This window comes from Streptomyces sp. NPDC053755 (assembly GCF_040677675.1).
Classification (GTDB): domain Bacteria; phylum Actinomycetota; class Actinomycetes; order Streptomycetales; family Streptomycetaceae; genus Streptomyces.
Genome location: NZ_JBFASK010000006.1, coordinates 1 through 56890, shown reverse-complemented (window position 1 = coordinate 56890; position 56890 = coordinate 1). Strand labels below are relative to the sequence as shown.

General features: G+C 72.4%; 55 protein-coding genes (1 of these 55 cut by a window edge). 18 read left to right on the top strand and 37 right to left on the bottom strand.

The window, feature by feature from the left end:
* The 5 genes in view from AB0K65_RS09100 to AB0K65_RS09080 are tightly spaced (each overlapping or abutting the next) and all read left to right on the top strand, a layout consistent with a single transcriptional unit that may run on beyond the window.
* Positions 1-496 carry the 3' portion of an ADP-ribosylglycohydrolase family protein gene (locus tag AB0K65_RS09100; protein ID WP_365715121.1) on the top strand. Its footprint begins 656 nt before the window's first position, so the window shows 496 of its 1152 coding nt (coding positions 657-1152); its start codon lies off the left edge, out of view; its stop codon occupies positions 494-496.
* On the top strand, positions 493-1920 hold the full coding sequence (locus AB0K65_RS09095) for an ADP-ribosylglycohydrolase family protein (protein ID WP_365715120.1): 1428 nt from the start codon (positions 493-495) through the stop codon (positions 1918-1920). Before AB0K65_RS09100 ends, AB0K65_RS09095 begins: the two co-directional genes overlap by 4 nt.
* On the top strand, positions 1917-2837 hold the full coding sequence (gene rbsK / locus AB0K65_RS09090; protein ID WP_365715119.1) for a ribokinase: 921 nt from the start codon (positions 1917-1919) through the stop codon (positions 2835-2837). The genes AB0K65_RS09095 and rbsK overlap by 4 nt, the downstream gene beginning before the upstream one ends.
* Positions 2834-4048, top strand: a complete 1215-nt coding sequence (locus AB0K65_RS09085; RefSeq protein ID WP_365715118.1) for a CoA transferase — start codon at positions 2834-2836, stop codon at positions 4046-4048. Before rbsK ends, AB0K65_RS09085 begins: the two co-directional genes overlap by 4 nt.
* Complete coding sequence (locus AB0K65_RS09080; protein WP_365715117.1) at positions 4045-4839, top strand: aldolase/citrate lyase family protein; 795 nt, start codon at positions 4045-4047, stop codon at positions 4837-4839. The genes AB0K65_RS09085 and AB0K65_RS09080 overlap by 4 nt, the downstream gene beginning before the upstream one ends.
* An 82-nt stretch (positions 4840-4921) precedes the next feature.
* Here AB0K65_RS09080 and lgt read toward each other — a convergent pair whose 3' ends face one another.
* From lgt to hisI, 11 genes are all read right to left on the bottom strand, one after another.
* Entirely contained in the window at positions 4922-5977 is a 1056-nt protein-coding gene (gene lgt, locus AB0K65_RS09075) for a prolipoprotein diacylglyceryl transferase (protein WP_365715116.1), read from the bottom strand.
* 73 nt (positions 5978-6050) lie between these two features.
* On the bottom strand, positions 6051-6875 hold the full coding sequence (locus AB0K65_RS09070) for a thioredoxin domain-containing protein (protein ID WP_365715115.1): 825 nt from the start codon (positions 6873-6875) through the stop codon (positions 6051-6053).
* A 63-nt stretch (positions 6876-6938) separates the two neighbouring features.
* Positions 6939-7754: a tryptophan synthase subunit alpha gene (gene trpA / locus AB0K65_RS09065; RefSeq protein WP_365715114.1), complete on the bottom strand. Its 816-nt coding sequence runs from the start codon at positions 7752-7754 to the stop codon at positions 6939-6941.
* The gene (gene trpB, locus AB0K65_RS09060; protein ID WP_365715113.1) at positions 7751-9046 is read right to left on the bottom strand and encodes a tryptophan synthase subunit beta; all 1296 of its coding nucleotides are present in this window, start codon (positions 9044-9046) and stop codon (positions 7751-7753) included. The genes trpA and trpB overlap by 4 nt, the downstream gene beginning before the upstream one ends.
* 112 nt (positions 9047-9158) lie before the next feature.
* Positions 9159-9374 carry a tryptophan synthase subunit(beta) gene (locus tag AB0K65_RS09055; RefSeq protein WP_365715245.1) on the bottom strand — a complete coding sequence of 72 codons (216 nt, stop codon included), beginning with the start codon at positions 9372-9374 and terminating at the stop codon, positions 9159-9161.
* A 67-nt stretch (positions 9375-9441) separates the two neighbouring features.
* Positions 9442-10251: an indole-3-glycerol phosphate synthase TrpC gene (gene trpC / locus AB0K65_RS09050; RefSeq protein ID WP_365715112.1), complete on the bottom strand. Its 810-nt coding sequence runs from the start codon at positions 10249-10251 to the stop codon at positions 9442-9444.
* A 130-nt stretch (positions 10252-10381) separates the two neighbouring features.
* The gene (locus AB0K65_RS09045; RefSeq protein ID WP_365715244.1) at positions 10382-10810 is read right to left on the bottom strand and encodes a DUF2752 domain-containing protein; all 429 of its coding nucleotides are present in this window, start codon (positions 10808-10810) and stop codon (positions 10382-10384) included.
* A 206-nt stretch (positions 10811-11016) separates the two neighbouring features.
* On the bottom strand, positions 11017-11265 hold the full coding sequence (locus tag AB0K65_RS09040) for an HGxxPAAW family protein (protein ID WP_365715111.1): 249 nt from the start codon (positions 11263-11265) through the stop codon (positions 11017-11019).
* A 133-nt stretch (positions 11266-11398) separates the two neighbouring features.
* Positions 11399-12076, bottom strand: a complete 678-nt coding sequence (locus tag AB0K65_RS09035; RefSeq protein WP_365715110.1) for a TIGR02234 family membrane protein — start codon at positions 12074-12076, stop codon at positions 11399-11401.
* Positions 12077-12082: 6 nt separating this feature from the next.
* Positions 12083-13582, bottom strand: a complete 1500-nt coding sequence (locus tag AB0K65_RS09030; RefSeq protein ID WP_365715109.1) for an anthranilate synthase component I — start codon at positions 13580-13582, stop codon at positions 12083-12085.
* An 11-nt stretch (positions 13583-13593) separates the two neighbouring features.
* Positions 13594-13944 carry a phosphoribosyl-AMP cyclohydrolase gene (hisI, locus tag AB0K65_RS09025; RefSeq protein ID WP_365715108.1) on the bottom strand — a complete coding sequence of 117 codons (351 nt, stop codon included), beginning with the start codon at positions 13942-13944 and terminating at the stop codon, positions 13594-13596.
* 84 nt (positions 13945-14028) lie between these two features.
* Between hisI and AB0K65_RS09020 the strand changes: the two genes are divergently transcribed.
* Complete coding sequence (locus tag AB0K65_RS09020) at positions 14029-14664, top strand: TIGR03085 family metal-binding protein (protein ID WP_365715107.1); 636 nt, start codon at positions 14029-14031, stop codon at positions 14662-14664.
* Positions 14665-14791: 127 nt separating this feature from the next.
* Here AB0K65_RS09020 and hisF read toward each other — a convergent pair whose 3' ends face one another.
* The 8 genes from hisF to hisD are packed head-to-tail and all read right to left on the bottom strand — an operon-like array spanning position 14792 to position 20559.
* Entirely contained in the window at positions 14792-15547 is a 756-nt protein-coding gene (gene hisF / locus AB0K65_RS09015; protein WP_365715106.1) for an imidazole glycerol phosphate synthase subunit HisF, read from the bottom strand.
* Positions 15544-15960, bottom strand: a complete 417-nt coding sequence (locus AB0K65_RS09010) for a RidA family protein (RefSeq protein ID WP_365715105.1) — start codon at positions 15958-15960, stop codon at positions 15544-15546. The genes hisF and AB0K65_RS09010 overlap by 4 nt, the downstream gene beginning before the upstream one ends.
* Positions 15957-16688, bottom strand: coding sequence for a bifunctional 1-(5-phosphoribosyl)-5-((5-phosphoribosylamino)methylideneamino)imidazole-4-carboxamide isomerase/phosphoribosylanthranilate isomerase PriA (gene priA / locus AB0K65_RS09005; RefSeq protein ID WP_365715104.1), 732 nt, complete (start codon positions 16686-16688; stop codon positions 15957-15959). The genes AB0K65_RS09010 and priA overlap by 4 nt, the downstream gene beginning before the upstream one ends.
* A gap of 2 nt (positions 16689-16690) precedes the next feature.
* Positions 16691-17341, bottom strand: coding sequence for an imidazole glycerol phosphate synthase subunit HisH (gene hisH, locus AB0K65_RS09000; protein ID WP_365715103.1), 651 nt, complete (start codon positions 17339-17341; stop codon positions 16691-16693).
* Entirely contained in the window at positions 17338-17505 is a 168-nt protein-coding gene (locus AB0K65_RS08995) for a hypothetical protein (protein ID WP_365715102.1), read from the bottom strand. The genes hisH and AB0K65_RS08995 overlap by 4 nt, the downstream gene beginning before the upstream one ends.
* Entirely contained in the window at positions 17502-18095 is a 594-nt protein-coding gene (gene hisB, locus AB0K65_RS08990) for an imidazoleglycerol-phosphate dehydratase HisB (protein WP_158986436.1), read from the bottom strand. The genes AB0K65_RS08995 and hisB overlap by 4 nt, the downstream gene beginning before the upstream one ends.
* Positions 18092-19222 (bottom strand): histidinol-phosphate transaminase, encoded by a 1131-nt coding sequence (locus AB0K65_RS08985; RefSeq protein ID WP_365715101.1) that lies wholly within the window; start codon positions 19220-19222, stop codon positions 18092-18094. The genes hisB and AB0K65_RS08985 overlap by 4 nt, the downstream gene beginning before the upstream one ends.
* Positions 19219-20559 carry a histidinol dehydrogenase gene (gene hisD, locus AB0K65_RS08980; RefSeq protein WP_365715100.1) on the bottom strand — a complete coding sequence of 447 codons (1341 nt, stop codon included), beginning with the start codon at positions 20557-20559 and terminating at the stop codon, positions 19219-19221. The genes AB0K65_RS08985 and hisD overlap by 4 nt, the downstream gene beginning before the upstream one ends.
* 174 nt (positions 20560-20733) lie before the next feature.
* Between hisD and AB0K65_RS08975 the strand changes: the two genes are divergently transcribed.
* The 4 genes from AB0K65_RS08975 (at position 20734) to ybaK (ending at position 24870) form a co-directional block, all read left to right on the top strand.
* Positions 20734-22335 (top strand): oxidoreductase, encoded by a 1602-nt coding sequence (locus AB0K65_RS08975; protein WP_365715099.1) that lies wholly within the window; start codon positions 20734-20736, stop codon positions 22333-22335.
* A 250-nt stretch (positions 22336-22585) separates the two neighbouring features.
* Positions 22586-23611 carry a hypothetical protein gene (locus tag AB0K65_RS08970; RefSeq protein WP_365715098.1) on the top strand — a complete coding sequence of 342 codons (1026 nt, stop codon included), beginning with the start codon at positions 22586-22588 and terminating at the stop codon, positions 23609-23611.
* Between the two features lie 5 nt (positions 23612-23616).
* Positions 23617-24354 (top strand): LON peptidase substrate-binding domain-containing protein, encoded by a 738-nt coding sequence (locus AB0K65_RS08965; RefSeq protein ID WP_365715097.1) that lies wholly within the window; start codon positions 23617-23619, stop codon positions 24352-24354.
* A 12-nt stretch (positions 24355-24366) separates the two neighbouring features.
* Entirely contained in the window at positions 24367-24870 is a 504-nt protein-coding gene (gene ybaK / locus AB0K65_RS08960; RefSeq protein ID WP_365715096.1) for a Cys-tRNA(Pro) deacylase, read from the top strand.
* A gap of 58 nt (positions 24871-24928) precedes the next feature.
* Here ybaK and AB0K65_RS08955 read toward each other — a convergent pair whose 3' ends face one another.
* From AB0K65_RS08955 to AB0K65_RS08940, 4 genes are all read right to left on the bottom strand, one after another.
* On the bottom strand, positions 24929-25582 hold the full coding sequence (locus AB0K65_RS08955; protein WP_365715095.1) for a DUF2567 domain-containing protein: 654 nt from the start codon (positions 25580-25582) through the stop codon (positions 24929-24931).
* 34 nt (positions 25583-25616) lie between these two features.
* Complete coding sequence (locus tag AB0K65_RS08950) at positions 25617-26345, bottom strand: ABC transporter permease (RefSeq protein ID WP_365715243.1); 729 nt, start codon at positions 26343-26345, stop codon at positions 25617-25619.
* A gap of 166 nt (positions 26346-26511) precedes the next feature.
* Positions 26512-27483 carry an ABC transporter ATP-binding protein gene (locus AB0K65_RS08945; protein ID WP_365715242.1) on the bottom strand — a complete coding sequence of 324 codons (972 nt, stop codon included), beginning with the start codon at positions 27481-27483 and terminating at the stop codon, positions 26512-26514.
* Between the two features lie 37 nt (positions 27484-27520).
* Complete coding sequence (locus AB0K65_RS08940; RefSeq protein ID WP_365715094.1) at positions 27521-28807, bottom strand: NYN domain-containing protein; 1287 nt, start codon at positions 28805-28807, stop codon at positions 27521-27523.
* Between the two features lie 225 nt (positions 28808-29032).
* Between AB0K65_RS08940 and AB0K65_RS08935 the strand changes: the two genes are divergently transcribed.
* Positions 29033-29203 (top strand): hypothetical protein, encoded by a 171-nt coding sequence (locus AB0K65_RS08935; protein ID WP_365715093.1) that lies wholly within the window; start codon positions 29033-29035, stop codon positions 29201-29203.
* A gap of 346 nt (positions 29204-29549) precedes the next feature.
* Here AB0K65_RS08935 and dnaE read toward each other — a convergent pair whose 3' ends face one another.
* Entirely contained in the window at positions 29550-33089 is a 3540-nt protein-coding gene (gene dnaE, locus AB0K65_RS08930; RefSeq protein WP_365715092.1) for a DNA polymerase III subunit alpha, read from the bottom strand.
* A gap of 224 nt (positions 33090-33313) precedes the next feature.
* Between dnaE and AB0K65_RS08925 the strand changes: the two genes are divergently transcribed.
* From AB0K65_RS08925 to AB0K65_RS08905, 5 genes are all read left to right on the top strand, one after another.
* Complete coding sequence (locus tag AB0K65_RS08925) at positions 33314-34639, top strand: DUF2252 domain-containing protein (protein ID WP_365715091.1); 1326 nt, start codon at positions 33314-33316, stop codon at positions 34637-34639.
* A 61-nt stretch (positions 34640-34700) separates the two neighbouring features.
* Positions 34701-35387, top strand: a complete 687-nt coding sequence (locus tag AB0K65_RS08920) for a hypothetical protein (protein ID WP_365715090.1) — start codon at positions 34701-34703, stop codon at positions 35385-35387.
* Positions 35388-35433: 46 nt separating this feature from the next.
* Complete coding sequence (locus AB0K65_RS08915; protein ID WP_365715089.1) at positions 35434-36249, top strand: DsbA family protein; 816 nt, start codon at positions 35434-35436, stop codon at positions 36247-36249.
* A gap of 134 nt (positions 36250-36383) precedes the next feature.
* Complete coding sequence (locus AB0K65_RS08910) at positions 36384-38030, top strand: alkaline phosphatase D family protein (RefSeq protein WP_365715088.1); 1647 nt, start codon at positions 36384-36386, stop codon at positions 38028-38030.
* A 329-nt stretch (positions 38031-38359) separates the two neighbouring features.
* Positions 38360-39325, top strand: a complete 966-nt coding sequence (locus tag AB0K65_RS08905) for a zinc metalloprotease (RefSeq protein ID WP_365715087.1) — start codon at positions 38360-38362, stop codon at positions 39323-39325.
* Positions 39326-39373: 48 nt separating this feature from the next.
* On the opposite strand, the gene AB0K65_RS08900 is transcribed toward AB0K65_RS08905, so the two are convergent.
* Entirely contained in the window at positions 39374-39952 is a 579-nt protein-coding gene (locus tag AB0K65_RS08900; protein ID WP_365715086.1) for a dienelactone hydrolase family protein, read from the bottom strand.
* 72 nt (positions 39953-40024) lie between these two features.
* Between AB0K65_RS08900 and AB0K65_RS08895 the strand changes: the two genes are divergently transcribed.
* Complete coding sequence (locus AB0K65_RS08895) at positions 40025-41179, top strand: mechanosensitive ion channel domain-containing protein (RefSeq protein WP_365715085.1); 1155 nt, start codon at positions 40025-40027, stop codon at positions 41177-41179.
* A 118-nt stretch (positions 41180-41297) separates the two neighbouring features.
* Here AB0K65_RS08895 and AB0K65_RS08890 read toward each other — a convergent pair whose 3' ends face one another.
* The 5 genes from AB0K65_RS08890 to AB0K65_RS08870 form a co-directional block, all read right to left on the bottom strand.
* A complete protein-coding gene (locus AB0K65_RS08890; RefSeq protein ID WP_365715084.1) occupies positions 41298-42884 on the bottom strand; it encodes a Na+/H+ antiporter in 1587 nt (528 codons plus the stop codon).
* A gap of 240 nt (positions 42885-43124) precedes the next feature.
* The gene (locus tag AB0K65_RS08885) at positions 43125-43592 is read right to left on the bottom strand and encodes a GNAT family N-acetyltransferase (RefSeq protein WP_365715083.1); all 468 of its coding nucleotides are present in this window, start codon (positions 43590-43592) and stop codon (positions 43125-43127) included.
* On the bottom strand, positions 43589-44530 hold the full coding sequence (locus AB0K65_RS08880) for an RluA family pseudouridine synthase (protein WP_365715082.1): 942 nt from the start codon (positions 44528-44530) through the stop codon (positions 43589-43591). The genes AB0K65_RS08885 and AB0K65_RS08880 overlap by 4 nt, the downstream gene beginning before the upstream one ends.
* A gap of 41 nt (positions 44531-44571) precedes the next feature.
* Positions 44572-45138: a signal peptidase II gene (lspA, locus tag AB0K65_RS08875; RefSeq protein WP_365715081.1), complete on the bottom strand. Its 567-nt coding sequence runs from the start codon at positions 45136-45138 to the stop codon at positions 44572-44574.
* A gap of 62 nt (positions 45139-45200) precedes the next feature.
* Positions 45201-46418, bottom strand: coding sequence for a TraR/DksA C4-type zinc finger protein (locus AB0K65_RS08870; protein WP_365715080.1), 1218 nt, complete (start codon positions 46416-46418; stop codon positions 45201-45203).
* Between the two features lie 554 nt (positions 46419-46972).
* Between AB0K65_RS08870 and ileS the strand changes: the two genes are divergently transcribed.
* Entirely contained in the window at positions 46973-50110 is a 3138-nt protein-coding gene (gene ileS, locus AB0K65_RS08865) for an isoleucine--tRNA ligase (RefSeq protein ID WP_365715079.1), read from the top strand.
* Positions 50111-50649: 539 nt separating this feature from the next.
* On the opposite strand, the gene AB0K65_RS08860 is transcribed toward ileS, so the two are convergent.
* The 7 genes from AB0K65_RS08860 to AB0K65_RS08830 form a co-directional block, all read right to left on the bottom strand.
* A complete protein-coding gene (locus AB0K65_RS08860; RefSeq protein ID WP_365715078.1) occupies positions 50650-51795 on the bottom strand; it encodes a DivIVA domain-containing protein in 1146 nt (381 codons plus the stop codon).
* 55 nt (positions 51796-51850) lie between these two features.
* Positions 51851-52141 carry a YggT family protein gene (locus AB0K65_RS08855; protein WP_365715077.1) on the bottom strand — a complete coding sequence of 97 codons (291 nt, stop codon included), beginning with the start codon at positions 52139-52141 and terminating at the stop codon, positions 51851-51853.
* Positions 52142-52217: 76 nt separating this feature from the next.
* Positions 52218-52841, bottom strand: coding sequence for a cell division protein SepF (gene sepF, locus AB0K65_RS08850; RefSeq protein WP_365715076.1), 624 nt, complete (start codon positions 52839-52841; stop codon positions 52218-52220).
* Positions 52842-52964: 123 nt separating this feature from the next.
* On the bottom strand, positions 52965-53684 hold the full coding sequence (locus tag AB0K65_RS08845) for a YggS family pyridoxal phosphate-dependent enzyme (protein ID WP_365715241.1): 720 nt from the start codon (positions 53682-53684) through the stop codon (positions 52965-52967).
* 16 nt (positions 53685-53700) lie between these two features.
* Positions 53701-54429 carry a peptidoglycan editing factor PgeF gene (gene pgeF, locus AB0K65_RS08840; protein ID WP_365715075.1) on the bottom strand — a complete coding sequence of 243 codons (729 nt, stop codon included), beginning with the start codon at positions 54427-54429 and terminating at the stop codon, positions 53701-53703.
* The gene (gene ftsZ / locus AB0K65_RS08835; RefSeq protein WP_365715074.1) at positions 54426-55634 is read right to left on the bottom strand and encodes a cell division protein FtsZ; all 1209 of its coding nucleotides are present in this window, start codon (positions 55632-55634) and stop codon (positions 54426-54428) included. Before ftsZ ends, pgeF begins: the two co-directional genes overlap by 4 nt.
* 279 nt (positions 55635-55913) lie before the next feature.
* On the bottom strand, positions 55914-56726 hold the full coding sequence (locus AB0K65_RS08830; protein ID WP_365715073.1) for an FtsQ-type POTRA domain-containing protein: 813 nt from the start codon (positions 56724-56726) through the stop codon (positions 55914-55916).
* Positions 56727-56890: the final 164 nt, after the last annotated feature.

Genomic DNA, 56890 nt, shown 5'->3' with positions numbered 1-56890 from the left:
CCTCGCGAAGGACGGCACCCGGGCGGCGATCGAGGCGGTCGCCGAAGTCGCCGTCCGGTACACGGACTTCGAGTCGGCCCTGGTACCGCTGCGCGCCGCGGTGGCGCCCTTCGACTCGGTGGGCCCGGACTACCGCGCGCCGTCCCTCGGCGCGCGCCGCCCGTCGCGTCTGCACGCCATCGAGGAGCTGCCCGTGGCCCTGGGGATGCTCCTGGTGGGCGAGGGCGACTACCGCCGTACGGTGCTGGGCGCGGTCAACTACGGGCGGGACTGCGACTCGATCGCGACGATGGCGGGGGCGGTCGTGGGCGCCCTGCACGGCGAGTCCGCCGTGCCCGCCGACTGGGCGAAGCGGGTCGCCGAGGCGAGCCGTCTGGATCTGCACGCCCCGGCGGCGGCGTTGAGCGCGGTCGCACGGGAGGTCTTCGAGCGGGACACCGCCCGGCGCCGGGCGCACGAGTCGGCGTACGCGGCCCTGACGAGCGCGGACCGATGAACCTGCGCGTCACCTGGGTGCAGCCGGAGGACCTGGTCGGGCACGAACTCCGCCAGGCGGCGGAGGACGGCCGCGACGCCTCCTCGATCGCGGCCCGCTGGCAGGCGGCGGGCGGCAGACCGGCGCCTCCCCTCGCGGGCGCCTCGCCGACCCCGCGCCCCGACCTCCGCCCCCTGGCGGAACGCCTCCTCGACGAACTGGCCGCCCTGCCCTCCCCCCTGGCCCTCCGGGAACCCACCGGCCTCGCCGCCATCCGGGCCGTCGCGAGCACCCCCGGCAGCGCACCTCCCCCGCCCACCGGCGCCGCTCCTCCCCCGCTCCCCCGCGCTGCCACCGGGCCCGCCGCCCCCGGGCCGACGGAGCCCTCCCCGCTCCGCGACCGTCTCCACGCCGCCTGGCTCGGCCGCGCCGCGGGATGCCTGCTCGGCAAGCCCGTCGAGAAGCTGCCCCTCCCCGCCATCCGCGCCCTCGCCCGCGCCGCCGGCAACTGGCCGCTCCGCTCCTGGTTCACCGCCAAGGGCGTGCCTCCCGAGCTGCTCGCCGCCCACCCCTGGAACCGCCGTTCCGCACCCACCTCGCTGGCCGAGAACATCGACGGCATGCCCGAGGACGACGACCTCAACTACCCCCTCCTCAACCTGCTGCTCCTCCAGCGGTACGGCCGCGACTTCACCACCGCGGACGTCGCCCGCCTCTGGCTCGACGAGCTGCCCGCCGGCCGCACCTTCACGGCCGAGCGCGTCGCCTACCGCAACCTCCTCGACGGTGTCGAACCCCCGCTGACCGCCGTCCGACGCAATCCCTTCCGCGAATGGATCGGCGCCCAGATCCGGGCCGACGTCCACGGCTGGACCCACCCGGGCGACCCGGCCGCCGCCGCCGCGCAGGCCCACCGGGACGCGACGCTCACCCACACCGCGAACGGCGTCTACGGCGCCATGTTCGTCGCCGCGGTCCTCGCCACCGCCGCGACCGGCACCGCCGACGTCCACCAGGCGCTGGCCTCCGGTCTCACCGTCATCCCTCCCCGCTCACGCCTCGCCGAGGCCGTGCGCCTCGGCATCGACACCGCCTGCGCGACCGCCGACTTCGACGCCGTCGTGGACCGGCTGCACGCCGCGCTCGGCGGGTATCACTGGGTCCATGCCGTTCCCAACGCCGCCCTGCTCGCCGCCGCGCTCACCCATGCCGACGGCGACTTCTCCCGCTCCCTGTGCGCGGCGGTCTCCGGCGGCTGGGACACCGACTCCAACGGCGCCACCGCCGGATCGGTCGCCGGTCTGCTCGCCGGCCACCCCGACCGGCTGCCCACGCGCTGGACCTCCCCCCTCAAGAACCGACTGTCGACCTCGGTCCCGTCCTTCGACGGCATCGGCTTCGACACCCTGGCCGAACTGACGCATCTGGAGGCAGTACACCCATGACCGGCATCGTGGTGCTCGGCAGCACCAACATGGACCTCGTCGCCTTCGTGCCCAGGGCCCCCGCACGCGGAGAGACCGTCACGGGCCGGGAGTTCCGGACCATTCCCGGCGGCAAGGGCGCCAACCAGGCCGTCGCGGCCGCCCGGGCGGGCGCCGAGGTCGCGATGATCGGCGCGGTCGGCGACGACGACTTCGGCCTGCGGCTGCGGGCCGCGCTGGAGGGGGCGGGGGTCGAGACCGACCTGCTGCGCACCTCCGAGGGCCCCTCGGGCACGGCCCACATCGTCGTCGACGACGAGGGCGGCAACGCGATCGTCGTCGTCCCCGGCGCCAACGGCACCGTCACCTCCCTCACCCACGGCGACGAGGCCCTGATCGGCACCGCCGACGCCCTCCTCCTCCAGCTCGAACTCCCCCTCTCCGTCGTCGCCGAAGGCGCCGCCACCGCCCGCCGCCTCGGCGTCCGTACCGTCCTCACCCCCGCCCCCGCCCAGCCGCTTCCCGCCGGACTCCTCGCCGCGACCGACCTCCTGGTGCCCAACGAGCACGAGGCGGCCGCGCTCACGGGCATCGCCGACCCGCACGCCGCCGCGGCGGCGCTGCTGCGGGACGTGCCCGAGGTGGTCATCACCCTCGGCGCCGCGGGCAGCCTCTACCTCGCCCGGGGCGGCGAACCGGTCACCGTCCCGGCTCCCCCCGTCCGGGCCGTGGACACCACCGCCGCCGGGGACACCTTCGTCGGCGCGCTCGCGGTCGCCCTCGGCGAGGGCCGCCCCGTCCCCGAGGCGCTGGCCTGGGCGTCGACCGCCGCCGCGCTCTCCGTCCAGCGGACGGGCGCCTCCTCCTCGATGCCGTACCGCTCCGAGATCGACACGGCCCACGCCTCCCTCACCGGGCGGGAGGTCGACGCCGTATGAGGCCCCCGCTGACGCCCCCCGGGAAGGCGGCCCCTCTCCAGGGCCTGCGCGTCCTCGACCTCGCCACCCTCTTCGCCGGGCCCCTGGCCGCCATGATGCTGGGCGACTTCGGAGCCGACGTCGTCAAGATCGAGCATCCCCGCAAGCCGGACCCGTCCCGTGGGCACGGCCCCGCCAAGGACGGAGTCGGCCTGTGGTGGAAGGTCCTCGGCCGCAACAAGCGGACGATGACCCTCGATCTGTCCGCCCCCGGCGGCCGGGACACCCTGCTGCGGCTCGCCGCCGACGCCGACGTGATCGTGGAGAACTTCCGCCCCGGCACCCTGGAACGCTGGGGTCTGGGCTGGGAGGAGCTCTCCGCCGTGAACCCCGAGCTGGTCCTCACCCGGGTCACCGGCTTCGGGCAGTTCGGGCCGTACTCCCACCGCCCCGGCTTCGGCACCCTCGCCGAGGCCATGAGCGGTTTCGCCTCCATCACCGGCGAGCCGGACGGTCCGCCCACCCTTCCCCCCTTCGGTCTCGCCGACTCGATCGCCGCCCTGGCGACGGCGTACGCGGTGATGACCGCGATCGCCGCCAGGACGGCCACCGGCCGCGGCCAAGTCGTGGACATGGCGATCATCGAACCGATGCTCTCCGTCATCGGACCGCACCCCCTCTGGTACGACCAGCTCGGCTACGTCCAGCCGCGCACCGGCAACCGCTCCCGCAACAACGCCCCTCGCAACACCTACCGCACCGCCGACGGCTCCTGGGTCGCCGTCTCGACCTCCGCCCAGTCCATCGCCGAGCGCGTCCTGCGGCTGGTCGGCCGCCCCGAACTGATCGACGAGCCCTGGTTCGCCGACGGAGCAGGCCGCGCCGACCACGCGGACGTCCTCGACGAGGCGGTCGGCACCTGGATCGCCCGCCACACCCGCGAGGAGGCCATGACCGCCTTCGAGAAGGCCGAGGCCGCGATCGCGCCCGTCTACGACATCCGGGACGTGATGGAGGATCCGCAGTACCGCGCCCTGGACACCGTCACCGAGGTCCCCGATCCCGAGCTGGGTCCGATCCGCATGCAGAACGTCCTCTTCCGGCTCTCCGACACCCCCGGCGCGATCCGCTGGGCAGGCCGCCCTCACGGCGCCGACACCGCCGACGTGCTCGCCGAGCTGGGCCTCTCCGCCGCCGAGATCAGCGCGCTGCGCGCCGAGGGAGCCGTATGAGCCACCCTCTCACCTGGCTGTACGCCCCAGGCGACCGCCCCGCCGTCGTCGGCAAGGCCCTGACCTCCGGCGCCGACGTGGTCATCGTCGACCTGGAGGACGCGGTGGCGCCGGAACGCAAGGCATACGCCCTCTCCGCCACCGTCGATCTGCTCTCCGACCCCCACCCCGTGCCGGTCCACGTCCGCATCCACACCCCCCGGGACATCGCTCCCCTGGCCTCCCTCCCCGGCCTCGGCGGTTTCCGCGTTCCCAAGGTGACACACGCCACTGACATCCACCGGATCGCCGAAGCGTTCCCCGGCGTTCCGCTCTTCCCGCTCCTGGAGAGCGCGCTGGCGGTCGAGCACGCCTACGCCATCGCCTCGGCCCATCCGGCCGTCCACGGCATCGCCCTCGGCGAGGCGGACCTCCGCGCCGACCTGGGGCTACGCTACGACAGCGGTCTCGACTGGCCGCGCAGCCGCGTCGTGGTCGCCGCCCGCGCGGCGCGCCTCCCGCCCCCCGCCCAGTCCGTCCACCCCGACGTACGCGACCTGGACACGCTGGCGGCCGACTGCGCCCGGGGACGGTCCCTCGGCTTCCTGGGCCGGGCGGCGATCCACCCGCGCCAGCTCCCCGTCATCGAGCAGGCGTACCTCCCGACGCCCGACGAGGTCGCCGCGGCCGAGGAGGTCGTCAAGGCGGCGGAGGCGGAGGCGGGTGCCCTGGCCCTTCCGGACGGGCGTTTCGTCGACGCGGCCGTGGTGGACGGCGCCCGCCGCGTGCTGGCCCTGGCCGCGAGGGCGTAGGACGACGACCGGGCGGTGTACGACGACAGGGCCGCCCGGCACCTCTCGGTACCGGGCGGCCCTGTGCGCGAAGGGAGGAGGGTCAGCTCTTGCCGGAAGCTCCCGCTCCGTGGTCGGCGCCGTCCTTGGCGGACGCGCCGTCCCGCGGCGCGTCCGCCGGCTCCCCGCCCTGGGCGGAGCCGGAGGCCCCGCCGGAGTCCCCGGAGCCGGACGCCGAGCCGGTCGCGGAGTCCTGGGCGTCGGCGGCCCCGTCCTCGGAGCCCTCCGCGTCCTCCGCGCCCTTGTCGTCCGCGTCCTCGGACCGGCCGGACGCCTTGTCGCCCTTCGTCTCGGGCTCCACGATCTCCTCCCGCCCCGGGCGCACCCGCGACGAGATCACGATGTAGACGACGGCCAGGACGAAGACGACGATCGCCGTCCACACGTTCAGGCGCAGGCCGAGGACGTGGTGCGCCTCGTCGACGCGCATGTACTCGATCCAGCCGCGGCCGGCGCAGTACGCGGCGACGTAGAGGGCGAAGGCCCGCCCGTGGCCCAGCCGGAAGCGGCGGTCCGCCCAGACCACGAGCAGAGCGACGCCGATGCACCACAGCGACTCGTACAGGAAGGTCGGGTGGTAGAGCCCGGGCTCGCGGTTCGCACCGGCGCTGATCTTCAGGGCCCACGGCAGGTCGGTGGGCTTGCCGTACAGCTCCTGGTTGAACCAGTTGCCCCAGCGGCCGATCGCCTGGGCGAGGGCGATGCCGGGCGCGATGGCGTCCGCGTACGCCGGCAGCGGGATGCCACGGCGGCGGCAGCCGATCCAGGCACCGACCGCGCCGAGCGCGATGGCGCCCCAGATGCCGAGGCCGCCCTCCCAGATCTTGAAGGCGTCGACCCAGTTCTCACCCTCGCTGAAGTACAGCTGGTAGTCGGTGATCACGTGGTAGAGCCGGCCGCCGACGAGGCCGAAGGGCACCGCCCAGACGGCGATGTCGGCCACGGTGCCGGCTTTGCCGCCCCGGGCGATCCAGCGCTTGTTGCCGTACCAGACGGCGACGAAGACACCGATGATGATGCAGAAGGCATAGCCGCGCAGCGGAACCGGTCCGAGATTGATCACACCGGTCGACGGGCTGGGAATGTAGGCAAGGTCCATGGCAGGACCGACGCTACCCTGCCGGGCGGGCGGGACGGCAGCCCGCCCGGCAACGTATGCGTAACTACCGGTCTCAGCCGGTGGCCTCCGGGGAGGCCGTGCCGGGCTTCTTGCCCTTGCCGGCCTCGGCGACCCACTTCTTGAGGTTCTCCGGGGAGATCTGCTCGCTCCCCTTCGTCGGGAAGATCGATTCTCCGTCGAGGAGCACCGACGGGGTGCCGCGGAAGTCGCTGTTCTTGAAGGCCGTGTTGGACTTGCCGACCCAGCTGTCGTGGGTGCCGTCCTCGACGCAGCTGCGGAAAGCGGGGGTGTCGAGGCCCGGCACCTTCGCGGCCAGCTCCAGCAGCTTGGCGTTGTCCGCGAAGGCGTCGTCGGTCTCCGGCGGCTGGTTGATGTAGAGCACGTCGTGGTACGCCGTGAACTTGCCGGCGTCCTGGGCGCACGCGGCGGCGTTCGCCGCGCGCAGGGAGCCGCTGCCGCCCATGTTGCCGTCGATGATGGTGGCCAGGTGGTACTCCGTCTTGAGGGCGCCGGACGCCTCCAGCTCGTGGATGGTGTCCCGGAACGCGTTCTCGAAGGACGCGCACGCCGGGCAGCGGAAGTCCTCCCAGATGGTGAGCGTCGCCGGAGCGTCCGTCCGCCCCGTCGGGATCGCCGGCGCGTCGTCGCCGATCGCGCCGGTGGGCGCCACCACCGGTCCCGCCTTGTCGGAGCCGCTGTCCTTGCCGCCGCTGTTGGCCGCGATCACCCCGACGACCGCGGCCAGGCCGAGGACGCCGACGACCGCCGCCGACACGATGAGGACGCGCCTCTGCTTCTCGCGCGCCTTGTCGCGGTCGCGCTGCTCCTTGAGGCGCTCCCGCGCGCTCTGCTTACCGTCTCGGTTCTTCTCGCTCACGCCCTCAGCAACGAACCGGGGAGGCACGTACGCGCCTCCCCGGTCACAGTCCACCCATACGGGCTACAAGGCGCGCCGCACGCCCTCGGCGAGTTCGCCCGCCAGTTCCCTTACGGCGGCGAGCCCGGCGGCCTCGTCCTCCGCGTCGAGCATGCGCTTGACGAACGCGGAGCCGACGATGACGCCGTCGGCGAAGGCCGCCACCTCCTTGGCCTGCTCGGCGTTGGAGACGCCGAGGCCGACGCACACCGGCAGCCCGGCCGTGGCGCGGGTGCGGCGGACGAGGTCGGCGGCCTGCTCGCCGACCGATTCGCGGGTGCCGGTGACGCCCATCAGGGAGGCGGCGTAGACGAAGCCCGAACCGGCGGCCGTGATGGTGGCCAGACGCTCGTCCCTGCTGCTCGGCGCGACGACGAAGACGGTGGCGAGACCGTGCTTGTCGGCGTGCTCGCGCCAGGTCGCGGACTCCTGGACCGGCAGGTCGGGCAGGATGCAGCCGGCGCCGCCGGCCGCGGCCAGCTCCTCGGTGAAGCGCTCGATGCCGTAGCGGTCGATCGGGTTCCAGTACGTCATCACGAGCACCGGCTTGCCGGTGGCGGCGTGCGCCTCGCGGACCGTGCGCATGACGTCGGCGATCCTGACGCCGCCCCGCAGGGCGATGTCGTCGGCGGTCTGGATGACGGGGCCGTCCAGCACCGGGTCGCTGTGGGGCAGCCCCACCTCGACGATGTCGGCCCCGCCTTCGAACACGGCCTTGACGGCCGCGATGCCGCCGTCCACGGTCGGGAACCCGGCCGGAAGGTAGGCGATGAGGGCCGCGCGGTTCTCCGCCTTCGCCTTGGCCAGGGTGTCGCCGAGAAGCTGGATGTTGCCGCTCACTTGGTGTCCCTCCGGATCTCGCCCGCGCCGTCCTCGGCGGCGGCGTCGGCCTCGACGGCGGCCGCGTCTGTGTCGTACAGGCCGAAGTACCGGGCGGCCGTGTCCATGTCCTTGTCGCCGCGTCCGGAGAGGTTGACGACGATCAGTCCGTCCTCGCCCAGCTCCCTGCCGACCTGGAGCGCGCCGGCCAGCGCGTGCGCCGACTCGATGGCCGGGATGATGCCCTCGGTGCGGGAGAGCAGCCGCAGGGCCTGCATGGCCTCGTCGTCGGTGACGGCGCGGTACTCGCCGCGGCCGGTGTCCTTGAGGTAGGCGTGCTCCGGGCCGATCCCGGGGTAGTCCAGGCCGGCCGAGATGGAGTACGGCTCGGTGATCTGGCCCTCGTCGTCCTGGAGGACGTACGACCGGGAGCCGTGCAGGATGCCGGGCTCGCCGGCGGTGAGGGTGGCGGCGTGCTCGCCGGTCTCGACGCCGTGGCCGGCCGGCTCGCAGCCGATCAGCCGGACGCCGCTGTCGGGGATGAAGGCGTGGAAGAGGCCGATGGCGTTGGAACCGCCGCCGACGCAGGCGACGGCCGCGTCGGGCAGGCGTCCGGCGCGCTCCAGGATCTGGCGGCGGGCCTCGACGCCGATGACCCGGTGGAAGTCGCGGACCATGGCCGGGAAGGGGTGGGGTCCGGCGACCGTGCCGAAGAGGTAGTGGGTGCGGTCGACGTTGGCGACCCAGTCGCGGAACGCCTCGTTGATGGCGTCCTTCAGGGTGCGGCTGCCGGACTTCACCGCGATGACCTCGGCGCCGAGCATCCGCATGCGGGCGACGTTCAGCGCCTGGCGCTGGGTGTCGATCTCGCCCATGTAGATGGTGCACTCGAGCCCGAAGAGGGCGCAGGCGGTGGCGGTGGCGACGCCGTGCTGGCCGGCGCCGGTCTCGGCGATGACCCGGGTCTTGCCCATGCGCTTGGTGAGCAGGGCCTGCCCGAGCACGTTGTTGATCTTGTGCGAGCCGGTGTGGTTGAGGTCCTCGCGCTTGAGGAAGATCCGGGCGCCGCCGGCGTGCCCGGCGAACCGGGGCACTTCGGTGAGGGAGCTGGGGCGGCCGGTGTAGTGGACCATCAGGTCGTTGAGCTCGCGGGCGAACTCGGGGTCGGCCTTGGCCTTGTCGTACTCGACGGCGACCTCGTCCACGGCGGCGACGAGGGCCTCCGGGATGAACTTGCCGCCGTAGGCGCCGAAGTAGCCCTCGGCGCTGGGGACCTGACCCTCGGGGTCCGGGATGAAGAACTCGCTGGACATGCGGCTGCTCCTCGCGGGGCGTGTGCCCCGGGTGGCGTGCGGTTGGCGGTCACGACAGGCGCGCACCGGCCGCCGCCGCACATCCGCGGCCCCCCACGGAGGGGGCGAGATGTCAGGCGGTGGTCGTGGTGGCGCGCGCGGTGCGCGGGCGCCATCGCATGCCGTTGACCTGGCCGGGCTCGTCGCCGATCACGTACCGCACCCGGCGGCCGTGGACACGGCGGGCGGGCGCGCGGCAGCCGCGCGGACGGCAGCCTCGGGCGAGCGGGGGGTGGACGGGCGCGGCGGCGGTGCGGAGCCTGCCGCGGCGACCGGGCGCCGACGGCACGCCCGCCACGCTCCGGGCGGCGGTGCCCGGAGCGTGCGGCGTGTCGTGGCGTCGGGTCACGGGCGGGTCAGCTCCGGCCGTGGCGCAGGGCCGGGTGGGCGCCGGCGGCGACCAGGTCGGCGACGGCGGCCTTCGGGTCGCGGCCGGTCACGAGCGACTCGCCGACCAGGACCGCGTCGGCGCCGGCGTTGGCGTAGGCGATGAGGTCGTGCGGGCCGCGGACGCCGGACTCGGCGACCTTGACGATGCCGGCGGGGATCTCCGGGGCGACGCGCTCGAAGGTGGAGCGGTCGACCTTGAGGGTCTTGAGGTTCCGGGCGTTGACGCCGATGACCCGCGCGCCGGCCTCGACCGCGCGCTCGGCCTCCTCCTCGTCGTGCACCTCGACCAGCGGCGTGAGGCCGATGGACTCGGCACGCTCGATGAGCGAGACCAGGGCCTCCTGCTCGAGGGCGGCGACGATCAGGAGCGCGAGGTCCGCGCCGTACGCCCGGGCCTCCCACAGCTGGTAGGCGGTGACGATGAAGTCCTTGCGCAGGACGGGAATGTCGACCCGGGCCTTGACGGCCTCCAGGTCGGCGAGCGAGCCGCCGAAGCGGCGCTCCTCGGTGAGCACGGAGATGACGGCCGCGCCGCCCGCCTCGTAGTCCGCGGCCAGACCGGCCGGGTCGGCGATCGCGGCGAGCGCGCCCTTGCTCGGGCTGGAGCGCTTCACCTCACAGATCACCTTGACGCCGTCCCCGCGCAGTGCGGCGACGCCGTCCTTGGCCTGCGGCGCCTTGGCGGCGCGCTCCTTGAGCTCGTCGAGGGAGACCCGCGCCTGCCGCTCTGCGAGGTCGGCGCGCACGCCTTCGATGATCTCGTCGAGCACACTCACGCGAGAGGCCCCCTTCCGGGACGGTGATGGTGACGTTGGTGAAGATGAACCAGGTTCAGCCATGTCGATGGTATCCGCAGCGCGGCCCGAGGCCCGCATCCGGTGGAGGTGCGTCCCACGTGGTGGGACTTCACGGTGCGAGCGCGGCGCCGAACGGCAGGTTCCGCACAAGGGTGAAGACGCCCACGACGGCGCCGATCACCCACCACCAGGGCGGGGAGATCACGAAGCGCGTCGGCACCCCGCGGACGGCGCGAATCAGCCAGACGGCCATGACGACGGCGAAGAGGCCGTAGCCGACGACGGCGAGGGCGTTCGCGCCGAGGGCGGTCCCGATCTCCCCGTGGACGAAGGCGTGGGCGCTGCGCAGACCGCCGCAGCCGGGGCAGTACAGGCCGGTGAAGCGCAGCAGGGGGCAGACGGGGTAGTGCCCGGGTTCGTTGGGGTCGACGGTGCCGACGTAGGCGAAGGCGGCGGCGACGGCGCCGAGCGCGCCGAGGGGGGTGAGCAGCCGTCGGCCGCGCGACCGCGGCGCGGCTCCTCCCGGCTGCCCGGGCAGGGGCCCGTGTCCGGGCCGGAACACCGGCGCGGTGGGCTGACGCGGGTGCTCGGGCACCGCCTCCCGCGGGGTCGCCGAAGGCGGCGGGGCTGCTTCGTCGGTCACGGCGGGGGCCGTCGGCTTCGCGTCCACCCGGTGATTCTCGCCCCTGACGCGGGAAGGCGCAGCCCGGCTCGGCCGGACCGCGCCTTCTCGCGGGTCGTGCGTCAGACTCGCGCCTTCTCGGACGCCGCCGCGCGGGCGGCCGCCACGTGCTCGGGCTCCTTGGGCATGCCGAGGCCCGCGGCCTTCATGGCGAGGCCGACGACACCGCCGAGGACGATGACGGCGATCCCGGCCCAGAAGCCGGGCACGTTGGCCGCCACCATGAAGACTCCGGCGATGCAGAAGCCGATGAAGGAGATGATGACACCGGTCCAGGCGGCCGGGGTGTGTCCGTGGGCGCTGCCCGCCATGAGTTGCTCCTCGTTGCTGTTGCTCGGTGGTGGCTCAGTGGTGAGGTCACGCCTGCGCGGACACTCAGGGTCATTGTCCCGCACACAGGGGCGCGGGGATGAATCGGGGTGGCGCAAGGAGCACGCGTCGCGCTCAGCCGTCGTGCGTGGGGTCCTCGCCGCGGTCCAGGGCCTTCCACAGGTCCTCGGGGCGGTCGGGGTCGGTGCCGGGCCGGGCGGCGGGCCCGCGGGCCGGACGGGCGCTCCGGGGACCGCCCTCGCGCTCGTAGCGGCCGCCCATGGCGGGCCAGGCGGCGCCGTAGCGCAGGGCGAGGAGCCCGGCGAGCAGGATCAGGACGGCGCCGGCGGCCGTGACGTAGGGCCACGCGGTGTGGGTCAGGCCGGTCACCGAGGCGGCGGTGTCGCCGGTGACGCGGGCGGCCTCGGCGTCCAGGGCGCCGCTGTCGGAGGCGCCGAGGAAGGAGGCGAGCACCGCGCCGGCGCCGCTGAGGGCGAGGAGCCCGGAGACGAGGGTGCGGCCGGTGCGGCGGACGGCGAAGACGGCGACGAGGGCGGCGAGCCCGACGATGGCGAGCGCCGTGGGCACGCCGGTGACGGTGCCGCCGTCGGCCTCGACGGGCACGGTGCCACCGCCGACGGTCGCGGTCCCCTCGGCCCAGATCTGCCCCGCGGAGAGCAGGACGACGGTGGCTCCGAGGGCGCCGAGCAGGAGGGCCGCGGCGAGGCTGCGGCGGCCACCGGGTGCGGTGGCCGCGCCGCTCGCGCGTGCGGCTCGGGGCTGGGGTACGGGTACGGCACTCACGTACCCCACTATCCCCTACGCGCCCGGCGCGGCGTTCATCCGGTTGGCGGTGTGGACCGCGCGCAGCACGGCGGCCGCCTTGTTGCGGCACTCGTCGTCCTCGCCCACCGGGTCGGAATCGGCGACGACACCCGCTCCGGCCTGCACGTACGCGGTGCCGTCGCGCAGGAGGGCGGTACGGATGGCGATGGCGGTGTCGGCGTCGCCCGCGAAGTCGAGATAGCCGACACATCCGCCGTACAGGCCTCTCCGTGACGGCTCCAGCTCCTCGATGATCTGCATCGCGCGGGGCTTGGGCGCGCCGGAGAGCGTGCCGGCCGGGAAGCAGGCGGTGAGGACGTCGAAGGCGGTCCTGCCCTCGGCGACGCGCCCGGTCACGGTCGAGACGATGTGCATGACGTGCGAGTACCGCTCGATCGACATGAAGTCGACGACCTCGACGGAGCCCGGCTCGCAGACCCGGCCCAGGTCGTTGCGGCCGAGGTCGACGAGCATGAGGTGCTCGGCGCGCTCCTTGGGGTCGGCGAGCAGTTCGTCGGCGAGGTCGTGGTCCTCCTGCGGTGTGGCGCCGCGGTGCCGGGTGCCGGCGATCGGGTGGAGCATCGCCTGTCCGTCCTCGACCTTGACGAGGGCCTCGGGCGACGATCCGACGACGTCGAAGCCGTTCTCGAAGCGGAAGAGGTACATGTACGGGGACGGGTTGGTGGCCCGCAGGACCCGGTAGACGTCGAGCGCGGAGGCCTCACAGGGGGTCTCGAAGCGCTGCGAGGGCACGACCTGGAAGGCCTCGCCGGCCCTGATCCGCTCCTTGATGTCCTCGACGGCGTCCTGGTAGGCCGTGCCGCCCCAGAGGGCCGAGAACTCCGGCAGTTCGGAGACGGGGAGGGCGGCGGGGGTGGATCCGACGGGGCGGGCCAGATCGGCCTCCATCGCGTCGAGGCGGGCGACGGCGTCCGCGTACGCCTCGTCGACGCCGGTCTCCAGGTCGTTGTGGTTGATCGCGTTGGCGATCAGCAGGACCGTGCCGTCCCAGTGGTCGAGGACGGCGAGGTCGCTGGTGAGGAGCATGGTCAGCTCGGGAAGCCGCAGGTCGTCGCGGCCGTGCTCGCCGATCTTCTCCAGGCGCCTGACGATGTCGTAGCCGAGGTAGCCGACCATGCCGCCGGTGAAGGGCGGCATGCCGGAGGCCAGGTCGCGCGGCGTGTGCAGGGCCTCGACGGTGGCGCGCAGGGCCTGGAGGGGGTCGCCGCCGGTCGGCACGCCGACGGGCGGCGTGCCGAGCCAGTGGGCCTGGCCGTCACGGACCGTGAGGGTGGCGTCGCTGCGGACGCCGACGAAGGAGTAGCGCGACCAGGACCGGCCGTTCTCGGCGGACTCGAGGAGGTAGGTGCCGGGGCGTTCGGCGGCGAGCTTGCGGTAGAGCCCGACCGGGGTGTCGCCGTCCGCGAGGAGCCGGCGGCTGACAGGGATCACGCGGCGGTCGGCCGCCAGCTTGCGGAAGGTCTCGAGGTCCATGGCGGCTGACCTTACTGGGAGAGCGGGAGCACGTCGGCGTCGAAACAGGTGCGGGCACCCGTGTGGCAGGCGGCGCCGACCTGGTCGACCTTGACGAGCACGGTGTCGGCGTCGCAGTCGAGGGCGACCGACTTGACGTGCTGGACGTGGCCGGAGGTGTCGCCCTTGACCCAGTACTCGCGGCGGCTGCGCGACCAGTAGGTGCAGCGGCCGGTGGTGAGGGTGCGGTGCAGGGCCTCGTCGTCCATCCAGCCGAGCATCAGCACCTCGCCGGTGTCGTACTGCTGGGCGATGGCCGGGAGGAGCCCGTCCGGGCTGCGCTTGAGGCGCGCGGCGAGGGCCGGGTCGAGATTGCTGCTCATGCGGCCATTGTGCCGTGGCCGGCGCGTTCGCCCCGCAGGGCGTCCACTGGGCGGAACGGCGGCCCGCGCCGTACGCTGGCGGGCATGTCGACCCATGCCAAGCGTGAACGACTTCTTCTCGCCGACCTGTTGGAGGCGGCGGGGCCCGAGGCCCCGACCCTCTGCGAGGGGTGGACGACCCGGGACCTCGCGGCCCATGTGGTGGTGCGCGAGCGCCGGCCCGACGCGGCGGCCGGGACGGTCGTGCCGTTGCTGAAGGCGCGGCTCGACCGGGTCCAGGCCGAGTTCGCCGACAAGCCGTACGAGGAGCTGATCCAGCTCATCCGTACGGGTCCGCCCCGGATGTCGCCGTTCACGATCAAGCAGGTGGACGAGGGGGCGAACACGGTCGAGTTCTACGTCCACGCCGAGGACGTGCGCCGCGCCCAGCCCGACTGGTCGCCGCGCGAGCTGGACCCGGTCTTCTCGGACGTGCTGTGGGCCCGCCTGGAGAAGGGGGCGCGGCTGCTCGGCCGCAAGGCGCCGGTGGGCCTGGTGCTGCGCCGCCCGAACGGCCAGACGGCGGTGGCGCACCGGGGCACGCCGGTGGTGACGGTGTCCGGCGAGCCCGGTGAGCTGACGATGTTCCTCTTCGGCCGGCAGGACGCGGCGAAGGTGGAGGTGGACGGCGAGCGGGAGGCCGTGGACCGGCTGCACCAGGCGAAGCAGCTGGGGATCTAGGGCGAATGTCGAAAGTCCCGCCGAGTGGCGCTCGGCCGCCCGCGGCGCCGTGTGTCCGGCCGTGTCGGGCGAGCCCCCGCCGGTGGGACCGGCGGGGGCTCGTGCCCGGGGGGCGTGGGTACGGAGGTCAGCGGACCGGGTGGCCCGCCCCCCTCAGCGCGTCCTTGACCTGCGAGATCCGCAGGTCGCCGAAGTGGAAGACGGAGGCCGCGAGCACGGCGTCCGCGCCCGCCTCGATGGCCGGGGGGAAGTCGGCGAGACGTCCCGCGCCACCGCTCGCGATCACCGGAACGGTGACGTGCCGGCGGACGGCGGCGATCATCTCGGTGTCGTAGCCGTCCTTCGTGCCGTCCGCGTCCATCGAGTTGAGCAGGATCTCGCCCGCGCCCAGCTCGGCGGCCCGGTGCGCCCACTCGACGGCGTCGATGCCGGTGCCCTTGCGGCCGCCGTGCGTGGTGACCTCGAAGGTCCCGGCTGGCGTGCGGCGGGCGTCGACCGACAGGACCAGCACCTGGCGGCCGAAGCGCTCGGCGATCTCCCGGATCAGCTCGGGGCGGGCGATGGCCGCCGTGTTGACGCCGACCTTGTCGGCGCCGGCCCGCAGCAGCTTGTCGACGTCGTCCGCCGAACGGACGCCACCGCCCACGGTCAGCGGGATGAAGACCTGCTCGGCGGTGCGGCGCACCACGTCGTAGGTCGTCTCCCGGTTGCCGGAGGAGGCGGTGATGTCGAGGAAGGTCAGCTCGTCGGCGCCTTCGGCGTCGTACAGCTTCGCCATCTCGACGGGGTCGCCCGCGTCCCGCAGGTTCTGGAAGTTGACGCCCTTGACGACCCGGCCGTTGTCCACGTCCAGGCAGGGGATCACGCGTACGGCGAGGCTCACGCGCCCTCACCGCCGCCCTGTCCCTCGGGACGGTACGCCTCGACCTCGACCTCGACGACCAGGCTCGGGTCCACGAACCCGGAGACGATGATCATCGAAGCGGCCGGGCGGACCGCGTCGAACAGCTCCTTGTGGGCGCGGCCGACGTCGTCCACGTCCCGGGCGTGGGTGATGTACATCCGGGTGCGGACGACGTGCTCCGCGCCGAGGCCGAGCTGCCCCAGCGCGGCGATGGCGACGTTGAAGGCGTTGACCGTCTGCTCGTACGGTCCTCCGCCGGCGATCTGTCCGTCGACGATGGAGGTGCAGCCGGAGACCAGGACCAGGCCGCTGGGCAGCTCCACCGCGCGGGAGTAGCCGAACTGCTCTTCCCAGGGGGCGCCGGTCACGACCTTGCGGACGGAGCCGGTCATACGGACGCCACCGCCTCCAGCGCCTCCTCCAGGGTGAACGCCTTGGCGTACAGCGCCTTGCCGACGATCGCGCCCTCCACGCCCTCGGGGACGAGCCCGGACAGGGCGCGCAGGTCGTCCAGGGACGAGACGCCGCCGGAGGCGACGACGGGCTTGTCGGTGGCGGCGCAGACGTTCTTCAGCAGTTCCAGGTTGGGGCCCTGGAGCGTGCCGTCCTTCGCGATGTCCGTGACGACGTAGCGGGCGCAGCCCTCGGAGTCGAGGCGGGCCAGCGTCTCGTAGAGGTCGCCGCCGTCGCGGGTCCAGCCGCGGCCGCGCAGGGTGGTGCCGCGGACGTCGAGGCCGACGGCGATCTTGTCGCCGTGCTCGGCGATGACCTTGGCGACCCACTCCGGGGTCTCCAGGGCGGCCGTGCCGAGGTTGACGCGGGTGCAGCCGGTGGCGAGGGCCGCGGCGAGCGAGGCGTCGTCGCGGATGCCGCCGGAGAGCTCGACCTTGATGTCCATGGCGCGGGCGACCTCGGCGATCAGCTCACGGTTGTCGCCGGTGCCGAAGGCGGCGTCGAGGTCGACCAGGTGCAGCCATTCGGCGCCGGAGCGCTGCCAGGCGAGGGCCGCCTCCAGCGGGGAGCCGTAGGAGGTCTCCGTACCGGACTCGCCGTGCACGAGGCGGACGGCCTGGCCGTCGCGGACGTCGACGGCGGGGAGGAGTTCAAGCTTCTGAGCCATGATCAGAGGGTCTCGATCCAGTTGGTGAGGAGCTGGGCACCGGCGTCGCCGGACTTCTCGGGGTGGAACTGCGTCGCCCACAGGGCGCCGTTCTCGACGGCGGCGACGAAGGGCTCCCCGTGGGTGGCCCAGGTGACCTTGGGGGCGCGGATGTTGGGGTTGCCGATCTCCAGGCTCCACTCGCGCACCGCGTAGGAGTGCACGAAGTAGAACCGGGCGTCGGCGTCGAGGCCGGCGAACAGCTGGCTGTCCTCGGGCGCGTCGACGGTGTTCCAGCCCATGTGGGGGACGATCGGGGCCTTGAGGGGCTCGACCGTACCGGGCCATTCGTCGAGGCCCGCGGTCTCCACGCCGTGCTCGATGCCGCGCTCGAAGAGGATCTGCATGCCGACGCAGATGCCCATGACGGGGCGGCCGCCGGCGAGCCGGCGGTCGACGATCCACTGGCCGCGGGCCTCCGTGAGGCCCTTCATGCAGGCGGAGAAGGCTCCGACACCGGGGACGAGGAGTCCGTCGGCGTTCATGGCGCGGTCGTAGTCGCGGGTGATCTCGACGTCGGCGCCGACGTGGGCCAGGGCCCGCTCGGCGGAGCGGACGTTGCCGAAGCCGTAGTCGAAGACGACGACCTTCTTCGGGGTGCTCGCAGTGCTCATTCCCAGATCCCCTGAATCCGCAGGACGCCGGCGACCAGACACATCACGGAGGCGATGCTCACCAGCACGATGAGGCCCTTGGGCATGTCCTGCTTGACGAAGGAGTACACACCGCCGGCGAGGAAGAGCCCCACCACGATGAGGATGGTGGAGAGGCCGGTCACAGGGCGCCCTTCGTGGAGGGCAGGATCCCGGCCGCGCGCGGGTCGCGCTCGGAGGCGTAGCGCAGGGCCCGGGCCAGCGCCTTGAACTGGCACTCCACGATGTGGTGGGCGTTGCGGCCGTACGGCACGTGGATGTGCAGCGCGATCTGGGCCTGCGCGACGAAGGACTCGAAGATGTGGCGGGTCATCGTCGTGTCGTAGGAGCCGATCATCGGCGCCATGTTCTCGGGCTCGGTGTGCACCAGGTAGGGGCGGCCGGAGAGGTCGACGGTCACCTGGGCGAGCGACTCGTCCAGCGGGACGGTGCAGTTGCCGAAGCGGTAGATGCCGACCTTGTCACCGAGGGCCTGCTTGAAGGCGGCGCCGAGCGCGAGGGCGGTGTCCTCGATGGTGTGGTGGGAGTCGATGTGCAGGTCGCCGTCGGTCTTGACCGTGAGGTCGAAGAGGCCGTGGCGGCCGAGCTGGTCGAGCATGTGGTCGTAGAAACCGACGCCCGTGGCGACGTCGACCTTGCCGGTGCCGTCGAGGTCGATCTCGACGACGACGGAGGTCTCCTTGGTGGTGCGTTCGACCCGTCCTACGCGGCTCATGAACTCTGCTCCTTCTTCAAAGCGCGAACCGCATCGAGGAACGCGTCGTTCTCTTCGGGGGTGCCCGCGGTGACCCGCAGCCGGCCCGGTACGCCGTTGTCCCGGACCAGGACGCCCTGGTCGAGGATCTTCTGCCAGGCCGCGTGGGAGCCCTCGGCTCCGTCGAAGCGGCCGAACTGCACGAAGTTGGCGTCGGAGTCGGTGACGTCGAAGCCGATGGCCCTCAGCTCGGTGACCAGGCGGTCGCGCTCGGCCTTGAGCTGTTCGACGTACCCGAGAAGCGTATCGGTGTGCTCCAGGGCGGCGAGCGCGGTGGCCTGGGTGACGGCGGAGAGGTGGTACGGCAGGCGCACCAGCTGGACGGCGTCGACCACGGCGCGGTGGGCGGCGAGATAGCCCAGGCGCAGTCCGGCGGCGCCGAAGGCCTTGGACATGGTGCGGGAGACGACCAGGTTCGGCCGGCCCTCGAGCAGCGGCAGGAGGGAGTCCCGGTGGCTGAACTCGACGTACGCCTCGTCGACGACGACGAGGGACGGCTTGGCGGCCTGGGCCGCCTCGTACAGCGTCTCCACTGTCTCCGCCGCGACGGCGGTGCCGGTGGGGTTGTTGGGTGAGGTGATGAAGACGACGTCGGGGCGGTTCCGCTCGACGGCGTGGGCCGCGGCGGCGACGTCGATCGTGAAGTCCTCGTCGCGCGGGCCGGAGATCCAGCCGGTGCCGGTGCCCCGCGCGATGAGCGCGTGCATCGAGTACGAGGGTTCGAAGCCGATGGCCGTGCGGCCGGGGCCGCCGAAGGTCTGGAGCAGCTGCTGGAGGACTTCGTTGGAGCCGTTGGCGGCCCAGACGTTCTCGACGGTGACCGGGTGCTTTCCGGTACGCGTGAGATAGCGGGCGAGTTCGGTGCGCAGCTCGACCGCGTCCCGGTCGGGGTAGCGGTTGAGGCCGCGGGCGGCCTCGGCGACCCGCTCCGCGATCCGGGCCACGAGGGGCTCGGGCAGCGGGTAGGGGTTCTCGTTGGTGTTGAGCTGGACGGGGACGTCGAGCTGCGGCGCGCCGTACGGCGACTTGCCGCGCAGCTCGTCCCTGATGGGCAGGTCGTCGATGCCGACCTTGTCGTACGAGGTCACTGGCCGGGCACCTTCCATCCGAAGCGCGCCTTGAGGGCGGCGCCGTGGGCGGGCAGGTCCTCGGCCTCGGCGAGGGTCACCACGTGGTGGGTGACCTCGGCGAGGGCCTCGCGGGTGTAGTCCACGATGTGGATGCCGCGCAGGAAGGACTGCACGGACAGGCCCGAGGAGTGGCAGGCGCAGCCGCCGGTGGGCAGGACGTGGTTGGAGCCGGCGCAGTAGTCGCCGAGGGAGACGGGTGCCCAGGGGCCGACGAAGATCGCGCCGGCGTTGCGCACCCGGTCGGCGAGGGCGGCGGCGTCGGCGGTCTGGATCTCCAGGTGCTCGGCGCCGTAGGCGTCGACGACCGTGAGGCCGTCCTCCAGGTCGCGGACGAGGACGATCGCGGACTGCCGGCCGGCGAGGGCCGGGACGATCCGGTCGTCGATGTGCTTGGAGGCGGCGACCTGGGTCTTCAGCTCGGCCTCGGTGGCGGTGGCCAGCTCCTCGGAGTCGGTGACGAGGACGGCGGCCGCCATCGGGTCGTGCTCGGCCTGGCTGATCAGGTCGGCGGCGACGTGGACGGGGTCGGCGGTGGAGTCGGCCAGGATCGCGATCTCGGTCGGGCCCGCCTCGGCGTCGATGCCGATGCGGCCCTTGAGGAGGCGCTTGGCCGCGGCGACGTAGATGTTGCCGGGTCCTGTGACCAGGTTGACGGGGGCGCAGCCGGGCTCGTCCTCGGTGCCCTCGGTGCCGTACGCGAACATGGCGATGGCCTGGGCTCCGCCCGCGGCGTACACCTCGTCGACGCCGAGCAGCGCGCACGCGGCGAGGATCGTCGGGTGCGGCAGGCCGCCGAACTCCTTCTGGGGCGGCGACGCGATGGCCACGCCCTCGACGCCGGCCTCCTGGGCCGGGACGACGTTCATGACGACGGAGGAGGGATAGACGGAGCGGCCGCCGGGGACGTAGAGCCCCACGCGCTCGACGGGGACCCACTTCTCGGTGACCGTGCCGCCGGGCACGACCTGGGTGGTGTGGGTGGTCCGGCGCTGCTCGCGGTGGACGATCCTGGCCCGGCGGATGGACTCCTCCAGGGCCGCCCGGACCGCCGGGTCCAGCTCCTCGAGGGCGCCGGCGATCGTCTCGGCCGGGACGCGCAGCCCGGCGACGCGGACGCCGTCGAACCTCTCGCCGTAGTCGATCACCGCGGCCGCGCCATGATGCCGTACGTCCTCGCAGATGGGCCGCACCTTCTCCAGGGCGGCTTCCACGTCGAACTCGGCACGGGGCAGCAGGTCGCGCAGCGCGGCACCCTCGGGGAGGGTGTCGTCGCGCAGATCGATTCGAGAGATCACGGGTCAATTCTCTCAGACGCCCCACGGGCGCCGGACGTCCGTATCACTGGCTGATACGAGCCACAGTGGCGTCTTGTCGCCACAGCTGACCGTTAGCGTTCAGTCCGTCACTCAGCGGGAAGAACGGCTGTACGAATCCAGGATTGCGGGTTCGTGGAAAGCGAGGGGGCGGCAGTGACCGAGCCGCACGAGGACGGTATGCCGGACGGTCTCACGGGCCCGGAGCGGTCCATGTGGTGGGCGTTCCGGGTCGGCAGGGCCTGTGACATGAGCGAGGGGGACCCGGCTCTGGACGATCCGTTCGGGCCGCGCCCCTGGGGGGACGAGCGCAGTGTGCGCGCCGAGGTGGTGGCGCTGCTGCTGCTCGACGGACCGCCGGCGCGATCGGGGCGGGTGGCGGCGCTGAAGCTGCGCGGGGTGCGGATATCGGGGGCGCTCAATCTCGCCGGCGGGACGATCGGTCCGTACGTCGAGATGAACCGCTGCCGGTTCGACGAGGAGATCGTGCTGCCCGAGGCGCACTTCGGGACGCTGCGGATGGTGGAGTGCGCGCTGCCCCGGCTGGAGGCGGCGCGGCTGAGCACCCAGGGCGACCTGCACCTGCCGCGCTGCCGGGTGGAGCGGGGGATCCGGCTCACCGACGCGCAGATCGGCACGGACCTGCTGATCAACCAGATCCAGGTCTGGCCCGACCGGCGCGGGCGGGCGATCACGGCGGACGGCCTGGTGGTGGCGCAGGACCTGCAGGCGGAGCTGATCGAGACGTACGGCGAGCTGAGCCTGCGCGGGGCGAAGGTGGGCGTGTCGCTGAGTCTGCGGGGCAGCGTGCTGCGCGGGGCGCAGGAGCGGCGGGCGCTGAACGCGCCGCAGCTGACCGTGGAGCGCTCGCTCTATCTGAACGCCGCGTGGGTGTACGAGTCGACGGGGAACGCCACGGCCACTCCGCCCTACGGCATCGGGTACACCCCGGTGCGGGGGGCGCGGCGCAAGCCGGTCGAGTGCCACGGCGGGGTGCGGCTCGACGACGGGCGGTTCGGCGACGCGGTGGACCTGCACTACGCCCGCTTCATGCTGAACGGCGCGCGCCGCGAGGAGGTGTCGCTGCGCCGGATCGTCACGCCGGAGCTGCGGTTCAACGGAGAGCGCCCGGAGGAGGGGCGGGTGGTGCTCAACGGCGCCAAGATCGTGACCCTGATCGACCTGTCGACCAGCTGGCCGGGGCCCGGCGGGCTCGCGATGAACGGCTTCGTCTACGAGAACCTGGTGCCGTACGGCCACTTCCCGCTGGCGCGGCGGCTCGAGTGGGTGGCCGCGGCGACCCCGGAGTACGCCCCGGAGCCGTACGAACGCCTGGCGACGGTCCTGCGCAGCAGCGGCGAGGACGCGGACGCCCGGGTGGTCCTGCTCGCCAAGCAACGGCGGCGACGGGAGACGCTCCCGGTGGCGGGGAAGCTCTGGGGCTATCTCCAGGACTGGACGGTGGCGTACGGCTATCGCCCGGGCCGGGCGGCGCTCTGGATGGCGGTGCTCTGGGCGGCCGGGGCGATCGCCTTCTCCCGCTACGACCCGGTGCCGCTGAAGGCGGAGGAGTCCCCCCGGTGGAACGCCACGCTGTACGCGCTGGACCTGCTGCTTCCGGTGATCAACCTCGGCCAGGAGGGCTACTGGCGGCTGGAGGGCGTCTGGCAGTGGGGGGCGACGGCCCTGATCCTCCTCGGATGGGTGCTGGCGACGACCGTGGCGGCGGGGGCGTCCCGGCTGTTGCGACGGGGTTAGGGCGCGCGGGGGGGCGCCGGACGGCGGGGCGGGAGGGGCCGGGCGTGTCGGGCGGCGGGGGGACACGCCCGGCCCGGGCGCGCCGCCCGGTCGGAGGGGGGATCGGGGGGCGCACGGCACGGATTCCGACCAGGCTCACCCCTTTCTTTACCCTGTCTTGACCTCGGTCAGGACAACTTTCCCGCCGCCACCAAAGCTTCACAGCTCCCCACTGGCGCCGTCCTCACCTGCGGTTTTCAATGGCGGCACCATGTCATTGCTCCGCGCCCTGATCGGCACCGCCCGACTCGTCCGGCACGCGCCGCGGCTCGCCGCCGTCCTGCCACCGGACGACGACGTGCTGCTCGACGCGCCGGACGGACGGCTCGCGCCGGCGCTGGTCGCCGCGGCCCTGGCGGACCCCGGCCCGGCGGCCAGGCTCCTCGCCGCCACCCGGGAGGCCGCCGAGTGGGAGAACCGGGACCGCTATGTCGCCCGGCTGGCCACCTTCGCCTACAACCGCGACGACTGGCTGGCCCAGTGGCTCTCCGCCGCTCCCCGCGACCCGGACGCGCTGCTCGTCAAGGCGCAGCTCGCGATGCGCAAGGCGTGGGATTCCCCGGCCCGCGCCGAACGGCTGCGGGAGCTGGGCCCGATGATCGACGCGGCCGCCGAGGCGGCTCCGCGCGATCCCGTCCCGTGGCGCCTCGCCCTGGACCACGCGCGGGGCACGCATGCCGCGCACACGGAGTTCGAGACGCTGTGGGAACAGGCCGTCCGTCGCTCCCCGCACCACTACGGCTGCCATGTCGCCGCCCTGAAGTACCTCTCGGCCCAGTGGTACGGCTCGCACAGCGAGTGCTTCGACTTCGCCGAGCAGGCCGCAGAGGACGCGCTGCCCGGCTCCCTGATCCAGGCACTGCCCGCCCGCGCCGCCTTCGCCGAACTGCTCGTCGGTACCGGCCGCCTCCACGAGGACCGGATCGACGCCGCCGCGGACCGGGCGGTCGCGCTGTCCGCCGCGTACCCGGTCGGCGATCCGTGGCCGGCGGAGGTCCGCAATCTGCTGGTGTACGTCCTGGTCAGGCGCGGGCGGTGGGACGAGGCGCTGGAGGAGTTCCGGCGGCTCGGGCCCTGTGCGACGTCGTTTCCCTGGACGCTGGTGGGCGAGGATCCGCTCGCCCGGTTCCTCGCCGCGCGGGACGCCGTACGCGTCGAAGTGGCCCGTTCGACACCGCTGCGGGAAGCCGGACGGGGACGGGCCGGTCGAGGCGGGCCCCGCGGCCATTACGCTTGACCGCTGTGACCACCGCTCGCCTGCCTCTCTTCCCGCTCAACGCGGTGCTGTTCCCGGGCCTCGTGCTGCCCCTGAACGTCTTCGAGGAGCGTTATCGCGCCATGATGCGCGAGCTGCTCAAGACCGACGAGTCGGAGCCGCGCCGCTTCGCCGTCGTGGCGATCCGCGACGGCCGGGAGGTCGCCCGGACCGCCCCGGGCATGCCTGATCCGACGGCGCAGCCGGAGAAGGGCCCCGCCGCGGGCTTCGGCGCCGACCCCATCCAGGCGTTCCACCGGGTCGGCTGCGTGGCCGACGCGGCGACGATCCGGGAGCGGGCCGACGGCAGCTTCGAGGTGATGGCCACCGGCACGACTCGGGTGAAGCTGCTCTCGGTCGACGCGAGCGGGCCGTTCCTCGTGGCCGAGGTCGAGGAGCTCCCGGAGGAACAGGGCGACGAGGCGGCCGCCCTCGCCGAGGGCGTCCTGCGGGCGTTCCGCAGCTACCAGAAGCGGCTGGCGGGAGCGCGGGAGCGGTCCCTGACGACGAGTGAGCTGCCGGACGATCCCTCGGTGGTGTCGTACCTGGTCGCGGCGGCCGCGGTGCTCGACACCCCGGCCAAGCAGCGGCTGCTGCAGGCCCCGGACACGGCGACGCGGCTGCGTGAGGAGCTGACGCTGCTGCGGGCCGAGACGGCGGTGCTGCGGCATCTGCCGTCGCTGCCGGCGGTGGATCTGACCCGGGCGCCGACGAGCCCGAACTGACGGAGGAGCCCGGTGGCGAAGAAGCAGAAGAAGCAGGCGAACGGCGGCGGCACCCCCGCTACGGTGGCGCTGGCGGCGGCCGGGACCCCGTTCACCCTCCACGCGTACGACCACGACCCGGCGTCGCCGTCGTACGGCGAGGAGGCGGCGGAGGCGCTGGGCGTCTCCCCCGACCGGGTCTTCAAGACGCTGGTCGCGGACGTGGACGGCGAGCTGACGGTCGCGGTGGTCCCGGTCGCCGGACAGCTGGACCTGAAGGCCCTCGCCTCGGCCGTCGGCGGCAAGCGCGCGGCCATGGCCGACCCGGCCGCCGCCGAGCGCACCACGGGCTACGTCCGGGGCGGCATCTCCCCGCTGGGCCAGCGCAAGCGCCTGCGCACGGTCCTGGACGCCTCGGCCTCGGAGCACCCGACGATCTGTGTCTCGGCCGGCCGCCGCGGCCTGGAGGTCGAGCTCTCCCCCGCGGACCTGGCCGCCCTGACGACGGCCGTACTGGCCCCGATCGGCCGCGGATAGCGGCGGTCCCGCCCGCGGGGGCGGGACCTCCCCGGCTCCGTGCCGGCGCGGAGCGCCTTCAGCCGCGCGCGGGCGGAGGCGTCGAGGACGGCGGCGGCGAGGCGGGCGACGGGGGCCACTCCGGCTCCGGGTCGCGCGGGCCGAAGAGCGCCGTCAACCCCAGGTGGACGGCGGTCGCGGCCAGCGGCCACGCCAGGATCGCCCCCTGCCACATCTCCAGCTTCAGCGGCGCGTCGAACACCACGTTCGGGCCCACCGCCTTGGCGTGGGCCACCACGTCGTGTGTCGGCCCCAGGTACGTCCCCACGCCCCACCCGAGCAGCGAACCCAGCACACCCCCGACCGCGAGGCCCAGGACCAGCGCCACGCCGCCGTGCCGGTGGAAGAGGAAGACCAGGAGAGCCGCGACCGCCCCGAAGCCCAGCGCCAGCAGCACGAAGGTGCCGTCCGCGCCGATCGCCGACTCCCCCTCGCTGTCGCGCAGGAAGACCGCCTTGCCGTCCGAGATGAGCGGCACCCGCGGCGCCAGCCACAGCCACAGCGGCCCCAGGGCCGCCCCGACGACCACGGAGACGGCGGCCACCACGGCCGCCTGCCGCAACTCCGTCCCCGTACTCGGCACGTCGTCCTCCTCGGGCGACGGCGGGTAGGGCGGGGGCCAGGCGTGGGCGTCGTGCGGGGGCTGGTGAGGCGGTGTCAGGGGTGCGGTCACCCCGCCATCGTGCCAGGTGCCCCGGCGCCTCGCCTCAGCGGACCGCCGCCCGCCGGTAGGCCCATGTGGCCACCGCCAGCGACGCCACGCCCACCGCGCCGCACACCGCGAGGTCGAGCCCGACCGCGGCCCAGTCGGGACGCGGGCCGAACGTCCGGGCCAGCGCCTCCACCCCGTACGTCGACGGCAGCAGATCGCGCGCCCAGCCGATCGGCCCCGGCAGCCGGTCCGCCGGAAGCACGCCGAGCAGCAGCGCCGCCGACATGCCCAGCTGGCCGAGGAGGGTCGCCAGTTCCTGGCGTGGCGCGAGCAGGCCCAGCGCCGCACCGAGGCCGGCGAGCGCGGCCCCGGCCAGCGGCACCACGGCGGCCAGGATCCACAGGTGCCCGAGGGGCAGCCCGAACAGCACCGAGCCGATGACGGCGGTGACGACCGTCCCGGGCACGGTGAAGGAGGCGTACGCGCCCGCCGCGCCGAGGACCACGGCGGCCGGCGGTACCGGCAGCGTGGCGTAGTGGTCGAGCCCGCCGCCGGCCCGCAGCTGGCCGAAGTACTGCGCGAGCAGGTTCAGCGCGACGAAGGCGACGACGAGGACGGACGAGCCGGCCACCACGGCCCGCGCCTCCTCCCCGCCGTCGACGACTCCCCTCATCAGGACCATGATCCCGACGGACTGGAAGGTCGCCACGAAGAGCAGGGGGATGCGGGAGACCCGGGCGCGCGAGAGCTGCGCTCGGTACACGGCCGCGAGAGCGGGCAGCAGCCGGGCGCGCGGGGCGAGCGGCGCGGCCGCGGCGCCGCCCTCGCCGCCGTCGCGGGTCCACGGCGCCGACGCGCCGGTCGGCCGGACCTCGGCGGGCACGATGCTCACTGCGTACTGCTCCTGACCGTCCGGTTCCCTGACTGCACGCACGACTGCACGCACGGATTCACGCCTTCACCAGTCCTTTGGTCTCGCCGCCCAGCGCCAGGTACACGTCCTCCAGGCTCGGCGTCGCCAGTGTGAAGTCGTCCAGGGCCGCGAACGCCGCCCCGCCCGTGACGGCGGCGACCGCCGCCCGGGCCTCGTCCGGGGCGAGCCGCAGGGTCCAGCGCCGGCCGGATTCCTGGGCGGAGGTCCGCAGCGCGGCGACCTCGGGGACGTCCAGCGGGGCGCGCTCGCGCCACACCAGGTCGACCCGCACCTCGCCCGCGACGCGTTCCTTGAGCCCGGCCGGGGTGTCGCAGGCGATGACCCGGCCGCGTTCGAGGACGGCGACCCGGTCCAGTACGGTCTCGGCCTCGATGACGTTGTGGGTGACGAGCAGCACGGTCGTGCCGTGCTCGGCGCGGCGCCGGTCGACGGCGGCCCAGACGGCCCGCCGGGCGACGGGGTCCATGCCGGTGGTCGGCTCGTCGAGGACGAGGACCGGCCGCTGACCGATCAGGGCGGCGGCGACGCAGGCGAGCCGCCGCTGTCCGCCGGAGAGCTTCTTCAGGGGGCGCCCGGCCAGCTCGCCCAGACCGAGTTCCTCCAGGACGGCGTCGCGGGCGGCGCGCGCGTCCCGGGCGCTCAGACCGCGCAGCCGGCCGGTCGTCTCGGCGGCGAGGGCCACGGTCAGCTCGTCGAGCGCGGTGGACTCCTGGCCGAGGTAGGCGAGCAGCCGGGCGGCGCGCTCGGGGTGGCGTACGAGATCGTGGCCGAGCAGCTCGACCGAGCCGGAGTCGGGGCGCATCAGGCCGGTCAGCTGGCGGACGAGCGTGGACTTGCCGGCTCCGTTGGGTCCGAGCAGGCCGAAGATCTCGCCGCCGCCGACGTCCAGGCTGATGCCGTCGGTGGCGCGCACCTCGGGCGTCGCGGGGGTCCCTCGCCTGCCGCGCGCGGCGGGGTACGTCTTGACCAGATCCCGCACCACGCACACCGTACTCACGAGGGATGAGCCTACGGGGTCCCCGGCCCTACTCCCCCGCGGGGGCGTGTTCCGCGGCGGCACGGACGTCGATCTCGCGCCAGAAGCCGGCCCGGATGGCATACCGGTCGTGCTCGTCGATCTGGTCGTCCTTGTGGGCGAGCAGACCGAACCGTGCCGCGTACCGGAGGAGTTCGCCGTCGATGCGGTGCGGGATGCGCGGGTACATCGTGGCGAGCCGCTGGACGTGGCTCTGCTCGGGGAGCCGTTCCATCCAGCGACGGGCGAAGACCTGCCCCACTTCGAAGGGGTCGCCGCCGACGGTGGTGATGTCCTCCTCGCGGTCGGCCCAGCGCTGCTCGGCGCTGGTGAGCTGGGCGAGGGTGGGCAGCGAGGCCGTCTCCGCGGGTTCGCCGAGGGCGCCGCCGGGGCGTTCGATCCAGCCCTTGTCGGAGGACCAGCGCAGCGTGGCGTTGGCCGGGTGGGGGTGGGCGTGGGTCGTGTGGGGGTGAGCCGGGGACGCGGGACCGCGCAGCCCGGCCAGGTCCTTGGGCGTGGGGACGCCGGCCTTGCCGGTGGCGGGCGAGGGGACGCCCGGCGCCGATCCGTTCGTGGAGGGGGCGGAGGGCGCGGGGGCCGGTGATCCGTTCTGGCCGCGGGCGGCCGTGGCCGCGGCCTCGGCCGCCCGTTCGGCGGACGCCGCGAGGGCCGACTCGGGCAGCGGGGCGGAGAGGATGGCGGCGATCTCGGGGCGGGGCACGGGCGGGGGCGCGCAGATGCCGGTGAGGTCCTTGGCGCGCACGGCGCGGGTGATCCAGGCGCGGTCGAGGACCCGGCGCTCGTCGGCCTCGGCGACCAGGTCCTCGGACTGGTTGTAGTCGCCGTCGGCGGCCTGGACGGCCCAGAGGTGGACGGCGACGCCGTGTTCCTTGGCGGACATCAGGCCCGGCAGGAGGTCGCCGTCGCCGGTCACCAGGACGACGTCGGAGCAGGCGCGATTTCTGGCCAGTTCGGTGAGTTCGGCGTGCATCGCCGCGTCGACGCCCTTCTGGGCCCAGCGGCCGTCGCTGCGGGTCAGGGCACCGAGCCGGACGGTGACCCGGGGCATCACGCGCAGGCGGCGGTGCTCGGGCTGGGGCACCCGGTCGGGTGCGCCGTCGAACCAGTAGATCCGGAGCAGGGGCTGTTCGGTGTCGGCCTCGGCCCCGTCGCGCAGGCCCTGGATGAGGGCGGCGTGGTCGACGGTGATCCGGGAGCGGGACGGTTCCCCGGCGAGGAGGCTCGCGGCGGCGCCCAGCAGATAGCCGGCGTCCACCAGAACGACGCAGCGGTCCACGTGTTCCACCCTCTTTCGGGAACCTCGGGATCGGAAGTTGCTTCGGATTTCCTTCGAGTCTGCCCGACGGCCGGGAGGTTGACGGCCGGAACTGGATCATCGGCGTGGCGGATCCCGTGCGCCGGGGACACTCACGGTGCGTAATGATCCAAAGTGCGGCGGTTCATACCGTATGTGAGTCTGGCAGCGGCCCTGGCCCCGAGATTCCCCTGAGGAGGCATCACCATGGCCAAGAACAAGAACCAGAAGAGTCCGCAGAAGCAGTCGGCGGCCGAGCGTGGCACCCAGCAGGCGCAGCAGTCGGCGATGGAGTCGCAGGCCGAGCAGCGCGCCGCACAGGTGACGCCCGGCGACATGGCCCGCAAGGGCCGGCAGAAGCGCTTCGGCCACAACTGATCTCACCGCGGATCTCACCGCGACAGACCTGCGGAAGGGGCGCGCCCGTGACGACGGGCGCGCCCCTTCGGTGTGCCGCGGGACGCTCCGGCGGGCCCGGAGGGCGTGAGGGGCCCGGAGGGCGTGAGGGGCCCGGAACCAGGCGGACGGGCAGGCTCGCCGGCGGGCCCCAGGGCGTGTTTCGAAAGTCCCGCCTGCCCCGCGACGCCTGGCACGCACGCTCGCCGCGTCGTCGGGATCGTCCATGTACATCCGGTACGAGGGCGCCCCTCCGCCGTGCGATCGCGCGCACCGGACGCCGCGGGGCCCGCCCTCCGGGCGGACGGCGCCACTTTCGCAACACGCCCTAGCCGGCCAGGCAGGACGGGCCGAGCAGCACCTTCAGGTCGCCGAAGAGCGCGGGGTCGGGCTGGACGCGGTGCCGGTCGAGCCGGAGCACGGTCGTCTTGCGCGGGCCCTGGAGCTTGATCCGCACCTCGGTGTTGCCCTTGTGGTGGCCCAGGATCTCGCCGAGCCTGCTGATCATGGGCGGGGTGACCTTCACCGTGGGGATGGTGAGGACGACGGGCGCGTTGGTCCCGGCGTTCGAGAGGTCGGGGACCATCAGCTCCATGGCGACGAGCCGGGGGATGTCCTCGCGCTTGTCGAGGCGGCCCTTGACGAAGACGACCGTGTCCTCGACGAGCTGGGTGGACACCAGCTGGTACGTGGCGGGGAAGAACATGCACTCGATGGAGCCGGCCAGGTCCTCGACGGTGGCGATGGCCCAGGCGTTGCCCTGCTTGGTCATCTTGCGCTGCAGGCCGGAGATGATGCCGCCGATGGTGACGACCGCGCCGTCCGCGTGCTCGCCGCCCGTCAGCTGGGAGATGCCGGCGTCCGTCTTGTCGGACAGGACGTGCTCCAGGCCGAAGAGCGGGTGGTCGGAGACGTAGAGGCCGAGCATCTCGCGCTCCTGGGCGAGCAGGTAGGACTTCTCCCACTCGACGTCGGAGAACTCGACGTCCAGGCCGAAGCCGGGCTCGTCGCCGGCGTCGTCGCCCATGCCGCCGAAGAGGTCGAACTGTCCCTCGGCCTCCTTGCGCTTGACCGCGACCACGTTGTCGATCATCGGCTCGTGGTGGGCGACCAGCCCCTTGCGGGTGTGGCCCATCTCGTCGAAGGCGCCGGCCTTGATCAGCGACTCGATGGTCCGCTTGTTGCAGACGACCGCCTCGACCTTGTCGAGGAAGTCGGGGAAAGAGCTGTACTTCCCCTTCGCCTTGCGCGACTTGATGATCGACTCGACGACGTTGGTGCCGACGTTGCGGACGGCGGAGAGCCCGAAGAGGATCACGTCGTCGCCCTGGGCGGCGAAGTTGGCCTCCGACTCGTTCACGTTGGGCGGCAGCACCTTGATGCCCATACGGCGGCACTCGTTGAGGTAGACCGCGGACTTGTCCTTGTCGTCCTTGACCGAGGTCAGCAGCCCCGCCATGTATTCGGCGGGGTGGTTGGCCTTGAGGTAGGCGGTCCAGTAGGAGACCAGGCCGTACGCGGCGGAGTGGGCCTTGTTGAAGGCGTAGCCGGCGAACGGCACCAGGACGTCCCAGAGCGCCTGGATCGCCTCGTCGCTGTAGCCCTTGTCGCGGGCGCCCTTCTGGAAGAGGACGAAGTTCTTCGCCAGCTCCTCGGGCTTCTTCTTGCCCATCACGCGGCGGAGGATGTCGGCCTCGCCGAGGGAGTACCCGGCGATGATCTGTGCGGCCTTCTGCACCTGCTCCTGGTAGACGATCAGGCCGTAGGTGACCGCGAGCACCTCTTCGAGGGGCTTCTCCAGCTCCGGATGGATCGGCGTGATCTCCTGCTGCTTGTTCTTGCGCAGGGCGTAGTTCGTGTGGGAGTTCATGCCCATCGGGCCCGGCCGGTACAGGGCGGACACGGCGGAGATGTCTTCGAAGTTGTCGGGCTTCATCAGCCGCAGCAGCGACCGCATGGGGCCGCCGTCGAACTGGAAGACGCCGAGGGTGTCACCGCGCTGGAGCAGTTCGAAGGTCTTCGGGTCGTCGAGCGGCAGGGCCAGCAGGTCGAGGTCGATGCCCTTGTTGGCCTTCACCATCTTGACGGCGTCGTCCATGATGGTGAGGTTGCGCAGGCCCAGGAAGTCCATCTTCAGCAGGCCGAGCGACTCGCACTGGGGGTAGTCCCACTGCGTGATGGTCACGCCGTCCGTGTGTCGCACCCAGATCGGGGCGTGGTCGACGATCGGCTCGCTGGACATGATCACGCCGGCGGCGTGCACGCCCATCTGCCGGACCAGTCCCTCGACGCCCCGTGCGGTGTCGATGACCTTCTTCACGTCGGGCTCGTTCTCGTACATCGCCCGGATCTCGCCCGCCTCGCTGTAGCGGGGGTGGGAGGGGTCGGTGATGCCGTTGAGGTCGATGCCCTTGCCGAGGACGTCGGCGGGCATGGCCTTGGTGAGCCGGTCGCCCATGGCGTAGGGGTAGCCGAGGACGCGCGCGGAGTCCTTGATCGCGTTCTTCGCCTTGATCTTGCCGTACGTGCCGATCATGGCGACCTTGTCGGAGCCGTACTTCTCCGTGACGTAGCGGATCACCTCGACGCGCCGGCGCTCGTCGAAGTCGATGTCGACGTCGGGCATCGAGACGCGCTCGGGGTTGAGGAACCGCTCGAAGATCAGGCCGTGCGGGATCGGGTCGAGGTCGGTGATGCCCATGGCGTACGCGACGATCGAGCCGGCGGCGGAGCCTCGGCCGGGGCCGACGGCGATGCCCTGCTTCTTGGCCCACATGATGAAGTCGGCGACGACGAGGAAGTAGCCCGGGAAGCCCATCGAGATGATCGTGTCCATCTCGTACTCGACCTGCTTCATGCGGTCGTCGGGGATGCCGTCCGGGAAGCGGCGGTGCATGCCGCGCATGGTCTCCTCGCGGAACCAGGAGACCTCGGTGTAGCCCTCGGGGATGTCGAACTTCGGCATGAGGTTCTTCTCGACGAACATGCCCTCGGTGCTGACCTGCTCGGCGACCAGCAGCGTGTTGCGGCAGCCCTCCTGCCAGGCGTCCGAGGAGTCGACGGCGTACATCTCCTCGGTGGACTTCAGGTAGTAGCCGGTGCCGTCGAACTTGAAGCGGTCCGGGTCGGAGAGGTTCTTGCCGGTCTGGATGCACAGCAGCGCGTCGTGGGCGGTGGCCTCGTGCGCGTACGTGTAGTGCGAGTCGTTGGTGACCAGCGGCGGGATGCCGAGCTTCTTGCCGATCTCCAGGAGCCCGTCGCGGACCCGGCGCTCGATCTCGATGCCGTGGTCCATCAGCTCCAGGAAGTACCGGTCCTTGCCGAAGATGTCCTGGTACTCGGAGGCCGACTTCAGGGCCTCGTCGAACTGGCCGAGGCGCAGCCGGGTCTGCAGCTCACCGGACGGGCAGCCGGTGGAGGCGATCAGGCCCTCGGACCACTGAGAGATGGTCTCCTTGTCCATCCGGGGCCACTTCTGGAGCCAGCCCTCGGCGTAGGCGTCGGAAGAGAGCTTGAAGAGGTTGTGCAGTCCGGTGGCGTTCGCCGCCCAGATCGTCTTGTGGGTGTAACCACCGGAACCGGAGACGTCGTCCCGCTTCTGGTGCGGCTGGCCCCAGAGGATCTTCCGCTTGTTCCGCCGGGACTCGGGGGCGACGTACGCCTCGATGCCGATGATCGGCGTCACCCCGGCCTTCTTCGCGGTGTGGAAGAAGTCGTAGGCCCCGTGGAGGTTGCCGTGGTCGGACATCGCGATGTGGGACATGCCCATCTCGTTGCACGCGTCGAACATGTCCTTGAGCCGCGCGGCACCGTCCAGCAGGGAGTACTGGGTGTGGACGTGAAGGTGCGTGAAGGGCGGCTTGGTCACGGCGGGAGGCCTCCAAAACAGTCTGGGGGGACAGCCTGGAAGTCTACGTCGGCCGACCGACAGACCGGTGCGGATACGCCCGGGCGGAGCCCGCCGGTGCGAGGCGCCGGCCCGGCGGGGGACGGGCACTCGGGGGTACCGTCGCGCGTTGAGAGAGACGGATCACCCCGTCCGTTTTGTCATGCACAGCCATGCGTCCCGTCCCGCACCAGGAGGCACCCTCGATGTCGGTCCCCCAGCCCACCGCCGCGCAGCGCGGTGAGCAGATCCTCGCCGTCTTCGACACCGCCTTCGGCGAGCTCCTCGCCGCCGACCCGGCCGCCTTCCGGGTCAAGTTCCGGAAGATGGCCGGCTCCGCCTTCGCCTTCTACCGGGGCGCCGCGTCCCTGTTCTACGCCGATCTGGAAGGGGAGCGGCACGGCGGTCCGTACGTGGACGAGCGCACCGGCCGGGTCTGGATCCACGGCGACCTGCACGCCGAGAACTTCGGCACGTACATGGACGCCACGGGCCGGCTGATCTTCAACGTGAACGACTTCGACGAGGCCTACGTCGGCCCCTTCACCTGGGACCTCAAGCGGCTCTCCGCCTCCCTGGCGCTGATCGGCTACGCCAAGGCCCTCAGTGACGAGCAGATCACCGAGCTGGTGCGGATCCAGGCCGCCGCCTACCGGGAGCGGATCCACGCGCTCGCGACCGGTGCCAAGGACGACGAGGTGCCGTCGTTCACCCTGGACACGGCCGAGGGGCCGCTCCTGGACGCGCTGCGCGACGCCCGGGGCATGACGCGGTTCGGGCTGCTGGACTCGATGACCGAGATCCGTGACTTCGAGCGCCGCTTCTCCTCCGGCGCCGGGGCCGTCGAGCTGGACGCCGCCGCCCGCTACAAGGTCCTGGCGGCCTTCGACGGCTATCTGGAGACTCTCCCCGAGTCCAGCCTGGCCCGGCCGGACTCGTACCGGGTCAAGGACGTGGTCGGGCGGCGCGGGATCGGGATCGGCTCGGCGGGCCTCCCCTCGTACAACATCCTGCTGGAAGGCAACAGCGACGCCCTCGAGAACGACGTCGTGATCTACATGAAGCAGGCGCAGACACCGGCGGTTTCGCGCCATGTCACGGACGCGGCGGTGCGGGAGTACTTCCAGCACGAGGGCCACCGCACGGTGATCTCGCAGCGGGCGCTCCAGGCGCACGCGGACCCGTGGCTGGGCTGGACGGAGCTGGACGGGTCGGGGCAGCTGGTCGCGGAGGTCTCGCCGTACGCGGTGGACCTGGACTGGTCGGACATCGACGACCCGCAGGAGATCGCGGCGACGGTCGCCGACCTGGGCCGGGCGACGGCGACGATGCACGCGGCGGCGGACGACTCCAGCGGCCACTCGCTGGTGCCGTTCTCGACCGAGCGGGCCATCGACGCGGCGATCGCCGCCGACGAGGACGGCTTCGCGGAGCTGTTGGTGGACTTCGCCCACGCGTACGGGGCACGCGCGCGTGCCGACCACCAGATCTTCGTCGACCTGTTCCGCAACGGCCGGATCCCGGGCCTCTAGGTCCGTTCACAGGGAGCCCTTAAGAGGCTCTTACGGACGGGCATGGCACACTTCCCAGGCTATGGACATATCAGGGACGCGGCTTCGGGGGCTGCGGGCGGCGCTTTTCACGGCACTGGTCGTGACGCTGTCCGTCGGCTCCCACGTGCTGCTGTCCCGGGTCCCGCTGCCGCTGACGGCCGTCGGTCTGCTCGCGACCGGCGTCTTCGCCGTGGCGTACGCGCTGGCCGGGCGCGAGCGCGGCTTCGGGCCGATCGCGGGGCTGCTCGTCCCGCTGGAGCTGGCGGCCGACACGGTCTTCACCACGGGCCAGGCGCTCTGTTACGGCCCCGCCGGCGGCCCGGTCGCCGGCTCGCTGCGGGCGGTGGGCGTGGACGTGCTCTGCGGCGGCGACGTGGGCGCCGAGCTGCCGGGGGTGGCCGCCCCCGAGAGCGGAAGCCTGGCCGCCCTGCTGCATGCGCCGAACCCCGCCCTGCCGTGGCTGCTGCTGGCCGCCCATGTGTCTGTGGGGCTCTTCGCCGCCGCCTGGCTGCGCCACGGCGAGCGGGCGCTGGCCGGGCTCCTCCGGGCCGTGGCGGCCTTCGCGTTCCGGCCGCTGCTGCTGGCGGCGGCGCTCCGCGGAGGGGCGCGCCCGGCCCCCGAGCTCGGCGGGCACCGCGCGCAGGAACCGCGCCGCTCGCGCACCCGGCTTCTCGTGCACTCCGTCGGACGGCGGGGACCTCCGTGTTCGGGCCTCGCAGGCGCCTGAGCACGTCGTCCCTTTCCCACCTTCCTTTTCCACGGAGATCACGATCATGAGTTCACGCAACAGCCAGGCCAACAAGGCGGCCGCCCGCGAGCGGCTCCGCATCGAGCGCGAGCGTCAGGCGAAGAAGGACAAGACCCGCCGCCAGGTGGTCGTCGGTCTGACGGCGCTCGGCGTGCTGGCCGTCGCCGGGGGCGCCGGCTACATCGTCGTCCAGTCCAACAAGCCCTCCGCGTGGGAGGCCGCGGCCAAGGCGACCCAGATCACCGCGCCCAGGAACACCGAGGGCACGAACGGCACGACGGTCGTCATCGGCAAGCCGGAGGCCACCAAGACGCTGGAGCTCTACGAGGACTCGCGCTGCCCGGTGTGCGCCACGTTCGAGCAGCAGGTCGGCCCGACGGTCGACAAGGACGTCACCGACGGCAAGTACAAGATCAAGTACATAGGCGCGACGTTCATCGACAACGCCGCGCAGGGCGAGGGCTCGAAGAACGCCCTGTCGGCCCTGGGCGCGGCGCTCGACGTGAGCCCCGAGGCGTTCATGAAGTTCAAGGCGGCCCTCTACTCCACGAAGTTCCACCCGGAGGAGACGCAGGACAAGTTCGCCAAGGACTCCTACCTCCTGGAGATCGCCGACTCGGTCCCGGCCCTGAAGGGCAACGCGCAGTTCAAGAAGAACGTGGAGGACGGCACCTTCGACGCCTGGGCGATGAAGATGTCCGCCACCTTCGACGCGAGCGGGGTGACCGGCACCCCGACGCTGAAGATGGACGGCAAGACGCTGACCGCCGAGGGCAGCAAGAACCCGCCGCTGACGGTCGACGAGTTCACCGCGGCGCTGACTCCCGCCCTGAAGGGCTGACCCCCCGACGCGCGGTCCGGCTCACCGTACGGCGGTGCCTTCCGCGCGATCCGGTCGACAACCGGCCGACAGGCAGGCGAACTTTCCGGTTTTCGCCTGCCTGTTCGTCATACCGGTCAGTAATCTGACTGCCCGTGACCAGTCGTTTCATATCCTCCGCCCCCACCCGCCGTACGGTCGTGAAAGCCGCGGCCGTCACGGCCGTCGCCGCACCGGTGCTCGTGGGCACCGCCTCCCCCGCCGTCGCGGGCACCGAGGCCCCCGTCTTCCTCCACGGCGTCGCCTCCGGCGACCCGCTTCCCGACGGCGTCCTGCTCTGGACGCGCGTGACCCCCACGCCCGACGCCGTACCCGGCTCCCTCACCGGTCCCGACGTCACGGTCGGCTGGGAGGTCGCCGAGGACCCGGCCTTCGGCCGGACGGTGGCCCGGGGCACCACCACCGCACGGGCCGTCTCCGACCACACGGTCAAGGCGGACGTCCGGGGCCTGCGCCCGGCGACCGCCTACTGGTTCCGGTTCACGGTCGGTGACACCGTCTCGCCGGTCGGCCGTACGCGCACCACCGCCGCCGCCGACGCCACGACCGACGGCGTCCGTTTCGGCGTGGTCTCGTGCGCCAACTGGGAGTCCGGCTACTTCTCCGCGTACCGCCACCTCGCGGCCCGCGCGGACCTGGACGCGATCCTCCACCTCGGCGACTACATCTACGAGTACGCGGCCGGGGCCTACCCGGATGCCGCGTACTCCGTGCGGCGGCACGAGCCGAAGCACGAGATCGTCTCGCTGGCCGACTACCGCACCCGGCACGCCACGTACAAGACGGACCCCGACCTCCAGGCGCTGCACGCCGCCCACCCCGTGATCGCGATCTGGGACGACCACGAGGTCGCCAACGACGCCTGGGCGGGCGGCGCGGAGAACCACACGCCGGGCGCCGAGGGCGAGTGGGCGGCGCGGGTGGCCGCCGCCAAGCAGGCGTACTTCGAGTGGATGCCGGTCCGCGCCTCCACCGAGGGCACGGTCTACCGGCGGCTGCGCTTCGGCAAGCTGGCCGATCTGCATCTGCTGGACCTGCGGTCCTTCCGCTCCCAGCAGGCGACGATCGGCAGCGGCTCGGTCGACGACCCGGAGCGCACGCTCACCGGGCGCGCCCAGCTGGACTGGCTGAAGTCGGGACTCGCCGGCTCGGACGCCACCTGGAAGCTGGTCGGTACCTCGGTGATGATCTCGCCCGTCGCCTTCGGCTCCCTTCCGGCCCACCTCCTCGGCCCGGTGGCCGAGCTGCTCGGCCTGCCGAAGGAGGGGCTCGCGGTCAACGTCGACCAGTGGGACGGCTACACGGACGACCGCAAGGAGCTGCTGGCGCACCTGACCGGGCGGTCGATCCGGAACACCGTCTTCCTGACCGGGGACATCCACATGGCCTGGGCCAACGACGTCCCGGTGAAGGCGGCGACGTACCCGCTGTCGCAGTCGGCCGCGACGGAGTTCGTGGTGACCTCGGTGACCTCGGACAATCTCGACGACCTGCTCCATGTGGCGCCGGGCACGGTCTCCGTGGTGGCGGCCGGGGCGATCAAGGCCGCCAACCGCCATGTGAAGTGGGTGGACATGGACCACCACGGCTACGGCGTGCTGGACGTGACCGCCGAGCGCTCGCAGATGGACTACTACACGGTCTCCGACAAGGCGTCGCCGGACGCGACGGCCGCCTGGGCGCGGTCGTACCGGACGCGGAACGGAACGCAGCGCGTCGAGCGGGTGTACCAGCCGGTGTGACGAGATGACTTCATGGTCGATTTTCAGCCATGATCTCTTCTGTTAACAGCGGATCACATCGCTACGGCGGGTGGCGAGTTCGGGCGATCGAATCCGGACACACCACCCGCCTTTGGCGTCTGGTTCGTTACGTCGCTGTCTCAAACTCCGGAAGTGACGAAAGTTTTTCTTCCCGATGACCCGATTTGCCGCACGGATGATTGGGCTTGATCAATGCTCAACAACGTCTGACATGGACCCGTAATCTCCCCGCGGTGGCGAGGAACTACCTCTCCACAACCCCCCGCGAGGAGTCACCTGTGCGTGCTCTTGTTCGTATATCGCCGCGTATGTCACGTCGTATGCTCGGCACCGCCGTCATGGCCGGAACCCTGGCCCTGGCCCCCCTCTCCGCCCCCGCGGCGGCCCCGGCCTCCACCACCTCCGCCGCCGGCCTCTCCGCCGAGGAGTGCGAGGACGGTACGGACGCCCACTCCAGCGCCCGCAAGTCCCGCGGCGCCACCGCGCACGCCGCCGAGCCCAACGAGGTCTCCGCCGCCCAGGCCAAGGCCATGGACGCCGACCTGAAGAAGAGACTGGAGTCGGCCCGCTCCAGCGGCATGAACGCCACCGCCGCCGTGGTGAACATCCCGGTCTACTTCCACGTCATCCACAGCGGCACCACGGGCAAGCTGACCGCCACGGACATCAGCAAGCAGCTCGCGGTCCTGAACGCGGCCTACGCCGGCCAGGGCACCGGCAACGTGAACACCAACTTCCAGTTCACGCTCGCCTCGACCGACTACACGGACAACGCGACCTGGTACAACCTGGCCTCCGGCTCCACCGCCGAGAAGCAGATGAAGCAGACCCTCCGCAAGGGCGGCGCGGGCGCGCTGAACTTCTACACCGCCAAGCTCAGCGGCGGGCTGCTCGGCTGGGCGACCTTCCCGTCCTCGTACAACTCCAACCCGTCCATGGACGGCGTGGTCGTGCTCGACTCCTCGCTGCCGGGCGGCTCCGCGGCCAACTACAACGAGGGCGACACCGCGACCCACGAGGTCGGCCACTGGATGGGGCTGTACCACACCTTCCAGGGCGGCTGCAACGGATCCGGTGACTCGGTCGCGGACACCCCGGCCGAGAAGAGCCCGGCGTACGAGTGCCCGACCGGTCGCGACAGCTGCGCCTCCAAGGCGGGTGCGGACCCGATCCACAACTTCATGGACTACACGTACGACGCCTGCATGTACCAGTTCACCGCGGGCCAGGTCACGCGGATGAACGACTTCTGGACGGCCTACCGCGCCGGCTGACACACGCGCTGAGGGAGGGCGCGGCGGGAGAGCCCCCGCCGCGCCCTCTCACGCGTCCGGGAGGCCGTCGAGGAAGGCCAGGGCGACCGACCAGGTCCGCTCGGCCGCCGCCTCGTCGAAGTCCGGCAGCTCCGGGTCGGTGAACAGGTGCCCGGCGCCCGGGTAGCGGTAGACCTCTACGTCGGCCCCGATCCGGCGCATCGTCAGATACCACGACGTCAGCCAGTCGTGCGGCTCGAACGGGTCCGGGTCGGCCAGGTGCAGCTGGACCGGCAGGTCGTCGACGACCGCGTTCGGCGCGATGTCCGAGGTGCCGTGGAACAGCAGCAGTCCGCGCGCCTTGTCGTCGCCCAGCGCGAGGGTCTGCGCGACCGAGGCGCCGAAGGAGAAGCCGGCGTAGACCAGGCCCCGCTCCGAGTACGGAGCCGCGGCGAGGATCGCCCGCTTCAGCAGCTCCTCCTTGCCGATCTTCTCCTTGAGCTCCGTCCCCGCCTCGACGGAGTCGGCGGTTTGGCCCTCGAAGAGGTCGGGCACGCGAACCTGGTGCCCGGCGGCCCTCAGCCGCTCGGCTGCGGCCTCCACAGCGGGGCGCAGACCGTAGGCCGAATGGAAAAGCATGATGTCCATGCGCTCCATCCTGCCAGCCGGTCCCGTCGAGCCCGAGACACCTCGAAGCCTCGGAAAGCCCAGAAGGAGAGGATGAACCCGGTGCGCCCCTTGCTGGTCCTCGGAGGATCGGTCCTGCTCACGCTGCTGGTGGTCTGGCTGGCCGACCTGCTGCTGCGCCGAGCCGACGCACGGCACCCCGACACGCCGCTGTGGGGCCTGCTGCGCCGCTGCCGGGTGCCGCTCCAGGCCGTCCTGCTCACCGCCGTCCTGCGCGGCACCTACCGGGAGACCCGGTGGTCCCCCGTCCAGGAGCACGAGGCGGGGATCGGCCAGGGCCTGTCCCTGGTCCTGATCGGCTCCAGCGCCTGGCTGGTGACCATGATCGCGTCCGCCGTCGTGGAGTCGACCTTCGCGCGGTACGCCTCCACCAACCGTGACCCCGCCCGTGTCCGCCGGGTGCGCACCCAGGTCACCCTGATCATGCGGATCGTCACGGCGGTCGTCGCCGTCGTCGCCGTGGCGGCCATGCTGCTGACCTTCCCGGCGCTGCGCACCATCGGCACCTCGATGCTCGCCTCCGCCGGCATCATCGGCATCGTCGCGGGCATCGCCGCCCAGAGCACCCTCGGGAACCTCTTCGCCGGCTTCCAGATCGCCTTCGGCGACATGGTCCGGATAGGCGACACGGTGGTGGTGGACGGCGAGTGGGGCGTGGTGGAGGAGGTCACGCTGACCTTCCTCGCGGTGCGGACCTGGGACGAGCGCCGCATCACGATGCCGGTGTCGTACTTCACCAGCAAGCCGTTCGAGAACTGGTCGCGGGGCGGTGCCCAGATGACCGGCACGGTCTTCTTCCACCTGGACCACCTCGCCCCGGTCCCCGCGATGCGCGACAAGCTCAAGGAGATCCTGGCGGAGTGCGCGGCCTGGGACGGCCGCGACTGGAGCCTGGCCGTCACGGACACCACCCCCAGCACCATCCAGGTGCGGGCGGTGGTCACGGCCAAGGACGCGGACGATGTCTGGACCGTGCGGTGCACCGTGCGGGAACAGCTCATCGCCTGGCTCGCGGAGGAGTACCCGCACGCCCTGCCCCGGATCGCGGTCGCCGACGCCGTACCGCCGCCGCGTGACGCCGGAAGGCGCCTCGACGCGCCCCCGCCGCGGCCCTCCGAGGTCCACAGCAACAACGCCGACGCCTACCAGAAGGGCGGCGACGAACCGGCCCGCATCGGCCGCGGCTGAGGCCCGCCGGGCCGGGCCACCGGGCCCGCCGAGGTCGCCCGGTCCGAGCCGGGCCGGTCTCCTTCCGTCCCCTCCCGGCCCGGTCTCTTCCGGGCCCGCCGGGTCCCGTCCGGCCCCGTCACCTCATGCTGCGGACGTCCAGCTGGCGCAGCACGCGGTCGACCACCTCCGGATCGGCGCCCGGCTCGCTGCGCGCCGACAGCACCTCGTGCCGGGCGGCCGACATCATCTCCCGCTGGATGCGCTGCACCGCCTTGACCCGCTCGGCCCGCTCGGCGAAGGCCGCCCGGCGTTCCTCGTCCAGCATGTCCGGGCTGATCCGCGCCCCGATGTCGAAGGCCCCGCGCATCAGCCGCTCCTGCACCTCCTCGGGCAGGTCCTCGACGTCCTCGATCTCCTTGAGCCGGCGCTTGGCCGCTTTCGCCGCCCGGAACGCCAGGTCGCGCTCGAGAGCCCGCTCGGCGTCCGCGTCGGCCCGCACGCCGAGCCGCTTGACCAGCCAGGGCAGGGTGAGGCCCTGGACGACGAGGGTGGCGATGATCACACAGAAGGCGATGAAGACGATCTCCTCCCGGCCGGGGAACGGCGCACCGTCGTCGGTCCGCAGCGGGATGGCGAGCGCCAGCGCCACCGAGGCCACCCCGCGCATCCCGGACCACCACATGACGACGGTCTCCCGCCAGCTCACCGGGATCTCCTCGTCGTAGTCCCGGTAGGTGTGCAGCTTCTTCGCCAGCCAGGTCGCGGGCAGCAGCCAGGCCAGGCGTACGCCGACGACGACACCGACCACGACGGCGCCCCAGCCGAGCATCTCGCCGATCCGGGTGTCCGCGGTGCCGAAGACGTTGTGCAGCTCCAGGCCGATCAGCCCGAAGGCGATCCCGGTGACGAGAGTGTCGACGATCTGCCAGAAGGTCTGTCCCGCGAGCCGGCCCATGACGTCGTCGGCGTCGACGGCGTGCTCGGCGAGGTAGAGGGCGACGACGAGGACGGCCAGGACGCCGGAGCCGTGCAGCTCCTCGGCGAGGACGTAGGCGACGAACGGTACGAGCAGGGTGAGTCCGGTCTGGAGGGTGGCTTCGCCCAGGATCCCGATGAGCCGGTTGCTGAGCCAGCCGAGGGCCAGCCCGACGGCGACGGCGACCACGCCGGAGAGCACCAGCTCGGCGCCGGCCTCCGTCCAGGAGAAGGTCCCGCCGACGGCCGCGGCGATGGCCACGTGGTAGAGCACGATCGCGGTGACGTCGTTGAACAGCCCCTCGCCCTCCAGGATGGAGACGAGCCGGCGGGGCAGCCCGAGCGATCCGGCGACGGCCGTGGCGGCGACCGGGTCGGGCGGCGCGACGAGGGCGCCGAGCGCGACGGCGGCGGCGAGCGGCAGCCCGGGGACGAGCGCGTCGGCCACGGCGGCGACGGCGGCCGTGGTGACGAAGACCAGTGCGACGGCGAGCAGGAAGATGGGCCGCCGGTTGGCGGCGAACTGCCGCCACGAGGTGCGCTGCACGGAGGCGTAGAGCAGCGGCGGGAGGACGAGCGGAAGGATGTACTCGGGCGGGATGTCGACGTTCGGCACGAACGGCACGAAGGCGCACCCGATCCCGATCAGGGTCATCAGGACCGGGGCCGGCAGCCCGAGCCGCTCCCCGAGCGGCACGGTGAGCAGAGCCCCGAGCAACAACAGGAACAGCAGGGCCAACTGGTCCACGGGCGCGCCCTTCTTCCGGCCTCACGGCGCGGTCGACGATCGGGCTCCAACCCTGCCACGCCGGGATGCGGATCCGGACAAACCGACGTGCGGTGCCGCTCACGAGACCGCCGCCGGACCGCCGGACCCGTCGGGGCCCGAAATGCGGGGGCGCGGACGCGGCGGGCTCCGCTCGACGCGGACCACCGCGGACGCGGGCCCGTGCTGCCGTCGGGCCGCGAGGCCCCGGGGGCCGAGGCTCTACAGCACCCGGCGCATCGCCCGGTGCGCGATGCCGGCGTCCGGGAACTCGGGGCCGTACGCCTCGTAGCCGAGCCGCTCGTAGAAACCGAGGGCGTGGGTCTGGGCGTGGAGGTCGACGGCCTTCAGGCCGCGCACGCGCGCCGCGTCCTCGATGGCCCGGACCAGCGCCGCTCCGACGCCGAGACCACGCGCCTCCTTCGTGACGGCGAGCCGCCCCAGGGAGCCCACGGACGTGTCGCCGCCGGTCTTGCCGGCCGCGTCCGCTCCGTGGAGGAGCCTGCCGGTGCCGAGCGGCAGGCCGTCCTCGCGGAGGGCGAGGACGTGCACGGCGGTCTCGTCGTACGCGTCGTACTCGATCTCCGCCGGGACGTCCTGCTCGCCGACGAAGACCTCCCTGCGCACCGCGAAGCAGGCGTCACGGTCGTCGGGACCGAGCGCCTCCCGTACGGCGTATCCCAGGCTCACGCGCTCTCCTCCGCGATCTTGTCCAGAGCGGCCCGCAGGTCCGCCGGATACGTGCTCTCGAACTCGACCCAGCCGCCGTCCGAGGGGTGCTCGAAGCCGAGCCGCACGGCGTGCAGCCACTGCCGGGTCAGGCCGAGGCGCTTGGCCATGGTGGGGTCGGCGCCGTACGTGAGGTCGCCGACGCAGGGGTGGCGGTGGGCCGACATGTGCACCCGGATCTGGTGCGTCCGGCCGGTCTCCAGCTTGATGTCGAGCAGCGAGGCCGCCCGGAACGCCTCGATCAGGTCGTAGTGCGTCACCGAGGGCTTGCCTTCGGCGGTCACGGCCCACTTGTAGTCGTGGTTGGGGTGACGGCCGATGGGCGCGTCGATCGTGCCGCTCATCGGGTCGGGGTGGCCCTGGACCAGCGCGTGGTAGCGCTTGTCGACGACCCGCTCCTTGAACTGCGCCTTGAGCAGCGTGTAGGCCCGCTCCGACTTGGCGACGACCATGAGGCCGGAGGTGCCGACGTCGAGGCGGTGCACGATCCCCTGGCGCTCGGCGGCGCCGGAGGTGGAGATGCGGTACCCGGCGGCGGCGAGGCCGCCGATGACGGTGGTGCCGGTCCAGCCGGGGCTGGGGTGCGCGGCCACACCGACCGGCTTCATGATCACGACGATGTCGTCGTCGTCGTGGACGATCTCCATGCCCTCCACGGGCTCGGCCACGACCTGCACGGGCGCCGGCGCCCCGGGCATCTCGACCTCGAGCCACGCGCCACCGCTGACCCGCTCGGACTTGCCGACGACTGAGCCGTCGACCTGGACCTTTCCGGAGGCGGCCAGCTCGGCTGCCTTCGTACGGGAAAACCCGAACATGCGGGCGATGGCGGCGTCGACGCGCTCGCCCTCCAGGCCGTCGGGAACGGGCAGCGTGCGGATCTCGGGACTCGTACTCACCCGTCGAGTATGCCTTGTGCGGACGGCACCCGGTTCTGCGGTCAGTCCTTGTGGACGGTCCCGTCCGGGTCCAGGCCGCGGAACGACAGGATGACGATCAGGAAGCCGCCGCACACGATCGCGGAGTCGGCGAGGTTGAAGACGGCGAAGTGCGCGGGCGCGATGAAGTCGACGACCGCGCCCTCGAAGACGCCGGGCGAGCGGAAGATCCGGTCGGTGAGGTTGCCGAGGGCGCCGCCGAGCAGCAGGCCGAGCGCGAGCGCCCACGGCAGGCTGTAGAGCTTGCGCGCCAGCCGGACGATCACGACGATCACCGCGGCCGCGATGCAGGTGAAGATGACCGTGAAGGCCTCGCCCATGCCGAACGCCGCGCCCGGGTTGCGGATCGCGTGGAACTGCAGCAGATCGCCCACGACGCGGATCGGCTCGTGGCCCTCCAGCTTGGCGACCACGAGCATCTTGCTGCCGAGGTCGAGGAGGTACGCGACCAACGCCACCACGAACAGCGCCACGATCCTGCGCTTGCCCTTCGGCCGCTCCTCCGGCGCCGCGGCCTCTTCAGGCCCTGCTGAATCCGGCGTACCGATGATGCGCTCCGCCTCTGCCACGTGAGTCCCTCAACCTAGGTGCCTGACTGCCCACGAGGGTACGGCACCCGGGTCGGGGACGGTCAGCCCCGGCGCTCCTGCTTCTGCTTGTCCTCGACGCAGAGCGTGGCCCGGGGGAACGCCTGCATGCGCGCCTTTCCGATCGGCTTGCCGCACACCTCGCACAGGCCGTACGTCCCCGCCTCGAGCCGCTCCAGGGCGTGCTCGGTCTGTTCGAGCATCTCGCGGGCGTTGGCGGCCAGCGCCAGCTCGTGCTCGCGGGTGATGTTCTTCGTGCCGGTGTCGGCCTGGTCGTCGCCCGCGCCGTCGCCGGAGTCCCGCATCAGGCCGGTCAGCTCCTGCTGGGAGTGGAGCAGCTCGGTCCGGAGTCTGAGCACCTCGCTCTCCAGACCGGTCCGCGCCTCGGCGACCTCCTCGGACGTCCAGGGGTCCTCACCGGGGCGTACGGCGAGGTCGCCGGCCCGGGCCGGGGGCGGCACCGCGGCCTCGTCCCCGGCCGTCGTGACGACTCCACCCGCGGTCTTCTTCGCTGCCACCGTGCCGGCTCCTGTCTGTTCCGCCTGTGCCGCGGACGCGGCCTTCGTCGTGACCCCGGCCTTGTCGGCCGCGGCCTTCCCGGCGGCGGTCTTCTCCGCCGGGGCCTGCTTCCTCGTGACCTTCTTCGTACTCTTCCTCGCGGTGGCCTTCCTCGTGGAGGCCTTCCCGGCCGTGGCCGCCTCGGCGTCGGCGGCCGCCGTCCACTTCCGCGCCGCGGACTCCCGGGCCGCAGCCTCCTCGGCCGGGGCCTTCCCGGCGGACGCGATCCCGGCGGTCTTCCCCGCCGCGGCCCTCCTGGCGGCCGGTTTCTTCGCCGGTGCCTTGGTGGCCACCGCCTCCTTGGGCGGCGCCTTCCCGGCAGCCGCCTTCTTCGCCGCCGTCTTCCGCGCCGGGGCGGGCGCCGACTTCTTCCTGACCGGCGCCTTGGCCGCGGTCTTGGCCGTACTCGTCGTCGCGGTCCCGGCCGCGGGCTTCGCCGTGGCACTGGCCGTGCTGGTCGTGCTCTCGGCCTCGCCCTTGGCCGTGCTCGTCGTCGTCTTCGCCGGCGCCTTCGTCGTGGTCTTCGCCGTGGTCCTGCCCGGTGCCTTCGCCGTGGTCCTGGCCGTGCTCTTGCGTGCCGTGACCGCCGCGCCCGCCTTCTCCGCGACCGTCGACTTCTTGGCGGTCACGTCCTTGGCCGACCCGCCCGCGCCGGTGGAACCGGTGGTCGAGGTCTTCTTCGCGGCGGTCTTCTTCGCCACCATGTCGCGGCCCCTTCACATATTGTGATCTTGCTCGCGAATCGTGCTGGGACGATAAATCGGCCCAAGGCCCGCGGCAACAGGGCACGCCGCCGTCATCGCACCCGCCCATGCCTCCGGCAAGGCGAGCCTGCATCCGTTGTGCCCAACTCCCCGCCGGGTAATCCCGCCGCCCGCTCCCCCACATGGCCGCAGCCGAACTCCCCGCCACCCCGTGTGGCCATTCGGGTCACCGGAATCCGGTCGGCCGCGCCGCCCCCGGGCCCGTACACTGGGCGCAGCGAAAGGCTTGGATGGGGACGAGTAGCGTCGTACGCAGCCATGAGCGACCCGGGGACGGTGAGAGCCCGGGGGCGAGCCCGATGTGAAGCATCACCCCGGAGCCGCCGGAAGAACGCCGTGAGCAGTCCCTCGGCCAGTAGAACCGGCATCGCGACCCCAATGAGGGGGCCACGGGCGCACGCCCGGGGCCAAGGAGGGTGGTACCGCGGGAGCCGCGCAGCACGGCGCTCTCGTCCCTCCGGACGGAAACGAGACAGTCCGCCGGAGGAAGATCGATGTCGCAGTACCGCCAGGTGCCCGCCCAGGTCGACCTGCCCGCGCTCGAGCACGCCGTGCTCGATTTCTGGCGCGAGAGCAAGGTCTTCGCCAAGACCCTGGAGCAGTCCGAGGGCCGCCCCGAGTGGGTGTTCTACGAAGGCCCGCCCACCGCCAACGGCATGCCCGGCGCCCACCACATCGAGGCCCGCGTCTTCAAGGACGTCTTCCCCCGCTTCCGGACCATGCGCGGCTACCACGTCGCCCGCAAGGCCGGCTGGGACTGCCACGGCCTGCCGGTCGAGCTCGCCGTCGAGAAGGAGCTGGGCTTCTCCGGCAAGAAGGACATCGAGGCGTACGGCATCGCCGCGTTCAACGACAAGTGCCGCGAGTCCGTGACCCGGCACACCGACGCCTTCGCCGAGCTGACGACCCGCATGGGCTACTGGGTCGACCTGGACGACGCGTACCGGACCATGGACCCCGAGTACATCGAGTCGGTCTGGTGGTCGCTCAAGCAGATCTTCGACAAGGGCCTGCTCGTCCAGGACCACCGCGTCGCCCCCTGGTGCCCGCGCTGCGGCACCGGCCTGTCGGACCACGAGCTGGCGCAGGGGTACGAGACGGTCGTCGACCCGTCCGTCTTCGTCCGCTTCCCGCTGACCTCCGGCCCGCTCGCCGGCGAGGCGGCGCTCCTGGTGTGGACGACGACCCCCTGGACCCTGGTCTCCAACACGGCGGTCGCCGCCCACCCGGAGGTCGGCTACGTCGTCGCGTCGAACGGCGAGGAGAAGCTGGTCGTCGCCCAGCCGCTGCTGGAGAAGGCGCTCGGCGAGGGCTGGGTGACCACGGGCGAGTCCTTCACCGGCGCCGAGATGGAGCGCTGGACCTACCGGCGCCCCTTCGAGCTCGTGGAGTTCCCCGCGGAGGCGCACTACGTCGTCAACGCCGAGTACGTCACGACCGAGGACGGCACGGGTCTGGTCCACCAGTCCCCCGCCTTCGGTGAGGACGACCTCAAGGTCTGCCGCGCCTACGGCCTGCCGGTCGTGAACCCGGTCCGCCCCGACGGCACCTTCGAGGAGGACGTGCCGCTGGTCGGCGGCGTCTTCTTCAAGAAGGCCGACGAGGCGCTCACCGCCGACCTGGAGGCGCGCGGCCTGCTCTTCCGGCACGTCCCGTACGAGCACAGCTACCCGCACTGCTGGCGCTGCCACACGGCGCTGCTCTACTACGCGCAGCCGTCCTGGTACATCCGTACGACCGCCGTCAAGGACCGTCTCCTCCAGGAGAACGAGAACACGAACTGGTTCCCCGAGTCGGTCAAGCACGGCCGGTTCGGCGACTGGCTGAACAACAACATCGACTGGGCGCTCTCCCGGAGCCGCTACTGGGGCACGCCGCTGCCGCTGTGGCGTTGCGAGGACGACCACCTCACGTGCGTGGGCTCGCGTGCCGAGCTGACCGAGCTGACGGGCACCGACCAGTCCGAGCTCGACCCGCACCGCCCGTACATCGACGACGTCACCTTCACCTGCACGGCGGAAGGCTGCGCGAAGACCGCCACGCGCGTGCCGGAGGTCATCGACGCCTGGTACGACTCCGGCTCGATGCCGTTCGCCCAGTGGGGCTACCCGTACAAGAACAAGGAACTGTTCGAGAGCCGCTATCCGGCGCAGTTCATCTCCGAGGCCATCGACCAGACGCGTGGCTGGTTCTACACGCTGATGGCGGTCGGCACGCTCGTCTTCGACAAGTCCTCGTACGAGAACGTGGTCTGCCTCGGCCACATCCTCGCCGAGGACGGCCGGAAGATGTCCAAGCACCTGGGCAACATCCTGCAGCCGATCCCCCTGATGGACCAGCACGGCGCGGACGCGGTCCGCTGGTTCATGGCGGCCGGCGGTTCGCCGTGGGCGGCCCGCCGGGTCGGCCACGGCACGATCCAGGAGGTCGTCCGCAAGACCCTCCTGACCTACTGGAACACGGTCGCCTTCCAGGCGCTGTACGCCCGTACGTCGAGCTGGTCGCCGTCGGCCGCCGACCCGGCGCCGGCCGACCGCACGGTCCTGGACCGCTGGCTGCTGAGCGAGCTCAACGCGCTCGTGGACCAGGTGACGCAGGCCATGGAGGCGTACGACACCCAGCGCGCCGGCAAGCTCGTCTCGGCGTTCGTGGACGACCTGTCGAACTGGTACGTGCGTCGTTCGCGCCGCCGGTTCTGGCAGGGCGACAAGGCTGCGCTGCGCACGCTCCACGACGTCGTGGAGACCGTCACCCGGCTGATGGCCCCGCTGACCCCGTTCATCACCGAGCGGGTCTGGCAGGACCTCGTCGTCCCCGTGACGCCGGACGCCCCGGAGTCGGTCCACCTCGCGACGTGGCCGGAGGCCGACACCTCGGCCATCGACCCGGAGCTGTCGCAGCAGATGCTCCTGGTCCGCCGTCTGGTGGAGCTGGGCCGCGCGACGCGGGCGGAGTCGGGCGTGAAGACGCGCCAGCCGCTCTCCCGGGCGCTGGTGGCCGCGACGGGCTTCTCCGCCCTCTCGCCGGAGCTCCGGGCGCAGATCACGGAGGAGCTGAACGTCTCCTCGCTGGCGGCGCTGTCCGAGGTCGGCGGCTCGCTGGTCGACACGACGGCGAAGGCGAACTTCCGGGCGCTCGGCAAGCGCTTCGGCAAGGGCGTCCAGGACGTGGCGAAGGCGGTCGCGGCGGCGGACGCGGCGGCGCTGTCGCTCGCGCTGCGCTCCGGCGAGGCGGTCCTGTCGGTGAACGGCGAGGACGTGACGCTCTCCCCGGAGGAGGTCGTCATCACGGAGACGCCCCGGGAGGGCTGGTCGGTCGCCTCGGACGCGGGCGCCACGGTCGCGCTGGACCTGGAGATCACTCCGGAGCTGCGCCGGGCGGGCCTGGCCCGTGACGCGATCCGCCTGATCCAGGAGGCCCGCAAGAACAGCGGCCTGGACGTGGCGGACCGGATCGCCCTGCGCTGGACCTCGGAGTCCCCCGAGACGACCGAGGCCCTGACGGCGCACACGGAGCTGATCGCGGACGAGGTGCTGGCCACGGACTTCGCCACGGCGCCCGCCGACGACTCCTTCGGCTCCCCGTTCACGGACGAGGGCCTCGCCCTGACGTTCCGCCTCCGCAAGGCGTAACCCCGTCCGAGAGGGCCCGGCACCCGTGGTGCCGGGCCCTCTCGCGTCCCGCGGCCCCGCCCGACCCGGCCCCCCGGCGGGGCCCGGCCCGTCGCGGGGCCGGCAGCCCTCCAGGGGCCCCCTTGCCCTGTGGGCCCACACTCCGCCCGCCCTCCCCCGGCCCCGGACGCCCGCGGCTGTCCGCCAGGCACAGGACCGCGAAGGCTCCGGCCTCCCCCGGCCCTCCCGGCACCGGCCCGGCGTGCCCCCGGACCTCCCCGGCGCATACGAGGCGGGGCTAGCCGAGGCTCCGGCCCCGCCCGGCCCCGGACCTCCCCGACAAGGACCCTTCGCGCCCCGCCCGGCCCCGGCGCCCCGCACCGGCCCGCGGCGGCGCTCCCGGCTTTCTCGGCCCTCGGGGGCGCGGGGGGGGGCGGTACGGCGCCTCCGGGCGGGCAGTCCCGCGTCCGGCCACGGCAAAAGGGCCGGGCCCCTGGTTTCCCAGGGGCCCGGCCCTCAGCCTGCCGACGGCTACGCGCTCATCGCGCGAACGCCCGCCGTCAGTTGTCGTCCTCGTCGATCAGGAAGCCGCGCATCGGCGCCGGCGCCTGCTGCATCGGCTGCGGCGCCTGCGGCCGGACCGGTGCCATCGGCTGGGTCATCGCCGGGGACATCTGCTGCTGGCCACCGTAGGAGGGTCCACCGCCCATCGACGGTCCACCGCCCATGGTGCCGTTCCCGCCGTACGACGGGGCGCTCGCGCCGGCCGAGGCCATCGAGGGCGACGGCGGCAGGGAGGCGGTCGCCGGCGTCCGCGGCGGAGCCAGCGAGTCGTCGGCCTGGGTCTCCAGCTGACGCAGCTGCGACTCGAGGTAGGACTTCAGACGGGTGCGGTACTCGCGCTCGAAGCCGCGCAGGTCCTCGACCTTGCGCTCCAGCGTGGCGCGGGCGGACTCCAGGGAGCCCATCGCGACGCGGTGCTTCTCCTGCGCGTCCCGCTCCAGGGCGTCGGCCTTGGCACGGGCGTCCCGCTCCAGGCCCTCGGCGCGCGAGCGCGCCTCGCCGACGATCTTGTTGGCCTCGGAACGGGCCTCCGCGATCGCCTGGTCGGCCGTCTGCTGGGCCAGCGAGAGCACACGCGCGGCGCTGTCGCCGCCGGGGCCCTGCTGCTGCATCGGCTGCTGCATCTGCTGCTGGGGGTGCCCCATGGGGCCGCCCATCGGCTGACCCATCGGGCCACCCTGCATGGGGCCGCCCTGCATCTGGCCACCCTGCATCGGGCCGCCCTGCATGGGGCCGCCCTGCATCTGACCCGGGCCGCCCATGGGGCCGCCCTGCATCTGGCCGTGGCCACCGGGGCCGGCCGGGAGCTGCGGCGCACCGGACGGCAGCTGCGGCGGACCCATCTGCGGGGGCTGCTGCTGAACCGGCGGTCCGGATATGGCGGCGGGCACCGGGGCGCCGGGACCGACGGGACGATCCTGCTGCTCCGGCGGCTTGCGCATGCCCTGCTGCTGCTGGTTCTGCGCGGCGGCACGCGTGGCGGCGGCCAGCTTCGCGCGCAGGTCCTCGTTCTCGCGGAGCAGGCGGGTCAGTTCGGCTTCGACCTCGTCGAGGAAGGCATCGACCTCGTCCTCGTCATAGCCTTCTCGAAGGCGGACGGTCGTGAACTGCTTGTTCCGCACGTCCTCGGGGGTCAGCGGCATCTCTTCTTCACCTCTACGTAGTCGTCGGCAGTCGGCAAGACCGTATCGTCCACATTCACCTCGCGAAGCTGCTCACGACGGAGATCAGGATATAGACGATGATCATCAGAACGAAGAAGGACAGGTCGAGTGCCACGCCCCCGAGACGCAGCGGCGGAATGAACCGCCGCAGAAGCTTGAGCGGTGGATCGGTGACAGTGTAGGTGGCCTCGAGAACGACCACCATCGCCTTACCGGGTTCCCATGCGCGTGCGAACTGGAAGACGTAGTCCATGACCAGTCGGAAGATCAGCACGATGAGGAAGCACATCAGAGCGATGTAGACCACTTGTAGTGCGACGCCCATCCCGCGCTTCCCTCTCCCCTGGCTCGTGCTCTCGCTTGACCGGCCTTCCGGCCGGGCCGTTCCGGTCCCGTGGTTCTCAGCTCTGGTTGAAGAATCCGCCCTCTGCGATGCGGGCCTTGTCCTCCGCCGTGACATCGACGTTAGCAGGCGACAACAGGAACACCTTCTGCGTCACGCGCTCAATGCTGCCATGGAGCCCGAAGACGAGTCCGGCGGCAAAGTCGACAAGTCGCTTCGCGTCCGTGTCGTCCATCTCGGTGAGGTTCATGATCACGGGGGTGCCCTCGCGGAAGTGTTCCCCGATGGTACGGGCCTCGTTGTAGGTCCGCGGGTGCAGCGTGGTGATGCGGTAGGGCTCCCGCTCGGACACGACCTTGGGCATGATCACCGGTGCGTTCTTCTCCAGGCTCGGGCGTTCGGGTGTGATGGATGCCACGGGGGCGATACGCGCCGGACGTCCGCTTTCGGCGGAAAGCGGGACGGCGTGTGCGACCGGCTCGCGCGGCGCGGCCTGCTGCACCACTCGTACCGGTTCCTCCCGCTCCACCTGGCGCGGGGGCTGGTGGTGGCGCCGCTCCCGCTCGGGCTCGGGCTCCAGCTCGGGTTCGAAGTCGTCGTCGGGGTCGAATCCCCGGCCGTCGTACCCATCGTCCTCCACGAGGCCGAGGTAGACCGCCATCTTGCGCATCGCGCCGGCCATTCTCTGAGTCCTCCGCTCTGTGGTGGATCGGCCTCGTCACCAAGTGCCCGCGATCCACGCGGCCTGCCCGCCATCGGCGGGAATGACCATATTTTCTGCTGTGGTCCGACTTGCTTGGCGACGTTACCCGAGCCTGGGGCGGACACCCAGTACCGCCGTACCGATGCGTACATGTGTCGCTCCGGCCGCCACGGCCTCTTCGAGGTCCGCACTCATCCCCGCGGACACCATGTTCGCAGCCGGACGGGTCGCGCGCAGGGCAGTCGACAAATCCATCAGCCGGTCGAACGCGGCACGTCGCCGCCCGGCGTACGGTCCGGCGAGCGGCGCGACGGTCATCAGGCCGTCGAGCCGGAGTCCGGGTGCGGCGTCCACGGCGGCGGCCAACTCCTCTACGCCGTCGGGCGCCACGCCGCCGCGCTCCCCCCGCTCGCCCGACTCGGCGTCGAGCGCGACCTGGGCGAGGCAGCCCAGCTCCCGGCCGGTCCTCTCCGCCGCCGCCGAGAGCGCGGTGACGAGCTTCAACCGGTCGACGGACTGCACGACATCGGCATAACTCGTCACAGAGCGGACCTTGTTGGTCTGCAACTGACCGACGAAGTGCCAGCTCAGGTCCAGATCCACGCAGGCGGCGGCCTTGGGGGCGGCGTCCTGGTCCCGGTTCTCGGCGACGTGCCGGACCCCGAGTTCGTACAGGTGTCGCACGTCGCTCGCGGGGTAGGTCTTCGTGACCACGATGAGGGTCACGTCCTCCCGCCGGCGCCCGGCGGCCGCGCAGGCCGCGGCGATACGTTCCTCCACCCGCGCGAGGTTCTCCGCGAGTTCGGCCTTGCGGCCCGTCATGCCCGTCATGTCTCTCTCAGTCCAACCAGACATATCCCGCGAGTCGCCCCGTGGTGCGATCGCGGCGGTACGAGTAGTGGTCGCCCGACTCCCGGGTGCAGACCGCGCTCGCCCGCAGGTCCCGGACCCCGAGCCGCTCCAGCTGGGCGTGGACTCCGGCGGTGACGTCGACGGACGGCGTTCCCCAGCTGGTCCGCGCCCGGGCGGCCGGCTCGACCGCGGCGACCTCGTCCCGCATCCCGGCGGGCACTTCGTAGCACCGCCCGCAGACGGCGGGACCGGTACGGGCGGCGATCCGGGCCGGGTCGGCACCGAGTTCGATCATGGCCTTCACGGCGGCCGGGACGACCCCCGCCACCATTCCGGGCCGTCCCGCGTGGGCCGCGGCCGCCACCCCGGCGACCGGGTCGGCCAGGAGCACCGGAGTGCAGTCGGCCGTGAGCACCGCGAGGGCGAGGCCGCGCCGGGTGGTGACGATGGCGTCGACCTCGGGTGCGGGCCCTTCGCCCCACGGTCCGTCGACCACCGCCACGTCGGTGCCGTGGACCTGGTTCATCCAGACGACCTGCCCGGGGTCGAGCCCCAGGGCGCCGGCCGCACGCGCCCGGTTGGTCCGCACGGCCTCGGGGTCGTCCCCCACCGCGCCGCCGAGGTTGAGCTCCTCGTACGGAACGGCGCTCACCCCGCCCCACCTGTCGGTGAAAGCGAAGTGCGCGCCGTTCACGGGCTCGAGCCGGTCTATCACTTCAGGAAGTCCGGGACATCCAGCTCTTCGGCCTGCGTGTCCGGGTACGGGCGGGCCGGCGGGACCGCCGGCGGGGAGACCGGGGCGAGCGGGGTCTCGTTGACCACCGGTGCGGGCTCGGCCGGAGCCGGCGGCTCGTCCCGGGGAGTGACCGTGCCCAGGCCGCCGAGCGGACGCTCGGTGGCGCGCGGCGCCGGGGCCGGCTCCTCGCGCTTGGCCGAGGACGAGCTGAGGATGTTGTCCCGGCGGGCCGGCGGCTGACCGCCGTCGAAGCCGGCCGCGATGACCGTGACCCGTACCTCGTCGCCCAGGGCGTCGTCGATGACGGCGCCGAAGATGATGTTGGCCTCGGGGTGGGCCGCCTCGCTCACCAGCTGCGCGGCCTCGTTGATCTCGAAGAGACCGAGGTCCGAGCCGCCGGAGATGGAGAGCAGCACGCCGCGGGCACCGTCGATGGACGCCTCGAGGAGCGGCGAGGAGATCGCCATCTCGGCGGCGGCCACCGCGCGGTCGTCGCCGCGGGCGGAACCGATGCCCATGAGGGCCGACCCGGCCTCGGACATGACCGACTTGACGTCGGCGAAGTCGAGGTTGATCAGACCGGGGGTGGTGATGAGGTCGGTGATGCCCTGCACACCGCTCAGCAGCACCTGGTCGGCCGACTTGAAGGCGTCGAGCACGGAGACCTGGCGGTCCGAGATCGAGAGCAGCCGGTCGTTCGGGATGACGATGAGGGTGTCGACCTCTTCGCGGAGCTCGGCGATGCCGTCCTCCGCCTGGTTGGCCCGGCGGCGACCCTCGAAGGTGAACGGCCGGGTGACCACACCGATCGTCAGGGCGCCGAGCGAGCGCGCGATGTTGGCCACGACGGGTGCGCCGCCGGTGCCGGTGCCGCCACCTTCGCCGGCGGTGACGAAGACCATGTCGGCCCCCTTGAGGACCTCCTCGATCTCCTCACGGTGGTCCTCTGCCGCCTTGCGACCGACTGCCGGGTTGGCCCCGGCCCCGAGGCCGCGGGTGAGTTCACGACCGACGTCGAGCTTGACGTCGGCGTCGCTCATCAACAGGGCTTGCGCGTCCGTGTTGATCGCGATGAACTCGACGCCCTTGAGACCGACCTCGATCATTCGGTTGATGGCATTGACACCACCGCCGCCGACACCGATGACCTTGATGACTGCGAGGTAGTTCTGCGGTGCTGCCACGTCGAAGGCCTCTCGCCTCGAGTTACGTGTCGCCGCTTCGCGGGGTTAGTCGCGCTGCGTCGACGGATGCCGATGGGACGGTCCGAAACGCCGACCCAAACCCTAACCTTGAACTTTAGGGTTACCAGTGTCTCTGTTCGCTGGACTCTTCCGAACAGGACACTAAGTCGACAAGTGGCGCACGTTCAACGAACACGCCGAACCTCCCGTTTTTCTTTTCACCCTATGTGATCACCCGTAGCGCTGGCCAACCAGGGTGCTGGCCAGCGGTGATGCGCGTCAACTTCCGGACGAGGCGGGGGCGGTGGGGGCGCTTACATCGAAGTGCCCCGCTTTGGGCGTCGCCTTCATGAGCGCGGTGAGGACCCGCGCCTTGACCTCGCCGTCCTCACCGCTGCCCCAGAAGACCGTCCGGCCACCGGACAGCTCCAGAGTGATGGAGTCGTACGAGGTGACCCTGACGACACGAGTGTCCGCCGCGATTTTCCCGGGGAGTTCGCCCGTCACGCCTACCGCCTCCAGCAGCAGGCGGTCCGCGTCGAACCGTCGCAGGCTCGGCGAGGAGGCGGCGTCGAGGGCGAGTTCGGGTACGCCGACGGGGGCCTTGTCGACGGTGGCGAAACGGGTTCCGGTGGAGTCCACTTCAGTGAACTTTCCGCCCTTTTCCACCAGCAGAACCGGCTTCCGTTCCGTCACTTTCAGACCGATTCCATGCGGCCAGGAACGCTCGACCTCCACGGTGTCGATACGGGGCAATTCCCGCAGGAGTCGCGCCCGGATCGCGTCCGTGTCCACGGAGACCAGGGGGGCTCCGATGGGTACGGCTGCGACCGCCTCCACCTCACGCGGGGTCAGGACCTCGGTGCCGGTGGTCGCCACCCGCTCCACGCGCAGCCAGGACGAGCCGTAGAGGGCCCAGACGACGCCCGCCACGACCGCGACCGCCGCCAGTGCGATCATCAGTCCGCGAGGGCCGGGGAGCGGCACCCGACCGGGCACGCGATCCCGGCCGCCCGGGCGGGACGGCCGCCGCGACGGCCCCTTCGGCTTGCTCGCGCCGCTCTTCTCCGCGGTCGTCGACCCGGCTGCCACCTGGCGTCCCCTGCCTTCCGTCCGTTCCGCTGGGCCCTGCCCGCCTCCGGGGCGCCGAGTGCGCCCCGTCGGCTCGCCCGCCCACCCGCCGGGGGGCGAGCGACGGGCTCTAGGGCGTGTTTCGAAAGTGGCGCCGTCCGCCCGAAGGGCGGGCCCCGCGGCGT

Bases quoted from the DNA above. Each gene is read 5' to 3' on its own strand.
- AB0K65_RS09095 (WP_365715120.1), top strand. From the start codon at position 493: ATGAACCTGCGCGTCACCTGGGTGCAGCCGGAGGACCTGGTCGGGCAC.
- rbsK (WP_365715119.1), top strand. From the start codon at position 1,917: ATGACCGGCATCGTGGTGCTCGGCAGCACCAACATGGACCTCGTCGCC.
- AB0K65_RS09085 (WP_365715118.1), top strand. From the start codon at position 2,834: ATGAGGCCCCCGCTGACGCCCCCCGGGAAGGCGGCCCCTCTCCAGGGC.
- AB0K65_RS09080 (WP_365715117.1), top strand. From the start codon at position 4,045: ATGAGCCACCCTCTCACCTGGCTGTACGCCCCAGGCGACCGCCCCGCC.
- lgt (WP_365715116.1), bottom strand. From the start codon at position 5,977: ATGGACCTTGCCTACATTCCCAGCCCGTCGACCGGTGTGATCAATCTC.
- trpB (WP_365715113.1), bottom strand. From the start codon at position 9,046: ATGTCCAGCGAGTTCTTCATCCCGGACCCCGAGGGTCAGGTCCCCAGC.
- AB0K65_RS09040 (WP_365715111.1), bottom strand. From the start codon at position 11,265: ATGGCGGGCAGCGCCCACGGACACACCCCGGCCGCCTGGACCGGTGTC.
- AB0K65_RS09030 (WP_365715109.1), bottom strand. From the start codon at position 13,582: ATGGACCTCGAGACCTTCCGCAAGCTGGCGGCCGACCGCCGCGTGATC.
- hisI (WP_365715108.1), bottom strand. From the start codon at position 13,944: ATGAGCAGCAATCTCGACCCGGCCCTCGCCGCGCGCCTCAAGCGCAGC.
- AB0K65_RS09020 (WP_365715107.1), top strand. From the start codon at position 14,029: ATGTCGACCCATGCCAAGCGTGAACGACTTCTTCTCGCCGACCTGTTG.
- AB0K65_RS09010 (WP_365715105.1), bottom strand. From the start codon at position 15,960: ATGACCGGCTCCGTCCGCAAGGTCGTGACCGGCGCCCCCTGGGAAGAG.
- priA (WP_365715104.1), bottom strand. From the start codon at position 16,688: ATGGCTCAGAAGCTTGAACTCCTCCCCGCCGTCGACGTCCGCGACGGC.
- hisH (WP_365715103.1), bottom strand. From the start codon at position 17,341: ATGAGCACTGCGAGCACCCCGAAGAAGGTCGTCGTCTTCGACTACGGC.
- hisB (WP_158986436.1), bottom strand. From the start codon at position 18,095: ATGAGCCGCGTAGGACGGGTCGAACGCACCACCAAGGAGACCTCCGTC.
- AB0K65_RS08970 (WP_365715098.1), top strand. From the start codon at position 22,586: ATGTCATTGCTCCGCGCCCTGATCGGCACCGCCCGACTCGTCCGGCAC.
- AB0K65_RS08935 (WP_365715093.1), top strand. From the start codon at position 29,033: ATGGCCAAGAACAAGAACCAGAAGAGTCCGCAGAAGCAGTCGGCGGCC.
- AB0K65_RS08925 (WP_365715091.1), top strand. From the start codon at position 33,314: ATGTCGGTCCCCCAGCCCACCGCCGCGCAGCGCGGTGAGCAGATCCTC.
- AB0K65_RS08920 (WP_365715090.1), top strand. From the start codon at position 34,701: ATGGACATATCAGGGACGCGGCTTCGGGGGCTGCGGGCGGCGCTTTTC.
- AB0K65_RS08915 (WP_365715089.1), top strand. From the start codon at position 35,434: ATGAGTTCACGCAACAGCCAGGCCAACAAGGCGGCCGCCCGCGAGCGG.
- AB0K65_RS08905 (WP_365715087.1), top strand. From the start codon at position 38,360: ATGTCACGTCGTATGCTCGGCACCGCCGTCATGGCCGGAACCCTGGCC.
- AB0K65_RS08900 (WP_365715086.1), bottom strand. From the start codon at position 39,952: ATGGACATCATGCTTTTCCATTCGGCCTACGGTCTGCGCCCCGCTGTG.
- AB0K65_RS08895 (WP_365715085.1), top strand. From the start codon at position 40,025: ATGAACCCGGTGCGCCCCTTGCTGGTCCTCGGAGGATCGGTCCTGCTC.
- AB0K65_RS08870 (WP_365715080.1), bottom strand. From the start codon at position 46,418: ATGGTGGCGAAGAAGACCGCCGCGAAGAAGACCTCGACCACCGGTTCC.
- ileS (WP_365715079.1), top strand. From the start codon at position 46,973: ATGTCGCAGTACCGCCAGGTGCCCGCCCAGGTCGACCTGCCCGCGCTC.
- AB0K65_RS08860 (WP_365715078.1), bottom strand. From the start codon at position 51,795: ATGCCGCTGACCCCCGAGGACGTGCGGAACAAGCAGTTCACGACCGTC.
- AB0K65_RS08855 (WP_365715077.1), bottom strand. From the start codon at position 52,141: ATGGGCGTCGCACTACAAGTGGTCTACATCGCTCTGATGTGCTTCCTC.
- sepF (WP_365715076.1), bottom strand. From the start codon at position 52,841: ATGGCCGGCGCGATGCGCAAGATGGCGGTCTACCTCGGCCTCGTGGAG.
- AB0K65_RS08845 (WP_365715241.1), bottom strand. From the start codon at position 53,684: ATGACGGGCCGCAAGGCCGAACTCGCGGAGAACCTCGCGCGGGTGGAG.